General features: G+C 73.6%; 48 protein-coding genes (2 of these 48 cut by a window edge). 9 read left to right on the top strand and 39 right to left on the bottom strand.

The annotated features are described in order from the left end of the window. The 11 genes from ACIA8N_RS15955 to ACIA8N_RS16005 all read right to left on the bottom strand — a co-directional run. Positions 1-1800, bottom strand: partial view of a hypothetical protein gene (locus ACIA8N_RS15955; RefSeq protein ID WP_365780558.1) — the 5' portion only. The gene continues 813 nt to the left of window position 1, outside the view; the window shows 1800 of its 2613 coding nt (coding positions 1-1800); its start codon is at positions 1798-1800; its stop codon lies off the left edge, out of view. After that, positions 1797-5354: a tubulin-like doman-containing protein gene (locus ACIA8N_RS15960; protein ID WP_365780557.1), complete on the bottom strand. Its 3558-nt coding sequence runs from the start codon at positions 5352-5354 to the stop codon at positions 1797-1799. Before ACIA8N_RS15960 ends, ACIA8N_RS15955 begins: the two co-directional genes overlap by 4 nt. Before the next feature lie 22 nt (positions 5355-5376). Beyond that, positions 5377-7752 (bottom strand): vWA domain-containing protein, encoded by a 2376-nt coding sequence (locus ACIA8N_RS15965; protein ID WP_365780556.1) that lies wholly within the window; start codon positions 7750-7752, stop codon positions 5377-5379. Positions 7753-7760: 8 nt separating this feature from the next. After that, the gene (locus ACIA8N_RS15970; protein WP_365780555.1) at positions 7761-9527 is read right to left on the bottom strand and encodes a Pycsar system effector family protein; all 1767 of its coding nucleotides are present in this window, start codon (positions 9525-9527) and stop codon (positions 7761-7763) included. After that, positions 9524-10453 carry a hypothetical protein gene (locus tag ACIA8N_RS15975; protein ID WP_399416492.1) on the bottom strand — a complete coding sequence of 310 codons (930 nt, stop codon included), beginning with the start codon at positions 10451-10453 and terminating at the stop codon, positions 9524-9526. Before ACIA8N_RS15975 ends, ACIA8N_RS15970 begins: the two co-directional genes overlap by 4 nt. Before the next feature lie 92 nt (positions 10454-10545). Beyond that, positions 10546-11271 (bottom strand): Crp/Fnr family transcriptional regulator, encoded by a 726-nt coding sequence (locus ACIA8N_RS15980; protein WP_365787261.1) that lies wholly within the window; start codon positions 11269-11271, stop codon positions 10546-10548. A gap of 259 nt (positions 11272-11530) precedes the next feature. Next, the gene (locus ACIA8N_RS15985; RefSeq protein WP_365787259.1) at positions 11531-14059 is read right to left on the bottom strand and encodes a polynucleotide kinase-phosphatase; all 2529 of its coding nucleotides are present in this window, start codon (positions 14057-14059) and stop codon (positions 11531-11533) included. Continuing rightward, positions 14056-15522 carry a 3' terminal RNA ribose 2'-O-methyltransferase Hen1 gene (locus tag ACIA8N_RS15990; protein ID WP_365787257.1) on the bottom strand — a complete coding sequence of 489 codons (1467 nt, stop codon included), beginning with the start codon at positions 15520-15522 and terminating at the stop codon, positions 14056-14058. The genes ACIA8N_RS15985 and ACIA8N_RS15990 overlap by 4 nt, the downstream gene beginning before the upstream one ends. A 67-nt stretch (positions 15523-15589) precedes the next feature. Next, positions 15590-16792, bottom strand: a complete 1203-nt coding sequence (gene argJ / locus ACIA8N_RS15995) for a bifunctional glutamate N-acetyltransferase/amino-acid acetyltransferase ArgJ (protein WP_365787255.1) — start codon at positions 16790-16792, stop codon at positions 15590-15592. 18 nt (positions 16793-16810) lie between these two features. Then, entirely contained in the window at positions 16811-17761 is a 951-nt protein-coding gene (mmuM, locus tag ACIA8N_RS16000; RefSeq protein ID WP_365787253.1) for a homocysteine S-methyltransferase, read from the bottom strand. Between the two features lie 13 nt (positions 17762-17774). After that, complete coding sequence (locus ACIA8N_RS16005; RefSeq protein ID WP_365787251.1) at positions 17775-18698, bottom strand: LLM class F420-dependent oxidoreductase; 924 nt, start codon at positions 18696-18698, stop codon at positions 17775-17777. 269 nt (positions 18699-18967) lie between these two features. On the opposite strand from ACIA8N_RS16005, the gene ACIA8N_RS16010 reads away from it, so the two are divergent. Next, entirely contained in the window at positions 18968-19180 is a 213-nt protein-coding gene (locus tag ACIA8N_RS16010; protein WP_365787249.1) for a hypothetical protein, read from the top strand. Between the two features lie 80 nt (positions 19181-19260). Here the strand turns inward: ACIA8N_RS16010 and ACIA8N_RS16015 are convergent, their stop codons facing one another. The 6 genes from ACIA8N_RS16015 to ACIA8N_RS16040 all read right to left on the bottom strand — a co-directional run bounded on the left by ACIA8N_RS16015 (position 19261) and on the right by ACIA8N_RS16040 (position 23755). Then, positions 19261-19746, bottom strand: coding sequence for a DUF6099 family protein (locus ACIA8N_RS16015; RefSeq protein WP_365787247.1), 486 nt, complete (start codon positions 19744-19746; stop codon positions 19261-19263). Positions 19747-19893: 147 nt separating this feature from the next. Beyond that, a complete protein-coding gene (locus tag ACIA8N_RS16020; RefSeq protein ID WP_365787267.1) occupies positions 19894-20307 on the bottom strand; it encodes a nucleotide pyrophosphohydrolase in 414 nt (137 codons plus the stop codon). Positions 20308-20333: 26 nt separating this feature from the next. Then, a complete protein-coding gene (locus tag ACIA8N_RS16025; protein ID WP_365787245.1) occupies positions 20334-21743 on the bottom strand; it encodes an ATP-binding protein in 1410 nt (469 codons plus the stop codon). A gap of 55 nt (positions 21744-21798) precedes the next feature. Next, complete coding sequence (locus tag ACIA8N_RS16030; protein WP_365787243.1) at positions 21799-22230, bottom strand: cell division protein SepF; 432 nt, start codon at positions 22228-22230, stop codon at positions 21799-21801. A gap of 68 nt (positions 22231-22298) precedes the next feature. Next, a complete protein-coding gene (locus tag ACIA8N_RS16035; RefSeq protein ID WP_365787241.1) occupies positions 22299-22847 on the bottom strand; it encodes a MarR family winged helix-turn-helix transcriptional regulator in 549 nt (182 codons plus the stop codon). Positions 22848-23038: 191 nt separating this feature from the next. After that, entirely contained in the window at positions 23039-23755 is a 717-nt protein-coding gene (locus tag ACIA8N_RS16040) for a GntR family transcriptional regulator (RefSeq protein WP_365787239.1), read from the bottom strand. Between the two features lie 257 nt (positions 23756-24012). On the opposite strand from ACIA8N_RS16040, the gene ACIA8N_RS16045 reads away from it, so the two are divergent. Beyond that, positions 24013-24711 (top strand): 4'-phosphopantetheinyl transferase superfamily protein, encoded by a 699-nt coding sequence (locus ACIA8N_RS16045; protein ID WP_365787237.1) that lies wholly within the window; start codon positions 24013-24015, stop codon positions 24709-24711. Positions 24712-24837: 126 nt separating this feature from the next. Here the strand turns inward: ACIA8N_RS16045 and ACIA8N_RS16050 are convergent, their stop codons facing one another. Both ACIA8N_RS16050 and ACIA8N_RS16055 read right to left on the bottom strand, forming a co-directional pair. Then, on the bottom strand, positions 24838-26148 hold the full coding sequence (locus tag ACIA8N_RS16050; RefSeq protein ID WP_365787235.1) for an amidohydrolase: 1311 nt from the start codon (positions 26146-26148) through the stop codon (positions 24838-24840). Positions 26149-26210: 62 nt separating this feature from the next. Beyond that, positions 26211-27461 carry an MFS transporter gene (locus ACIA8N_RS16055; RefSeq protein ID WP_365787233.1) on the bottom strand — a complete coding sequence of 417 codons (1251 nt, stop codon included), beginning with the start codon at positions 27459-27461 and terminating at the stop codon, positions 26211-26213. Positions 27462-27525: 64 nt separating this feature from the next. Here ACIA8N_RS16055 and ACIA8N_RS16060 point away from each other — a divergent pair, with 64 nt between their 5' ends. After that, a complete protein-coding gene (locus ACIA8N_RS16060) occupies positions 27526-28617 on the top strand; it encodes an Lrp/AsnC family transcriptional regulator (protein WP_365787231.1) in 1092 nt (363 codons plus the stop codon). Between the two features lie 455 nt (positions 28618-29072). Further along, positions 29073-29507: a hypothetical protein gene (locus ACIA8N_RS16065; protein WP_365787229.1), complete on the top strand. Its 435-nt coding sequence runs from the start codon at positions 29073-29075 to the stop codon at positions 29505-29507. 708 nt (positions 29508-30215) lie between these two features. Here ACIA8N_RS16065 and ACIA8N_RS16070 read toward each other — a convergent pair. Next, on the bottom strand, positions 30216-31253 hold the full coding sequence (locus ACIA8N_RS16070; protein WP_365787227.1) for a hypothetical protein: 1038 nt from the start codon (positions 31251-31253) through the stop codon (positions 30216-30218). Between the two features lie 114 nt (positions 31254-31367). Here ACIA8N_RS16070 and ACIA8N_RS16075 point away from each other — a divergent pair, with 114 nt between their 5' ends. Continuing rightward, entirely contained in the window at positions 31368-32225 is an 858-nt protein-coding gene (locus tag ACIA8N_RS16075; protein WP_365787225.1) for a TetR/AcrR family transcriptional regulator, read from the top strand. Between the two features lie 66 nt (positions 32226-32291). Here the strand turns inward: ACIA8N_RS16075 and ACIA8N_RS16080 are convergent, their stop codons facing one another. The 10 genes from ACIA8N_RS16080 to ACIA8N_RS16125 are packed head-to-tail and all read right to left on the bottom strand — an operon-like array spanning position 32292 to position 42370. Then, on the bottom strand, positions 32292-33068 hold the full coding sequence (locus tag ACIA8N_RS16080; RefSeq protein WP_365787224.1) for a class I SAM-dependent methyltransferase: 777 nt from the start codon (positions 33066-33068) through the stop codon (positions 32292-32294). 38 nt (positions 33069-33106) lie between these two features. Continuing rightward, positions 33107-34090 carry an aldo/keto reductase gene (locus tag ACIA8N_RS16085; RefSeq protein ID WP_365787222.1) on the bottom strand — a complete coding sequence of 328 codons (984 nt, stop codon included), beginning with the start codon at positions 34088-34090 and terminating at the stop codon, positions 33107-33109. Beyond that, the gene (locus tag ACIA8N_RS16090; RefSeq protein WP_365787220.1) at positions 34090-35703 is read right to left on the bottom strand and encodes a GMC family oxidoreductase; all 1614 of its coding nucleotides are present in this window, start codon (positions 35701-35703) and stop codon (positions 34090-34092) included. Before ACIA8N_RS16090 ends, ACIA8N_RS16085 begins: the two co-directional genes overlap by 1 nt. Positions 35704-35735: 32 nt before the next feature. Then, positions 35736-36917, bottom strand: coding sequence for an acyl-CoA dehydrogenase family protein (locus ACIA8N_RS16095; protein WP_365787218.1), 1182 nt, complete (start codon positions 36915-36917; stop codon positions 35736-35738). Beyond that, on the bottom strand, positions 36914-37618 hold the full coding sequence (locus tag ACIA8N_RS16100; protein ID WP_365787265.1) for a 4'-phosphopantetheinyl transferase superfamily protein: 705 nt from the start codon (positions 37616-37618) through the stop codon (positions 36914-36916). Before ACIA8N_RS16100 ends, ACIA8N_RS16095 begins: the two co-directional genes overlap by 4 nt. Beyond that, positions 37615-38376 carry a class II aldolase/adducin family protein gene (locus ACIA8N_RS16105; protein ID WP_365787216.1) on the bottom strand — a complete coding sequence of 254 codons (762 nt, stop codon included), beginning with the start codon at positions 38374-38376 and terminating at the stop codon, positions 37615-37617. The genes ACIA8N_RS16100 and ACIA8N_RS16105 overlap by 4 nt, the downstream gene beginning before the upstream one ends. Continuing rightward, positions 38373-39155, bottom strand: a complete 783-nt coding sequence (locus ACIA8N_RS16110; RefSeq protein WP_365787214.1) for a dihydrodipicolinate reductase C-terminal domain-containing protein — start codon at positions 39153-39155, stop codon at positions 38373-38375. The genes ACIA8N_RS16105 and ACIA8N_RS16110 overlap by 4 nt, the downstream gene beginning before the upstream one ends. After that, on the bottom strand, positions 39148-39426 hold the full coding sequence (locus ACIA8N_RS16115; protein WP_365787212.1) for a hypothetical protein: 279 nt from the start codon (positions 39424-39426) through the stop codon (positions 39148-39150). The genes ACIA8N_RS16110 and ACIA8N_RS16115 overlap by 8 nt, the downstream gene beginning before the upstream one ends. 23 nt (positions 39427-39449) lie before the next feature. Continuing rightward, on the bottom strand, positions 39450-40886 hold the full coding sequence (locus ACIA8N_RS16120; protein ID WP_365787210.1) for a class I adenylate-forming enzyme family protein: 1437 nt from the start codon (positions 40884-40886) through the stop codon (positions 39450-39452). 5 nt (positions 40887-40891) lie between these two features. Beyond that, positions 40892-42370, bottom strand: coding sequence for a nitroreductase family protein (locus ACIA8N_RS16125; protein WP_365787208.1), 1479 nt, complete (start codon positions 42368-42370; stop codon positions 40892-40894). A gap of 271 nt (positions 42371-42641) precedes the next feature. On the opposite strand from ACIA8N_RS16125, the gene ACIA8N_RS16130 reads away from it, so the two are divergent. Both ACIA8N_RS16130 and ACIA8N_RS16135 read left to right on the top strand, forming a co-directional pair. After that, complete coding sequence (locus tag ACIA8N_RS16130; RefSeq protein WP_365787206.1) at positions 42642-43472, top strand: helix-turn-helix transcriptional regulator; 831 nt, start codon at positions 42642-42644, stop codon at positions 43470-43472. 52 nt (positions 43473-43524) lie between these two features. Next, positions 43525-44892, top strand: coding sequence for an aminotransferase class V-fold PLP-dependent enzyme (locus ACIA8N_RS16135; protein WP_365787204.1), 1368 nt, complete (start codon positions 43525-43527; stop codon positions 44890-44892). A 250-nt stretch (positions 44893-45142) separates the two neighbouring features. Here ACIA8N_RS16135 and ACIA8N_RS16140 read toward each other — a convergent pair whose 3' ends face one another. The 9 genes from ACIA8N_RS16140 to rfbB form a co-directional block, all read right to left on the bottom strand. After that, positions 45143-46282 carry a ThiF family adenylyltransferase gene (locus ACIA8N_RS16140; RefSeq protein WP_365779676.1) on the bottom strand — a complete coding sequence of 380 codons (1140 nt, stop codon included), beginning with the start codon at positions 46280-46282 and terminating at the stop codon, positions 45143-45145. Between the two features lie 29 nt (positions 46283-46311). Next, a complete protein-coding gene (locus ACIA8N_RS16145) occupies positions 46312-47373 on the bottom strand; it encodes a ketoacyl-ACP synthase III family protein (RefSeq protein ID WP_365779674.1) in 1062 nt (353 codons plus the stop codon). 72 nt (positions 47374-47445) lie between these two features. Continuing rightward, complete coding sequence (locus tag ACIA8N_RS16150) at positions 47446-48216, bottom strand: SDR family oxidoreductase (protein ID WP_365779671.1); 771 nt, start codon at positions 48214-48216, stop codon at positions 47446-47448. Between the two features lie 38 nt (positions 48217-48254). Beyond that, positions 48255-49868: an FAD-dependent monooxygenase gene (locus tag ACIA8N_RS16155; RefSeq protein WP_365779669.1), complete on the bottom strand. Its 1614-nt coding sequence runs from the start codon at positions 49866-49868 to the stop codon at positions 48255-48257. A gap of 16 nt (positions 49869-49884) precedes the next feature. Continuing rightward, complete coding sequence (locus ACIA8N_RS16160) at positions 49885-50343, bottom strand: VOC family protein (RefSeq protein ID WP_365779666.1); 459 nt, start codon at positions 50341-50343, stop codon at positions 49885-49887. A 3-nt stretch (positions 50344-50346) separates the two neighbouring features. Beyond that, positions 50347-51471: a nucleotide disphospho-sugar-binding domain-containing protein gene (locus tag ACIA8N_RS16165; RefSeq protein ID WP_365779664.1), complete on the bottom strand. Its 1125-nt coding sequence runs from the start codon at positions 51469-51471 to the stop codon at positions 50347-50349. Between the two features lie 9 nt (positions 51472-51480). Next, positions 51481-52839 (bottom strand): acyltransferase, encoded by a 1359-nt coding sequence (locus ACIA8N_RS16170; protein WP_365779662.1) that lies wholly within the window; start codon positions 52837-52839, stop codon positions 51481-51483. Positions 52840-52869: 30 nt separating this feature from the next. Continuing rightward, positions 52870-53739 carry a glucose-1-phosphate thymidylyltransferase RfbA gene (rfbA, locus tag ACIA8N_RS16175; protein WP_365779660.1) on the bottom strand — a complete coding sequence of 290 codons (870 nt, stop codon included), beginning with the start codon at positions 53737-53739 and terminating at the stop codon, positions 52870-52872. A 29-nt stretch (positions 53740-53768) separates the two neighbouring features. Continuing rightward, complete coding sequence (gene rfbB, locus ACIA8N_RS16180; protein ID WP_365779658.1) at positions 53769-54794, bottom strand: dTDP-glucose 4,6-dehydratase; 1026 nt, start codon at positions 54792-54794, stop codon at positions 53769-53771. 372 nt (positions 54795-55166) lie between these two features. Between rfbB and ACIA8N_RS16185 the strand changes: the two genes are divergently transcribed. Both ACIA8N_RS16185 and ACIA8N_RS16190 read left to right on the top strand, forming a co-directional pair. Then, positions 55167-56360 (top strand): 3-deoxy-7-phosphoheptulonate synthase, encoded by a 1194-nt coding sequence (locus ACIA8N_RS16185; protein ID WP_365779655.1) that lies wholly within the window; start codon positions 55167-55169, stop codon positions 56358-56360. A 58-nt stretch (positions 56361-56418) separates the two neighbouring features. Continuing rightward, positions 56419-57164 carry the 5' portion of a 2,3-dihydro-2,3-dihydroxybenzoate dehydrogenase gene (locus ACIA8N_RS16190; protein WP_365779653.1) on the top strand. 67 nt of this gene lie beyond the right edge of the window, so only the first 746 of its 813 coding nucleotides appear in the window; its start codon is at positions 56419-56421; its stop codon lies beyond the right edge, outside the window.

The following is a 57164-nucleotide window of genomic DNA, read 5'->3' on the forward strand; positions in this document are numbered from 1 at the left end:
CCAGTCGTCCCAGCTCCAGGCCGCCGTACCGCCGTCCGGGGCCGGTGGCGGCACGTCCTCCGGCTCCGCGCCCGCCGGGTCCGACGACTGCCCGTACCACGGGGACGCCCCGGACGGCTCCGGCCGCCCGTCCCCGTCGGCCGTCTCCGCGAGGCCCCGGAGCAGCCGGGCCACCGCCCCCGCCCCGGCCGAGCAGTGGTGCCGCACCTCGGCGAAGAGCCAGTCGTGCACGGCCGTCGTGACGACCAGGGCCTGCGTCTCCCGCAGGATCCGCCAGGCCTCCTCCGGGTCCGCCCGCGCCCACCAGTCGTCCACGGCCCGGGTCCAGTCGCGCAGCGCGAGGAGGACGACGGCCGCCACGGCGACGGTGAGCGCCACGGCCGCCGCCCAGAGGGGCGGTCCGAGGTACAGCCCGAGGCCCGCCCCCGCGAGGCCGCCGGCCAGACCGCCGAAGAGCCGGGGCGCCGCACACGTGGCTCCGCCGCCGTCGATCCGTCCGTCGGGCGAGCGGTTGGGCCTGCGTCGCAGCATCAGGTGGGCGAGTCCGGCGGCGAGCACGCCGACGGCCGGGCCGAGGACCCAGCCGAGGACCGGCCAGATCCCGGCGATCAGCGCCAGGACCCCGGTCACGGCGAGGGCCGCGGGGCGCGAACCGCCGGCGGTGAACGGGTGGCGGGCACCGAGCCTGCGCAGCCGCTCCGGTCCGCAGAGCGCGTCGAGCCGGGCGAGCCGGGCGGCGCTGCCGACGGGTGCGGTACGGGCGGAGAGCGCGGCGAGCCGGGCCGCCACGGAGCGCAGCGGAAGCCCCTTGCCGATCAGGTCGTGGGTGTGGTCGCGCAGGGCGGGGACGATCCCGGCCCGCGACATCTCCCTTGGCATCTCCGGCAGTTCGATGCCGCGGTCGCGGAGCACGCCCCGGTGTTCGGCGGTGAGCCGGCTGCCGCCCGCCGCGCCGAACGCGTCCGCGACGGCCGTCCGGAACCGCTCCAGCTCCTGCACCACCCGTTCGATGTCGCCCGGCAGGTCGACGGTGCGGTCGGCACCGCCGAGAAGTCCCGCCGCGCCCCGGATCCGGTGGTAGCCGTCGACGGCGACGCCGACGGCCTCGTCGCAGGCGGCGAGGCGGGAACCCGCCCGGCCCTGCGGCGGGAGCCAGCGGTGATCGGCGAGGGAACGCGGAACGCCCTCGTCGAGGAGCACCGCGAGGGCGGCCGGCACCTGTTCGGCGGAGGCGGCACCGGCCGGGACGTCCGGGCCGGTGAGTCCCTCCACCGCCTGCCGCCAGGCACGCGCCCGCGCCTCGTCGGTGAGGTCGTGCTCCAGGACGCGCACGGCCGGCACGGCGACGCCGTGCACCACCTCGCCGAGTGCGCGCAGGACGGCGTCGAAGACCTCGGGCGTGGACAGGACGTCGACGAGCGGGCGCAGGACGGCCTCGCCCGGTACGCCGTCCTCCGCCGTGTCGAACAGCCACAGGACCCCGGCGGCGGGCGGACGGAGGGTGAGCGTGCGGCTCAGGTTCCGTTCGCTCCGGGAGCCGACGGCGACACAGACGATGTGGGCGGGACCGTAGGACGAGAGGCGTTCGTAGAGCAGTTGGTGGGAGACGAGCCGGTCGGCGTCGTCGAGGACGAGGAAGCGGCGCTCGCCGCCGGGCTGCGGGGCGTCCAGGGCGGTGCGCACGGCGGCGGCGTGGCCGGAGCCGCCGGCGGCGTCGTGGTCGTACGCGGCCGCCGTCCGCAGGTCGAGGCAGACGGCGTGGCCGGGCAGCGGCCGTTCGGGCAGGACGCGCGGGCTCACTCCGCCTCCCCGCGCGGAGCGCCGTGGCCGGGGCCGTGGTCCGGTCCGAAGTCGGGTCCCCAGTCCGGTTCCGGTTCCAGCTCCCAGTCGCCCTCGTAGGCGGACGGCCGTGGCGCCCGCGCCTCGGCGGCGGGAACGGGGGCCGGCGGGTCGCCGTAGGCGGTCCGGGGGTCGGGCCGGTGACCGACTCCGGGGCCCGTTCCGTTCTCGTACGCGGTACGGGGGCCGGGCCCGGCCTCGTACGCGTACCCGTTACCGTCCCCGTCCCCGTATCCGGAGCGAGGACTCCACCCGGGCCCGCTGCCGTATCCGGCCTGCTCCGGCACCGGCACCGGCACCGGCCCATGGCCCTGCGCCTGGCCCGGGACCTGGCCCCGCCCCTGCGCCCGCCCGCCGCGCGGCCCGTGCCGTTCGTACAGGGTCCGCAGGTTGGGGCGCGTCGCGCGGGACGACTTGGGGAAGCGCATCTCCAGGGCGCCGGGGTAGGTGACCTCCCAGAAGTGGCGCAGGGGAGCCAGCCATTCGGCGTCGTGGTCGCCGTATCCCCCGCGCGCCCGGTCATCGGGATCGCCGTACTCCGCGGCGAGCTCGTCGATCAGGGCGAGCTGGCGCGGGGCGACCTGCTCCACGAAGTGGGTGAAGAGCGGGGACGGTGCCGCCGGCACCTGCCCGAGGCCCTTGGGCAGGGCCTGCATGAGGCGCTCGCAGAACTGCTCGATGATCTGCCCCTCGTCGAGCAGCGCCCAGCGCTCGTACGCGCGCAGCAGCCCCGCCCAGCTCGACAGCGAGCCGTCGAAGCCTTCGAGGCGGAGCGACATGGTCGCGGACTCGCCGTCCTGGAGGCGGATGCGGACGACGTGCGGCGAGCCGGCCGGGCCCTCGGCGTCGACGTGTCCGTTCCACATCGCGCAGAGCAGCCGGTGCAGGATGCGCTGCCGGTCGTGTTCGGTGGAGACCAGCCAGTCGTCCTGGTAGCCGAGCCGCTGGCGCCAGTGCAGGAAGTCGTTCTCGCCGGCCGCGTCGCGGGCATCGGACCAGAGGCCGAGGACGCTGCGGACCTCGGAGATGTCGGTGAGGTTCATGCCGCTGCGGAAGAAGACGACGGTGATGGAGTCGGTGTCGCCCGCGCGGCTCTCCGGGGTCACCCGGGAGGGCAGGTTGAGCTCCTGCTCCAGGAAGTCCCGGGCGCGGCCGTCGGACTCGCTCGCCGGGTGCACGATGAGGATCTTGAGCGGGCCGCTGCCGTCGGGGACGAAGCCCACCGGGATGAGGCCGGCCAGCCGGGCCCTGAACTGGTCGAGCCAGCGCGGGTCGACCTTCGCCTCGGCGGTCTCGTCGCCCGAGGCGGCGCGCAGCAGCAGCTCCATGGAGGGCAGCAGGGGGCGGGCGAAGACGTCCTCGTTGGCCTCGCCGAAGAGGCGCTTGACGCGACGCTCCACGACCTGCTTGATCTCCTTCACCGCCGCGCCGGACGAGCGGCGGACCGCGTCGAGGGCCCGCCGCCAGTCGTCGGGTCCGACGAGCCGCCCGAGGAGGGCCGCGGCGTCGGCGTTCTCGGGCAGCCCCAGGCTCTGGGCGAGCCGGTCGACGACGTCGTCGTAGAAGGCGCGCAGGGTGTTCTGCGGGGGCAGCAGATAGGCGATGCCCGCCCGGTCGTCGCGGTAGAGGTCGCGGCGGCGGTCGGCGAAGGCCTTCGCCTCGTCGTGCTCGTGGGCGCGCAGGGCCTTGGCGAGTTCGGCGACCTCGACGGTGACGCGGTTCAGGGACGGCCGCCACTGGGCCTCGCCGGCCTGCCAGCCGCGGTGCCACAGGGTCCGGGCCCGCCACTGGTACCAGGCCTCCTGGGCGGAGAGGGCGTGCTGCACGTCGGGGTCGCTCCAGCGGGCGGGTACGACGCCGCCGACGCTGCCCCTCACCGAGGGGATGGCGGGGGCGGCGGGCTGGACGTTCGGCGGCCGTTCGGGTTCGTTGCGCCGGTTGTCGAGCATGCCGGTGAAGCCCTCCTTCGCCACCCGGTCGGGGTGGCCGGGCAGACCCGCGAGGACCACTTCGACCTGGAACGGGTCGAGCCGGCCGAGGAGTTCGCGGACCCCGGCACTGGGCCTGAAGTCCTCGGTGAGGCGCGGGATCTCGCGGGCGAGGCTGCTGTCGAGGCGGCGCAGGGCCTCCTCCATGTCACCGAGCCTGTTCCGCAGCTCCTGGGTGATCTTCCCCTTGCCGCGGGGGAGTTGCTCGGGCGCGGGGACGTCCGGGGCCTCCCGGCTCCAGAGCCGGCCGATGCCGGAGCGGGTGAACAGCTCGCGGACCTGTTCCTGTCCTTCCCGGTCAGGCCTGCGGGCGCGCTCCGCCATGGCGCGTACCGCCTGGGCGAGGAGCCGGGCGGCGACGATCTCGGCGAGGTCGTCGACGGGGACGGTGAGGGAGGCGGCGAGGCTGGTGGACATGCCGCGGTAGCCGATGCCGCTGCGGGCCGGGGTGGAGCGTTCCACGCTCTTGTTGATGAAGCTGGCGGCGAAGGACTGGTAGTCCTCCTCGGCGTGGGTCGCCGAGCCGTTGTCCTTGCCGAGGTCGGTGCCGATCAGCGACATGACCATGGCGGCGATGGAGCGGCGCAGGTCCTCGCTGCCGATGACGGACGGCTTGGAGAAGAGGAACGCCGTCTGCATGGTGGCGGGGCGCAGGGCGACGACGCCGTCACCGGGGTAGGTGACGCTGAGCCGGCCCCGGTCCTCGACGTCGCCGACCTGGTCGAGGGCCTCGGGCACGTTCTGGTCGTCGACGAGCCGCGAGAGGTCGACCAGGGCGCGGGCCGAGTTGAGTTCGGCCTCACGACCGCCGCCGGCCTCGGGTGGAAAGGCGGAGGGCATGACGACGAGCGGGTAGATCTTCACGCCGGGCACCCGGGCGTTGCGGAACTCGTGCCCGATGAGGTGGATGAAGTCGTAGAAGATGCCGGCGCCGGTGCCGCCCGCGACGGAGAAGGCGACGAACACGTCGCATCCCCGGATCCGGTTGCCGCCGACCCGCCGGAGGTCGCCGGCGGACTGACCGATGGCGCTGATGGCCTCGCGGAGCTGGCGCAGGACGGGTTCGAGTCCGGAGCGGAGGGTCGCGAACAGCGCGGCGCGGCCGACGGTCGGCAGCTGTCCCGCGCCGTTGTTGAGGGGGGCGACGCGCGGCTGGCGGGCCTGCGGCGGCAGCCACAGCCGGGTCTCCTCGGGGACGGAGACACGCAGCATGCGGGTCACCTCGGGCGAGGAGTCGAAGTCGGTGGGCAGCAGGTCGCGGACGATCCGGGAGGTACGGGCGAAGGCGGCGCCCTCGGCGCCCTTGGCCCGGAACTGCGGCTGGCCGAGCAGTTCGCCCTCGCTGAAGTCGGCGTAGACGAACTGGAGGCAGTCGGGCAGCTGGAAGGGCAGCCGCCGGCCGCCGTCGACGAGGTCGGTGCCGTCGGGGCCGCAGAGCTCCCGGCGCAGGCCGCGTTCGAGTTCGCTGCCGATACGTCCGCCGGTGCCGCCGAGTCCGACGAAGAGCATGGGCTGGTAGATCTTCATGTCGTTCTCCTCGGTGACCCGTTCAGAAGTTGCCGTCGTAGTCGCCGGCGCCGGCGGGGGCGTCGGGGCCCGTGCCGGTGAGGGGACCGGAGGGGGTGGGGGAATCGCGGCCCGTGTCGCCCGTGGTGGTTCTCACGGGCCGGCGGGACCACGGGGTGGAGTGGGCGCGGCGCGGGGCCGTGCGGCCGCCCCGTACGACGAGTTCGTGGTCACCGAGCCCGGCCGGCTCACCGGGCCTGACGGGGACCTGCGCACCGCCCCGGGGCCGGAGGAACAGCTCGCCCGCGCCGGTGCGGCGCAGCACATGGGCGGTGGAGGAGCCGCCGGGGATCCGGCGGAGCGTGGGCGGCGCCCCGTACGGTTCGTCGACGGCGAAGGCGAAGGCGCCGCCGGGGCTCTGGCCCCGCCGGACGGTCAGCGAGTCGAGCGTCCTGCCGTCCTGGCACAGCTCGAGGGTGACGCCGACGAGGTCGCGGCGGCGGCGCCGGGCCGCGAGCCGGACGCCGACGACGGCGCCGGCGACGAGGAGGCCCGCGGCCCCGCCCGCCACCACCTTCCACCAGCGCTCCCACCAGGTCGGCGGCGCCACCACGGTGACGTCGAGGAAGGCGCCGCGCAGGACGCGGTCGCCGTCGCCGGTGTCCACGACGGTGACCCGGCCGCCGAGTTCGCCGAGGGCGGTGCCGGCGCCGAGGGTGACGGTGAAGGGGATGCGGGTGCTGCGGTTCGGCGGGGCCGTGACCGTCGCCGGGGTGACGCCGAGTTCCGTGCCCGGCTTCTGGTCGCCGAGGGCGAGCCGCAGGGTGCGCGGCGCGGAGTCGTTGTTGGTGACGTCGAGGGTGCCGTGGACGGTGCCCCCGGGGTGGACGGTGGCCGAGTCGACGGTGAGGGCGGCGGTCACGAGCGGCGCGTCGGCGGCGGTACGGGCGTGCAGCGGGCGCCGGTCGGAGGTGATCCCGGGCGCCTCCATCCGGGTGACCAGCTCCAGGTCGCCGGTCGCCCCCTCGGGGACGGTCAGGGTTCCGGTGAACCGTACGTCGCCCGCCTTGGCGTCGGGGGCCCTCCCGTCGTCGGCGAGCCGGAAGCTGACGGGCCGGAAGCCGTCGCCGCTCAGATCGGCGGCGACCGAGAGACCGGCCAGCTGGCGGGGGTCGGTGACGACGACTCCGCGCCGGGTCTGCATCCGCACCTCGACCTTGACCTGCTCCCCGGCGCGCGGTGAGGCCGGGTCGAGGACGACGGTGGAGCGGAGTCGGCCCTGCCAGATCGCGCGGACGGCGACCTCGCGGTCGCGGTGGCCCTCCGGCGCCTCGATGTGCACCCGCCAGCGGCCCGGCAGCGGGTTCTTCACGCGCAGCGCCTCCACCGGGCCGTTCTGCCCGCTCACCTCGAAGGCGGAGCCGTCGAACTCGCCCCGCACGGGCACCTCGCGGCCCGCCGGGTCGAAGTACGTGACGCGCACCTTCGGGTCGTGCTTGGCGACCGTGAGGGAGCCGTCGGTGGCGATGGGCGGGATGACGACGGTCAGGTCGGCGGGCGGCTTGCCGACGGTGCCGTGGGAGATGCGGGCGCAGCGGGCGGCGGCGAAGGTCTCCTGGAGGGCCTTGTCGATCTCGGCGGAGGTGCCGACGACCCGCATGCGCGGGGTTGAGCCGGGGATCTCGGAGCAGCCGCCGAGGTAGCCGCCGCGGGCCATGGCGGTGAGGGCGGCGCGGTCGATCTCGCTGCCGAAGCCGAGGGGCCAGATCTGTACGCCGGCGGCCCGGGCGCGGGCGAGTTCCTCGGTGAGCCGCCGCTCGCCGTTGGACTGGCGGCTGTCCGGGTCGGTGCCGTACTCGGGGCTGTCGGCGACGTCGAGCTTGCCGTCGGTCAGCAGGAAGACGACCTTGGGGGCGGCGGCCTCGCCGGCCTTGTCCGTGCCGGGCCCGGTGAGCCGGGTGACGGCCTGCCGGATCGCCGCGGGGAAGTCGGTGCCGGGACCCGTACGGGCGGGGTCGCGGCGGCCGAGGTCCTGGACGCAGTCGCTGAGCCGCTCGCGGCCCGCCGCGTCGGCGACGGTGAGCGGGCAGACCTCGCGTACGGGCGACTGGCCTGGCTTCTCCGAACTGCCGAAGCCGATCACGGTGGCCCGGGAACGCTCCGATATCTCGCCCTGGCTGAGGAGGGCCGCCGCCTCGGTCTCGCGCGCGAGGTCCTTGTCGGCGAGGCTCGCCGACTGGTCCACGACGACGGCGAAGTCGATGGGGTCGGGGCCTTCCGGGCCTTCGGCGGGAGCGGCCCGCCCGGCCGGGGCGGCGGGGGTACGGGGCGCGCCCGACGCGGTGGTCGCCGCGAACGGGGAGAGCGCGAGGAGCACCCCGGCGAGGAGCAGGGCGCTCCCCCTGTCGTTCCACTGCATGTTCTCTCTCACCACAGTTCGCTGAGGAGGGCCAGGAGGGCGCCGAGCGCGAGCGAGCACACGCCCAGGCGCAGCCACCGGTACTTCGCCGCGAGCACGAGGCCGTGCACGCCGGCCTGTTCGAGGAGCCAGTCGGTGGCGTCCGCGCCGGACGCCGAGAGCCGCCCGCGCAGCGCGGGCGCGGAAGGGCCTGCCGCGAGGTCGCGCAGCATCGTGCGGTCGGCCCCGACGCGGGTGCGGGGCAGCACCACGGAGACGAGCATCAGGACGCCCGCCGTCCACAGCACGCCCGCTACCAGCAGGAACACCCGCCCGGCGCCCTGGGCGGACAGCAGCGCGCCGTCCCCGGAGAAGACGACCGCGAGGAAGGCGAGGGCGCCGGAGAGCAGGATCGCGGCCTTGGTGTCGGCGCGGCCGATGTCCTCGCGGACGGTGGCGAGCAGCCGCTCTGCCATGAACCTGAGCTCTTCGGGCGGTACGGGGGCGGGCCGGGGCGCGGGCCGGGGCGCGGGTGCGGGGGCGGCGCCGGGTACCCGCTCCGGCGCGGGGCCCGGGACGGTGGTCATTCGTCGTCCCAGTCGTCGAAGTCGGAGCTGTGCCGGAAGGGCCTCGGGGAGCGCGCCGGGACGGTCGGCCCCCGCGAACCACTCGCGGGCCTGGGAGCGTACGAAGGAGGCGCATTCGGCGAGGAGGCGCTCGTCGGTCACCTCGCCCCGCCAATGCCGGGCGAGGTGGTCGGCGAGCCGTGCGGCCTCGCGCGGCCGCAGCTCCTCCAGGCCGAGGGCGTCGACGACGTCCCGCTGTGCCGCGCGCGCCCGCGCGGCGCCGAGTGCCTCGTCGGACTCGGCGCGCAGCCGGTGCCAGAGGTGGCGCTGGAGGACCTCGTCGGCGGGCGGCGGCGCGCAGTACATCCCGTACCGCCCGCGCAGCAGCCGGTCGGCGAGCTCCCCGTTCTCGACGAGGACGACGCCGTACGCGTCCCGGCCGCGCAGCAGATCGCCGAAGCGGTCCAGGTGGAGTTCGGAGAGGCGGGTGGCGGGGCGGCGCGGGGCGGCGTTGCGCTCGCCGCGCCCGGCGCGGGAGGAGTGCGGCTCGTCCTCGGCGCCCACGTCCTCGGCGGGCAGCTCCAGGAGGTGGCCTCCGCTCTCCTGGAGGACCTCCTCTGTGAGCTCGTCGACGCCGTGGCGCGGGTCGAGGCGGAAGACCTTGCCGTCGGTCAGTTCGGCGAGCAGGGCGAGTGCGGTGGCCTTGCGTCCGCTGCCGGGTTCGCCGCACAGGACGAGGACCCGGTGGTCGCGGAGCCGGTCGCGCATCCGCCCGTACCCGGCGGTCGCGCAGTACACCCGGCCGAGGTGGTCGAGCGTCTCGGGCGGGACGGGGCCCTGGACGAAGTGCGGGGAGCGGTCGGAGCCGCCCAGGGCGAAGATCTGGTTGCCCTCGAAGACGGTGCCGTCGCCGTGGATGGTGGTGAGGCGGTCGGCGCCGCCGCCGGCCCAGGTGCGGACGGCCCGGCGGGCGGTGGCGGCGCCGCCGGTGTCGCCGCCGGGGGACCCGAGGTCGGCGGACGCGAAGACGTTGGGTTCGCGCGGCTGTTCGGCGGTGCCGTCGGTCCGCTCCGCCCCGCCCGGCCGGTCGCCCTCCCGTTCCTGGCGCCCGCCGCCCCCCGGTTCGTCGCCCCGTTCCTGGCCTCCGCCCGGTGCGTCGGCCCGGCCGCCGTTGCCCTGTCCGGCCTCCGGGGCGTCGTTCTGCGGGGCGGACTCGTCCTCGTCGCTCACGCCGGCTCACCCGCCCCGGCGTCCGGTCCCGGACCCTTGCGGATTCCGGTGAAGCCACCGTGGATGGTGTTGCCGTGGATGTCGAGCAGGTCCCCGCCGACCTGGTACGTACGGTTCCCTCCCCCGGTCCGGGGCGTTGGGCCGTCCCCCCGCGACGGCCCAACGCCGGTCCGTGCCCCCGTCGCCGGCACCCGCTCCCCCGCCGCTGCCGGCCCCCTCTCCCCCTCCGGCACCGGTTCCCCCTCCGGCGCCCGCGCTCCCTCCGCCGCACGCTCCCCCTGCGGCGCGCGCTCCCCCTCGGGGCCGATGAGCGGCGGCGCGGGCCTGCGCGGTACGTGGAACCAGGCGGCCTCGTCGGTCTCCTTGGACCGGATGCGGGCCCGGCGGTAGTGGGTCGGCTCGACGTACGGCCCGCCCTCGACGACCACGTTCGCGTACAGCCAGTCGGAGACGACGACCAGCAGGTCGACCCCGGGCGTCTCGTTCATGATCCGCTTGGCCGTGGGGCTGTCGCAGAGCCGGGCGGCGAGGTCCACCGCCCGCCCTACGAGCCCGTGCCGGTCCTGGACCACGAGCCCCGCGTTCATGCCGATCCGCAGCCGCAGCGGCCGGGTCCTGCCCTTGTTGTGGGCGCGCAGGCTCTCGTACAGGGTGTCGATCCACCGTCCGACCATGAGGCTCGGCGGCACGTCGGGGCGCAGTGCGGCGAGGATGCCGTCCCCCCGGTCCTCCTGGTGGAAGGTGCCGGGCTCGACGCCGACGGAGCTGTACGCGTCGTCGAACGCGGCGTACAGCGCCGCGCGCTGGAGTCCCTTCTCGGCCATGTCCAGGGTCCCTGAGCCACAGATGTCGCCGAAGACGACGAACCGGTGGATGCCTCCCGCTACCCCGCCGCCCGCTTCCCCGTTCACTCCCGCACTGCTCACTCTCGGACTCCCTGTGTGATGCCCCGGTGCCGTTGGTGCCGTGGTGGTGCGTGTCCAGACTGGCCGCGTTCCGCGACCGGCGATGTAGCCGTTTACACATCCGGCGGAGATTCATCCGCCGGGTTTCCGCCGGGGCGTGCGCGCCCCTCCGCGAGCAGCACCAGGACCCGCATGTCGAGGACGACGACGGTGCGGTGGGCGGTGCGGACCACGTCCTGTTCCCGGAGCAGGCGCAGCGCCTTCGCGACCGCCTCCCGGGTGGCTCCGACGGCTGCCGCCAGATCGTGCTGCGGCAGCGGCAGTTCGAGCACGGTCCCGGCGTCGCCCTGCCGTCCCGCGCGCTCGGCCAGCTCGACGAGACGGGCCGCGAGGCGCTGGAGGACGGTCTCGGAGGCGAGTGCGCGGCGTTCGACGTCGGCGCTGCGCAGCCGGGTGGCGAGCTGGCGCATGACCAGCGAGGTGGCGTGCGGGCGGGCGGCGAGGAAGCGCCGGAACCGGTCGCCGGAGACGGCCACGGCCTCGACCGTGCCGAGGGCGGTGACGCTGGCGCTGCGCGGGCGCAGGTCGACGGCGGCGAGGTCGCCGACGACCTCGCCGGCGCCCCGGAGGGCGAGGATGAGCCGCGAACCGCGCTCGGTGCCGACGGAGACGACGGCCCATCCGGAAAGCAGCGCGAGGACGAAGGCGCTGGTGTCGCGTTCGCGGATCATCACCTCCCCGGGTTCGTAGACGCGCCGGGCGCCCTCGGCGAGCAGGGACCGCCGGTCTGCCGCCGGGAGGGCATGGAGGAAGGAGCGGTCCTGGCCGAAGAGACTCACCGACCGCTCACCCCCGTACCGTCCTCGGGCCCTTCGGGAAAGACCGCCCACCAGTGCCCGACCGGCGCGTTCGTGTGCCTGTTCTCGCCTCATGTGGCTCACTCGGTCCCGCAGTTGACGCTCTGTCACGTCGCGGGGTGAAGAACGCTAGAGGGTGCGGAAGAAACGCGTCAACGGGCACGGGGGGCGCAGGGGAGCGCCGTTGCCGGCACCCCTGCGCCCCCCGTCGGATCTCGTCGCCCAGGCCGGGCTCAGGGCGTCAGAGCCTCGGGTCCACCGGCTCCGATTCCAGGGCCAGGACCGCGAAGACGGCCTCGTGAACCCGCCAGAGCGGCTCCCCTTCCGCGAGCCGGTCGAGCGCCTCCAGGCCCAGCGCGTACTCGCGCAGCGCCAGCGAGCGCTTGTGGCCGAGGAACCGCTGCCGCAGCCGCTCCAGGTTCTCCGGCCGGGTGTACTCGGGGCCGTAGATGATCCGGAGGTACTCCCGGCCGCGCACCTTCACGCCCGGCTGGGCGAGCCTGCCCTTGGGATCGCGGACGAGCGCGGCCAGCGGCTTGACGACCATGCCCTCGCCGCCGGCGCCGGTCATGTCCAGCCACCAGTCGACGCCGGCGCGGACCGACGCCTCGTCGCCGGTGTCGACGACGAGCCGGCGGGTGACCTGGAGCAGCCCGGTCGGATCGTGCTCCACGAGCCGGTCGAGCCAGGCCAGCTGCTCGTCGTGGGGTACGGCGGCGAGCGAGCGTCCGGTCGCCGCGAGCAGCTGGAAGGGGGCGAACCGTACGCCCTCCAGGCCCTCGGTCGGCCAGCAGTACCTGCGGTACGCCTCGGTGAAAGCGGCAGCGTCCGCCGCCCGCTCCCGCTGCTTGGCGAGCAGCCCGTCGATCCCGTCGACCCCGCGCGCCACCGCCCGTTCGAGGGCGGAGACGGCGCCGGGGAAGACGGCCCCGGAGGCCGCGCCGACCGCCGCGTACTGGTGGCGGAGCAGTCCCGCCGACTTGAGCGACCACGGCATCAGCTCGCCGTCGAGCAGCAGCCAGTCCGCGCCGAACTCGTCCCAGAGCCCGGCGGCCCCGATCGCGGTCCGCAGCCGGCCGAGGACCTCCTCGGTGACGGCCGGATCGTCGAAGAAGGGCCGCCCTGTGCGGGTGTGCAGCGCACCGGTCACCCCGTCGACACCGAAGTGCTCGCGTGCGGCCCCGGCGTCCCGGCAGACCAGGGCAACGGCCCGGGAGCCCATGTGCTTCTCCTCGCACACCACCCGCTCGACCCCGTCCGCCCGGTACTGGGCGAAGGCCTCGGCCGGGTGCTCCAGGTAGCCCTCCTCCTTCGATGTGGCGGTCGGCGCCATCGTCGGCGGCAGGTAGGTGAGCAGCCGGGGGTCGACCGCGAACCGGCTCATCACTTCGAGAGCCGCCGCCGCGTTCTCCTCCCGCACGGCGACGTTGCCGTGCTGCCGGGTCTCCACGATCCGCCGGCCGTGCACGTCGGCCAGGTCCAGGGGACGTCCCTGGTGCCCGCCGGGCGCCTCGGTCGCGAGCGGGCGGGCGGGCTCGTACCAGACGCGCTCGGCCGGTACGTCGACGAGTTCGCGCTCCGGCCAGCGCAGCGCGGTCATCTTCCCGCCGAAGACGGCTCCGGTGTCGAGACAGATGGTGTTGTTGATCCAGGACGTGTTCGGCACGGGGGTGTGCCCGTACACGACGGTGGCCCGCCCCCGGTACTCCTCGGCCCACGGGTAGCGCACCGGCAGCCCGAACTCGTCGGTCTCGCCGGTGGTGTCCCCGTAGAGCGCGTGCGAGCGCACCCGCCCGGAGGTCCGGCCGTGGTACTTCTCCGGCAGTCCCGCGTGGCAGACGACGAGGTCGCCGCCGTCGAGGACGTAGTGGCTGACGAGTCCTTCGATGAACCGTCCGACCTCCGCCCGGAACTCCTCGCTCTCGTGCCCCAGCTGCTCGATCGTCTCGGCCAGGCCGTGCGTCTCCTGCACCTTGCGGCCCTTGAGCCAGCGGCCGAGCTTGTTCTCGTGGTTGCCGGGGACGCACAGCGCGTCGCCCGAGGCGACCATCGCCATCACCCGGCGCAGGACGCCCGGCGAGTCGGGCCCCCGGTCGACGAGGTCGCCGACGAAGACCGCCGTACGCCCCTCGGGGTGGTGGCCGTCGACGTAGCCGAGCTTCGCGAGCAGGGTCTCCAGCTCGGAGCGGCAGCCGTGGATGTCACCGATGATGTCGAAGGGGCCTGTGAGGTGACGCAGGTCGTTGAAGCGGCGCTCCAGGACGACTTCGGCGTCCTCGACCTCCTCGACGGACCGCAGCACGTGCACCTTGCGGAACCCCTCGCGCTCCAGGCCCCTCAGCGAACGGCGCAGCTCGCGGCGGTGACGCTGGATGACGTGCGCGGGCATGTCCGCGCGGTCCGGGCGTGCGGCGTTCCGGCTGCGGCACACGTCCTCGGGCAGGTCGAGGACGATCGCGATGGGCAGCACGTCGTGGGACCTGGCCAGCTGGACGAGCTGACGCCGGGCCTCCTGCTGCACGTTGGTGGCGTCGACGACGGCGAGGCGTCCGGCCGCGAGGCGCTTGCCGACGATGTAGTGGAGGACGTCGAAGGCGTCCCGGCTCGCGGACTGGTCGTTCTCGTCGTCGGCGACGAGCCCCCGGCAGAAGTCGGAGGAGACGATCTCGGTCGGCTTGAAGTGGCGCCGGGCGAAGGTGGACTTGCCGGAGCCGGTGGCACCGACGAGCACCACGAGGGACAGGTCGGTGACGGGCAGGGTACGGGTCATGCCGCGACCTCCTTCAAGGTCTCGTCGGTGCGGGTGAAGACGGCCATCTGGGTGGGCGGTCCGACCTCGGGGTCGTCGGGGCCGACGGGGGTGAACCCGACGCCGTACCCGTACCGCTCGGCCACCGACACGGCCCAGCTCCGGAACTCCTCGCGCGTCCACTCGAAGCGGTGGTCGCTGTGCCGGACGTGTCCGGCGGGGAGCGTCTCCCAGCGGACGTTGTACTCGACGTTCGGCGTGGTGACGAGGACCGTGCGCGGCCGGGCCGAGCCGAACACCGCGTACTCGAGGGCCGGCAGTCTCGGCAGGTCGAGGTGCTCGATCACCTCGCTGAGCACGGCGGCGTCGTAGCCGGTCAGCCGCTTGTCGGTGTACGCGAGCGAGCCCTGCAGCAGCTTCACGCGGGCCGCCTGCCGCTCCACCATCCGGTCGAGCCGCAGCCGGCGGGCGGCGACGGACAGGGCGCGGACGGACACGTCGACACCGACGACCTCCGTGAAGCGCACGTCCTTGAGCAGGGCCTGCACCAGCTGGCCCTGGCCGCAGCCCAGGTCGAGGACCCGGCTCGCCTCCGCCGTGGCCAGGGCGGCGAGGATCGCCTCCCGCCGCTGTTCGGCGAGCGGCACCGGCCGCTCCTCGGTGTCGGTCGACTCGTCGACGGCGTTGTCGACGTCGTCGACGTCCAGGCCCTCGGCCTCGGCGAGCCGCACCAGTTCGAGCCGCTCCGTCGCCTCGCGGGCCAGGCCCCAGCGGCGGGAGAGGTAGCGTGCCGTGATCAGCTTCCGCTCGGGGTGGCCGGCGAGCCAGCCGTCACCGGCGCGCAGCAGCTTGTCGACCTCGTCGGGCGCGACCCAGTAGTGCTTGGCGTCGTCGAGGACCGGCAGCAGGACGTACAGGTGGTTGAGGGCGTCCGCGAGCCGCAGCTCGCCCTCCAGGACCAGCCGTACGTAGCGGGAGTCGCCCCACGCGGGGAACTCCGCGTCCAGGGCCACCGGCTCGACGTCCACCGTGTCCCAGCCCAGCGGGCCGAACAGGGCGCGCACCAGGTCCGCGCCGCCCCTCGCGGGCAGCGCGGGGACCTCGACGCGCAGCGGCAGCGGCGCGGCGGCCCGCTCGGGCATCGCCTGGCACACCCCGTGCAGCGCCGTCTTGAAGACCTTGGCGAGCGCGACGGCGAGCAGCGAGGACGCCGCGTAGGGCCGGTCGTTCACGTACTGCGCGAGCGCGGAGTCCGGGGCGCCGCCCCGGCCCTTGCCCTTGCCGCGGCGCACCAGCGCCACGGGGTCCACCTCCAGGAGAAGTGCCGCCGTGCACCGCTCGGCGCTCGCCTCGGGGTAGAGGACGTGCGCCGTGCCGTGGGAAGTCGAGAACGTCTGCGCCCGCTCGGGATGCTTGTGCAGCAGGAAGCCGAGATCGGTCGCGGGACGCTCCTGGTTGCCGGTCGTACTGATCGTCAGGAACACCCGTCCGAGTATGGTGCCCCTATCCCCGCCCCCACCAGGCATTTTCGGGCGGCGGGGGCGGGCCCGGTCAGGTCGTGTAGTCCGCGTTGACGCGGACGTAGCCGGCGGACAGGTCGCAGCCGTAGACCGTGGCCTCGGCCTCCCCTGTGCCGAGCGTGACGACGATGTCGACCTCGTCCCGGCGCATGAGGGCGGCGAGTGCGTCCAGGGTGCCGGCCCCGGGCTCTTCCGGGTACACCTCGACGTCACCGAACCGGACGGTCACCTTGTCCGGCGCGATGTCGGTGTCGTCGGTGTTCTTGCCGACGGCCATCAGCACACGGCCCCAGTTGGGATCGGCGCCGTGGACGGCGGTCTTGACCAGCGGGGAGTTCACCACGCTCTTGGCGATGCGCTTGGCCTGTCCGTGGTCACCGGCCTGGGCGACCGTGACGCGCAGGAGCTTGGTGGCGCCCTCGCCGTCACCGGCCAGCTGCAGGGTGAGGTCCAGGCAGAGGTCGGCGAGGGCTTCGGCGAACTCGGTCGGGTCGACCGGTCCGGCGGCGCCGTTGGCGATGACCGCCACCGTGTCGGAGGTGGAGGTGTCGGTGTCGACGCTCAGGCAGTTGAACGTGCGGTCCACCGCCGCCCGCAAGGCGCTGTCCAGGTCGGCCGCGGTCACGTCCGCGTCGGTGAACAGGTAGGCCAGCATCGTGGCCATGTTCGGCTCCAGCATGCCGACCCCCTTGGCGACGCCCACGACGCGGGCCTGCCCGACGGTCCGTACGGCGGTCTTCGGGCGGGTGTCGGTGGTCATCATCGCGCGCGCCACGTCCAGCGGCCCCGCCACGAACGCCGCGAGGCCGCTGCCGGCTGCCTCGTCGAAGTGCGCGCGGATGGTGTCCATCGGCAGCGGGCGTCCGATGACGCCGGTGGAGCCGATGAGCACCTCGCCCTCGGGGATGCCCAGGATCCCGGCGACGCGGCGGACGACCTCGGCGGCGTTCTCCTCTCCCTGGCGGCCGGTGGCGACGTTCGCGTTCTGGGCGAGTGTCGTCACGGCCCGCAGGTTCCGCCCCGCGGCGTGCGCGCGGCTGAGGACGACGGCCGGACCCGCGAAGAGGCTCTGGGTGAACACCGCCGCGCTGACGGCCGGCCGGTCCGACGCGACGACCGAGATGTCGTCGCCGTGCGCGCGCAGTCCGCCGTTGCCCGTGTAGGCGCGGAAGCCGGTCGGCCACGTCACGGGGCTGGAGTCTCCACCACTCTCGAATGCATGGTCATGCGTCATGTCGCATATATTTACATGTCAAGGATCCGCTGTCCATGGGCTTTGGGCCGTCTCAGCCCCCTCCTCCACGGCGGCCAGGGACGCCGCCAGAGCCGCGATCGTGGCGGGCCCCACCCGGCAGCAGCCACCGACGATCCGGGCACCGGCCGCGGCCCATGCGGCGGCGCGGGCCGGGTCGAAGGCCGTGTCGCCGCGCCAGCCCCGCCCCCGGGCGTCCCACAGTTCGCCGCTGTTGGGGTAGACCACGGCCGGCTTGCCGGTCGCCACCACCGCGCGCTCCACGGCGGCCCCCGCCCCGCCCGGGTCGCAGCAGTTGACCCCCACGGCGACGACCTGGTCGTTCCCGGCGGCGACCGCGAAGGCCTCCGCCAGGTCCTGCCCCGCCCGGGTCCGACCGCCCTCGACCGTGTACGACAGCCACACGGGCACCCCGCACCCCTCGGCCGCCCGCAACAACGCCTCCGCCTCCACCGCGTCCGGAACCGTCTCCAGGGCGAGCACGTCCGGCTCCGCCGCCACGAGCGCCTCGATCCGGGGCCGGTGGAACGCCTCGAGCTCCCGTACGGAAAGCCCGTACCGTCCCCGGTACTCGCTCCCGTCCGCGAGCATCGCGCCGTACGGCCCCACGGACGCGGCGACCCAGATCTCCTCCCTGACCCGCCCCGCCGCCGTCCGGGCCAGTTCCACGCTCCGCGCGAGCAGCCCGGCCGCCTCGTCGCGGCCGACGCCCCGCCGGGCGAGGCCCTCGAAGGTGGCCTGGTAGCTGGAGGTGATCAGCACCCGGGCGCCGGCCCGTACGTACGCCGCGTGGGCCGCCTCGATCTGCTCGGGCCCGTCGGCCAGGAGCCGGGCGGACCAGAGCGCGTCCGTGAGGTCGCATCCCTGCGCCTCCAACTGGTTGGACAGCCCGCCGTCGAGGACGAGCACCCCCGCCCCGAGGGCTTCGGCGAACGTACGGACCGGCTTCATCGGAGCACTCCCCTCATCCCAGCTGCGACTGGACCTGTGCGGAGATCAGCTCCAGGTGGTCCAGGTCGTCCAGGTCCAGGACCTGGAGGTAGACCCGGGAGGAACCGACGGCCGCGTACCTCCCGAGCTTCTCGACGACCTCGGCGGGCGAGCCCGCGAGACCGTTCGCCTTCAGTTCGTCCACGTCGCGCCCGATGGCGGCGGCCCGGCGGGCCACCTCGGCGTCGTCCTTGCCGACGCAGACGACCAGCGCGTTGGAGTACACGAGGTCGTCGGGCGCCCGACCCGCCGCCTCGGCCGCGGCCCGGACCCGGCCGAACTGCCGCTCGCTCTCCTCCAGGGAGCCGAAGGGAAGGTTGAACTCGTCCGCGTACCGCGCGGCCAGACGCGGCGTGCGGCTCGCGCCGTGCCCGCCGATCAGCACCGGCACCCTCTCCTGGGCGGGCTTGGGCAGCGCGGGAGAGTCGGTGAGCTGGTAGAACTCCCCGTCGTAGCTGAAGGTCTTGCCGATCTCGGTCTCCCACAGACCGGTGACGATCGCCAGCTGCTCCTCGAGGCGGCCGAACTTCTCCTTGGGGAACGGAATGCCGTAGGCCTTGTGCTCCTCCTCGAACCACCCCGCTCCGAGTCCCAGCTCGACGCGCCCGCCGGACATGCGGTCGACCTGGGCGACCTGGATGGCGAGGACGCCGGGAAGCCGGAAGGTACCGGCCGTCATCAGCGTGCCGAGGCGGATCCGCTTGGTCTCCCGGGCGAGCCCGGCCAACGTGATCCAGGCGTCCGTCGGCCCGGGCAGCCCGTCGGCCGAGCCCATGCTGAGGTAGTGGTCGGAGCGGAAGAAGGCGTCGAATCCGAGGTCCTCGGTGGCGCGTGCCACCGCGAGGAGGGTGTCGTAGTCCGCCCCCTGCTGGGGTTCGGTGAAGATGCGAAGATCCATGCCTCCATCCTGCACCGTCGGGTGCGTGTCAACCTCTCCGTCAGCGCCTCCGTCAACCTCTCCGTCACCTCCTTGATCGCCGCGGCTCGGTCGGGTGAATATCCGGCCCCCTGGCGGGCCGCGTCCGCCCCGGCCAGTGACCGGGGCCCGGCACCCGTCGTTGGCTCGGGCGGAGCCGGACCGCCCGGCCCGCGCGCCGGCGGCCGCTGCCGGTGCGTCTCTCTCGTGGCCCCGTCCTCGGTGTCGGGGTCCGGGCCCAGGAGGCCGCCATGTCCCAGGAAGCCGCGCCGGAGCGGGTCGTGCCCGAGCAGCCGGTGCCGCAGTCCGTGCCCGCGCAGAAGGGCGCCGGTGCCCCCAAGGGCCTGCTCCAGCAGATGGAGGAGCTGATGGCGGCGCTCGACGCCGACCTCTCCCGGCTGGACGCCGACCTCCAGTCCACGACCGACCGCGACGAGCAGGCCCAACGGCCCGAGCAGCATTAGCCGGACGAGCGCCAGTCGGACGAGCGCCAGTCGGGCCTCCGCCGTGTGCGGGACCGGCACCGGCCCACACCCAGCGCCGTTCACCACCGGCCCCGCCCCGGGCCCGCTCGCCCTCGGGCGGGGTCGGGCGGGCGGGCCCGCTCCCCGTCACGGACGGCCAGGCGCCGCAGCATCCCACGCACCCGGTCGCTCGACTCGTCTGCGGCGTCGATGGCCTCGATGCACTGCCAGTACAGCCCTTCCTCGTCGGTGGCGACGGCCACTCCGACCAGCGCGATCCCGACCTCCCCGAGCAACTCCCCCAACGCGGTCAACGACCCTTGCGCATCGACCACCTCGGAGAGCTGGGCCGCACGCGGCCCGCCCGAACCCCACGCCTGGTACTCCCCGATCTCGCTCAGCCCACGTGCCTCGCCGCGCAGCTCCTGCGGTCCGCAGAGCGCGAGATGATTCCCTATCGCCTGGGCGAGCGCCTGCGCCTGCCAGGCCTCCGCCACGATGTCCTGTGCCGTCCCGCTCTCCGCCAGCGCGTGCCGGCCAAGCGCGATGAGCCGCTCCGCTTCCATCAACGCCGCCCCCGTTCGTACGACTTATCTGCCCACTCAGTCCACTACCCAGAGTGAGGCCGCCTGAGCCCCAACACCAGGGGAATTCGGAAATCTGTGGACAGGAGGCTCGACGGGGAAAAGTCGATCACTCCGAAGAGTGACGATCTACGGTCGCACTACTCCTTCGCCCCCTCCCTCGCCCTCCTCCCCGTCCTCTCCACCCCGCCTCCGCACCGGAAATCTGACCTCGTTGCGGTCGATCTTCGCCGCGAGGGCGGCCAGCGGATCGATCCCGAGCACCGTGCAGAACTGGAGGAGATAGGCGAGGACGTCCGCCACCTCGTCGGCGACCCGGTGCGCCGAACCGGAGTCGTCCATCACCCGCTCCGCCTGCTCGGGCGTCAACCACTGGAAGATCTGCAGGAGTTCGGACGCCTCCACGCTGAGCGCCGCGGCCAGGTTCTTGGGGGTGTGGTACGGCTGCCAGTCGCGGGCCGCCGCGAACTCGGCCAGCCTCCGCTGCAGTCCCGCTACGTCGTTGCCCCCTGCGTCGTTGTCCGCTGCGCCCTTGTCCGTCACGCCCTTGTCCGTCACGTCGTTGTCCGTCACGCCCTCAGGTCTACCACCGTCACCCCGGGCGTCCCGCGCGCCTCCTCCGCCGCCCGGTCCCCGACCGTCCCGGCGATCCGGATGTGTCCGTCGGCGGCGATGCCCGTGGCGAGGCGCAGGAGTTCGGTCACCTGACGCCCGTCGAGCCCCCGGTCGAGGCCGTCGGCGAGCAGCGTCAGGGACTGCATGGCGTCGGGCACCTCGGCGATCCGGTCCATCGCGAGCACGCCGGGTCCCGTGAGCAGGGTGAGCGCGAGGGCGAGATAGCGCAGTTCGCCGTCGCCGAGGCGGCCGAGCGGGGTCGCGGGCCGACCGCCCCGTTCGAGGACCGCCCGGACGGTGCCCTCCGGGAGCTCCTGGACCGCGAGACCGGTGACGGGTCCCGCGCAGCCGGCTCCGGCCAGGGCCGCGAGGCGCTGGTGCCGGCGGGGGCAGTCGGTGTGGGTGCGGTGCAGGACCTCGGCGAGGTTGCCGCAGCCGCGTCGCAGCCGCCCCTCGCCCGGGGGCACGGGAGCCCGCATCCGCTCGGGACGGGGGTCGCAGGCGAAGGCGGACCGCAGTCCGATGACCACCTGCTCGGCGGCGGCCAGGACCTCCAGCTGTCCCGGGGTCTTCCCCGCGACGCGCAGCGGCAGCAGCGCCGTACCCAGGAGGTCGTCAGGGAAGGGCGCCCGCGTGACGGGCGTGGTGCCTGCGGTGTGCCACTCGGCCTGGACGGTGCTGCGGCCCGGGTCGCGCAGCGCGGTGGCGAGCAGGGTGCGGCCGCGGCCGGTCAGCCGCTCGCCGACGATCCGGAGCCGGGGCTCGGCCTGCACGGCGAGGTCCAGGTGGACCGGGCCCTCCGGTCCGTCGACCGTGCATCCGATGCGGAAGCCGCGCCTGCCCTGGGCGTCGGGCCTGGCCCGCTCGGGGACGCAGTCGGCCGCGTCGGGGAATACCTCGCCGAGCGGATCGCCCGCGCCGAGGCGGGCCAGCGCCTCGTATGCCCGCAGGGTGGTGGACTTGCCGCTGCCGCTGGGCCCGGTGAAGAGGGTGACAGGACCCAGCGCGTGGACGGCGGCGCGGTGTCCGGCGAACGCGGACAGCCGCAGCTCGGTGACGGCCGGCCGTGCGCGCAGCCGGCCGCCCTCTCCGCCGACCGCGCCTCCCGCCCCGCTCTCGGCGCCGCGCCCGGCCTCGCCCTCGGCGGCGCGTCCGGCTCCGTGCCGGGGACGGCACTCCGACGGGGCCGGTCCCCGCGCCTCGGGGACGGAGGCGCGGAGGGAGGAGGCGCCGCGAGAGGAGGCGCCGTGGGAAGGGGAGCCGACGGACGGAGCGCCCGGGGGAGGCGGGGCGGTGAAGGGAGTGACGGGGGAAGGGGCGACGGTGGAGGAGTCGTCGAGGGTGAAGCCGCCGGTGAGGTCCATGCCCGGACCGTATGCAGTTCATTCCCTGACGAACCGTTACGTCGAGATGACCTTCCTACGATCGGGGGACGCCGGCGCTCCTGCCCCGGACGGCTTCCTCCTCGTCCTCGCCCTCGGCGCCCTCGACCTCCGTGCCGGCCGGGGCGAGAAGAAAAACGTTCCGGTCGACGCGGTGCATCACGCTGCCGAGACCGAAGACGACACCGCTGCTGAAGTCGAGGATGCGCTTGGCGACCTCGGTGTCGGCGCTCGTCAGGTCGAGGAGCACCGGGATCTGGGCGATGAGGTACTCGGCGACCTCACGGGCGTCGGCGAACACCTGCACGCGGAGCACGACCATGCGGCGCTGTTCGGCGGACTCGTACTGCTCGGGCATGCTGCGGTGGTCGACCCTGGACGGCCATTCGTCACGGCCGCGCAGGGGCACGACCTGGGCAAGGCCCTCCCACTGCTCGTCGGTGACGTCGTACCTCTCGTACCTACTCATGGCCCCATCCTCCCGCTCCTCACCCGTTCGGCCCAACAACGACACGAGGTGATGCCCGGATGGCGCAGCTATGCGCTCTTGTCCGACCCGGCGAGGCTCTTGTCCGCCTCGACATTGGCGACCATCCTGCGCAGCACCTTGAGCGCGGCCACGTACTCCTCGTCGCTGACACCCTCGTGGACCACGGCACGCACCTCGCTCGCCAGCCGGCGGATCCTCACCCGGGCGGCCTCGCCCGCGTCGGTGAGGTGGAGGCGGTGGGTGTCGTCGGTCCGCAGCCAGCCCCGGTGGAGCAACTGGTCCACCGCTCGGGCGATCTCCCGCGGCCCGTCCGCGAGGGGCGCCAACTGGGCGACCACTTCCTCGTGGGCCGGGGGCGTGGGTCCGCCGTTCACACGGTTGAGGACCCAGTACTGCGGCTGCGTGACGTCGACCCTGGCCATGGCGTCCCGCAGGTGCCCGGTCACGGTGGAGTGCGCGAGGCCGCTCCAGTATCCGACAGGCTGGGTGGCCAGCATGTCGTCGGAGACGGCCGGATCGGCGGGTGCCTGGTCCGTCGCGGGAGCGGCTGCGGAGGCGAAGGCGGAGGCGGAAGCCGAGGGCAGCGGGGAAGTCATGATCATGACGCTATCCCGGGCCGCGGCGGCGGGGACACCCCCGGGAACGGGGCGTTCGCGTCAGGCGAAGCACTGGGCCGGCCTGTGGAGTGCCCCCTGATCGCGCGGGCGGGCACTGAGGCGGCGGAGGGTACTCGACTTCGTCCAGGCAGTAGGTAGTCGGCGCACTCGCGGCAGGTTCCCGTCGGTCGCTAGCGGCCCGGCGTACGGGCCGGTTCGTCGCGGGCGTCGGACGGTTCGTCGGACGGTTCCTCGGCCCACAGGGACCGTACGTGGCCGAGGTGGCGGCGCATGCAGGCCTCGGCCCCGGGTGCGTCGCCGGCGATCATCAGGTCGAGGAGTTCGAGGTGTTCCTCCGCGGAGGAGACGAGCTTGCCCGCCTCGTCCAGGCCGGTCAGACCGTAGAGGCGGGAGCGCTTGCGCAGCTCCCCCACCGTCTCCACCAGGCGGTCGTTGCCGGCGAGGGCCAGCAGCGCGAGATGGAAGCGGCGGTCCGCCTCCAGATAGCCGATGAGGTCGTGCTCCCTGGCTCGGGACACGATCTCCCCGGCGACCGGGCGCAGCGCCTCCAGCCGCTCCCGGTCTGCCGTCCTCGTGACGCGTCCGACGGTGGGCACCTCGATGAGGGTGCGCAGCTCGGTGAACTGGTCGAGGTCCCGCTCGCTGACCTCGGTGATACGGAAGCCCTTGTTGCGGACGGGTTCGACCAGGCCCTCGCGTGCCAGGTCGAGCATGGCCTCGCGGACGGGGGTGGCGGAGACGCCGAGGTCGTTGGCGAGTCCGGGGGCCGAGTAGACCTGTCCTGGCCGGAGTTCGCCGGCGATGAGCGCGGCGCGGAGCGCGTGCCCGACCTGGTCGCGGAGGCGTTCCTGCGCCCTGACGAGGCCGTACTGCTTCAGGTCACCCATCGCGCGCCCTCCGAGATGTCACGGAGGGGCATCGTACAATGTCACGTTTCCCTTCCGGCGTACGGAAGTTGGCACGGCTCTGCTCCATCTCGGGCGGGCCCGCAGCCGGCGTGAAGGGCGTGCGTCGTTGGTCGACGGAGCCGTCGTCGGGGCCGATCCCGACGTCGGGCCGTCGGACGCGCACGTTACGTTGGGCGCATGACGGAAGTGACCCACGTACCGCACGGGCCGAGCGACTCGGTGGCGGCGCGGTCGTCGTGATCGAGGAACTGATACCCGCCCCCGCGAGCGCCGCCCACACCTTCCTCGACTCCGAGTCGGCCGTCCGTGCACTGTTCCCGGAAGAGGCCGCCGTCGTCGCGCGCGCCGTACCGAAACGGCGGCAGGAGTACGCGGACGTCCGCATGTGCGCCCGGCGGGCGATGAACGCGCTGGGCGTGCCCGCGGTGGCCCTCGTACCGGGGCGGCGGGGCGCTCCGAGGTGGCCCGAGGGTCTCGTGGGGAGCATGACCCACTGCGCCGGGTACCGCGCGGCCGTCGTCGGGCACGTCCGCGACTACCGCGGCCTCGGCATCGACGCGGAACCGAACGAGCCCCTTGGCGACGGCCTGCTGGAGTACGTCTCCCTGCCGCAGGAGCGCGTCCGGATCCAAGCACTGACCGCGGCCGCGCCGGAAGTCCACTGGGACCGCCTGCTGTTCAGTGCCAAGGAGTCGGTGTTCAAGGTCTGGTACCCGCTGACCGAGCGTGAGCTCGACTTCGAGGAGGCGGACATCCGGATCGACCGGATCGAACCGGACGCCGGAACGTTCACCGCGCACGTCGCCGTTCCCGCCGAAGGCCCGGACGGCGAGCACCTGAAGGTGATGGAAGGGCGCTGGCTCTGCCGCGACGGTCTCGTCGTGACGGCCGTCGCACTCCGGCGTACGAACCCCGGCGTGCGCACACCCCGGTGACGCGCCCCGATGACGTACCCCCCCCCCGTGACACCGTCCGCTACTGGGCGGTCGGCCGGTGCTCCGGAGTGCAGGTCCAGGGGCGAAGGCGCTACACGGCCTTGCCGATGTGGGGCGGGGGGCACGTCAGCTCTCCTCGGGGTCGGCGGTCCGGTCGACCACCTCGCCGCACAGCCAGGCGGCGGCCGCCGCGAGGAGGGCCGTCACGCCGGTCCGGATCGTGGGCTCGGGTACGGGGGCGAAGAGCGGGGAGTGGTTGGCGGGGACCGTGTCGGGCAGGCCGTCCTTCAGCAGCTCCTCGACGGCGACGTGCCGGAAGTGGGCGGGGTCGGCGCCGCCGAAGTGCCAGAACACCGAGGGGACGCCGAGGGCGGTCCCGAAGACACCGAAGTCCTCGCTGCCGGTGAGGGTCTGGGGCAGGGTGAAGACCCTTTCCCTGCCGAGGGCTTCGCCGATCGCCGCCAGGACGGTGCCGGTGGCCCGGTCGTCGTTCACGGTCACCGGGAAGGAGTTGATCCCGGCGATCTCCGGGTCCTTCGGGGCGCCGGAGGCGGCGGCCTCGGCACGGACGATCCGTTCGACGGCCGCCAGCACCCGGTCCCGTACCGCGGGGGTCGTGGAGCGGATGTTGATCCGCAGGTCGGCGGTCTCGGGGATGATGTTCTCCTTGGTGCCCGCGTGCAGCGAGCCGACGGTGACCACGGCGGTCTGCGCCGCCGGCACCTCCCGGGAGACGACCGTCTGCAGCCGCATGACGACCGCGGCGGCCATGACGATCGGGTCGACGGTCGTCTCGGGCGCGGATCCGTGACCGCCGCGGCCGAAGAGACGGACCCGCAGGCTGTCGGACGCGGCCATCACCGGTCCTGGCCGGGTGCCGACGAGGCCGACGGGGGCGGGGGACACATGCTGGCCGAGGCAGACGTCGGCGCGCGGGAAGCGCGCCAGGAAGCCGTCCTCGATCATCGCCGGTGCCCCGCCGACCTCCTCGGCGGGCTGGAAGACGGCGACGACCGTGCCGCGCCATTCCGCACGGGCGGCGGCCAGTTGGGCGGTGGCACCGAGGAGACAGGTGACGTGCATGTCGTGGCCGCAGGCGTGCATGACGGGGACCTCCTGGCCCTCGCCGTCGACGGCCGTCTCCCGTGAGGCGTACGGCAGTCCCGTCCGCTCCTCGACGGGGAGACCGTCCATGTCGGCGCGGAGCAGGACCACGGGGCCCTCGCCGTTGGCCATGACCCCGACGACGCCGGTGCCGCCGACGCCCTCGGTGACCTCCCAGCCCTGTTCGCGGAGCAGGGCGGCGACGAATCCGGCCGTACGGAACTCCTGGAAGGACAGCTCGGGGTGGGCGTGCAGGTCCTCGTAGACGGCGCGCAGACCGGGCAGCCGCTCAGGGAAGCCGGACAGCAGGCGCGTGACGGAGGCGGCGGTCATGAGTACTCCTCGGAACCGGACGTAAGGGACGTGACGGAGAAGGCGGGTGACCGCGGCGGCGGTCAGGAGTGCGCCTTCGCGGGCGCGGGCAGGTCGGACACGCCGGTGGCCGTCCGGAAGGACGCGGCGTCCTGCGGGGTCAGGAGGGCCATGACGGTGGCGATGGCCGCCCCGAGGACCAGGGAGGCGAAGGCCACCTGGAAGGAGAAGGCGTCGGCGAGCATGCCGACGACGGGCGGGGCGACCATGCCGGCCACCTGGCCGCCGAGGACGATCACCGCGCTGCCCACGCCGACCTGCTCGGGTGCGAGTCCGCTCAGCGGGACGGCGAAGACGGGCATGTAGCAGAGGGACACGGCGACCGAGGCGAGCGTGCCGAAGGCGACGAAGCCGGTGAGGGAGGGCGAGAAGGCCATGAGGAGCAGAGCGGCGGAGGCCACCGTCATGCCGGGCACGATCACCTTGCGGTGATGACCGCCGAACCGGTCGGAGAGTCGGCCGCCGACGACGATCGCGCCGGCGGCGGCGAGGGCCGGGATCGCCGCGAGGGCTCCGGCCCGGGCGAGGGAGACGCCGTGCTCCTCGCTGAGGTACGAGGGGATCCAGGTGCTGAGTCCCCAGACGATCGCGCTGTAGCCGAACATCATGGCGCTGAAGCGCCAGACCACGCCGAGCCGCAGGACGCCGCCCGCACCCGGACGGGCGGTGCCGGCCTCCGGCCCGGTGCGGGGCAGCGGGGCGGGCAGCCACATCCGTACCGCCACCAGGACGAGGACTCCGAGCGCCGCCGTCGAGTAGAACGCGGAGCGCCAGCCGAAGGCCGCGATCAGGGGCGCGACGAGCAGCGGGGTGAGGACGCCGGCGACGGCGTTGGAGCTCATGATCACGCCGTTGGCGCCCATGCGTTCGGCCGGTGTGGTCCGCTCGACGAGGACCTTCAGGGAGGCGGGCGGGAAGATGCCCTCGGCGGCGCCGAACGCGAACCGCATGACGAGCAGGACGGCGAACGACCAGGCGAAGCCGGTCAGAGCGGTGAACACCGACCAGGACAGCAGCGCCCAGAGCGTGACCCGCTGCGCTCCGTAGCGGTCGGCGAGCATCCCGCCGGGGATCTGGGCGAGGGCGTAGGCGAGGAAGAACGCGGAGACGATCAGCCCCTGCTGTCCGCGGCTGAGGCCGAACTCGGCGCCGAGCGAGGGCAGGACCAGGTTGATGACGAGCCGGTCGGCGTAGTCGACCAGCCAGGCGGCGAACAGCAGGACGATCGTGACCCGGACGGTTCTCCGGGCGGACTGCGGGGACGGAGCAGACACGCGGCACTCCTCATCGCGTGGCCGAAACTGTGCATCGGCCGGAAGTGCCCCTACGATCCGGTCTGTGACCGAAATCCATGAGGAATTGCAGGAAAACATCTCGGGGGAAGCTCCGGCACCCGATTCCCGCGCCTCCGGTGACGACAAGCACTTCTCCGAACTGGACCTGGCGCTCGTCGACGCCCTGCAGGCCGCGCCCCGGGCGCCCTGGTCCCGTATCGGCCCGGCCCTCGGTGTCGACGCGACCACGGCGGCCCGCCGCTGGGAACGGCTCCGTACGAACGGTCTGGCCTGGGTCACCGCGTACGACGCGGCGAAGTCCGCGACCGTCGCCTACGTCGAGGTGCGGTGTCGGCCCCGGTCCCTCGAATCGGTCGCCACCGCCCTGGCGGAGATGCCCTGGGTCTTCACCGTCGACGAGGTCGCGGGCGACTTCGACGTCCTGGCGACGGTCGCCGCCGCGGACCTGCCCTCCCTCGGCCGCTCGGTGCACGGCCTGATCGGCGGCCTGGACGGGGTCCGGTCCACCCGTGCGCGGCTCGGGATCACGCTGTACGGCGAAGGCGGTGACTGGCGGATGCGGGCCATGGAGCCCGCCGGACACGCGGAACTCGCCACTCCGCGCACCTCGCGCCCCACCGCGTACAGCGCCCACAGGCACCACCGGTCCACCCCGGAGGACCAGGCCCTGCTCGCGGCCCTCGGCGTCGACGGACGCCTCGGCTACACCGACCTCGGCGCCGCGGCCGGCCTGAGCGAACACACCGCCCGCCGCCGCCTCCAGCGGATGGTCCGGGACAAGGACATCACCTTCCGCTGCGACCTGGCCCATCCCCTCGCGGGGCTCTCGACGGTGGTGCTCTACCGGACCGCGGTCCCCCACACCCATCTCGAAGCCACGGGCAGCGCACTGGCCCGGATGGACGAGGTCCGCCTCGCCGTGTCCGTCAGCGGCTCCGACAACCTGCTCGTGATGGTCTGGCTCCGCGGCCTCCACGCCATCGACCCCTTCGAGGCGCAGCTCGCGGAACGCTTCCCGAACCTGCGGGTCAACGACCGCACGGTGTTCCTCCACACCCGCAAACGCATGGGCCGCCTCCTCGACACCACGGGCCGCGCCACGGGACACGTCCCGTTCGCCCTGCCGCGGGTGTGACCCCTGACCCGTTCGTCGAGTACGGGTTCGGGGTACGGGATCGGGCGCCGGCAACCGCCCGGTGGGGCTCGACGGGCACCCCCTCCTCGGATGCGCCGGTCGCCCCGGCATGTGGCCCCGAGCCCGTGGCTCACCCCCTGGCGGCCCGACCGGGACCCGATCGCCGACTGGACGGCCGCCGAAGCCATCGAGGAGGCGGCGGCCCACCACGAGGCCCTCGCCGCGGAGTCCCGCATGCGCCCGCCCCCTGACCGGCGACTGGCCCGGCCTGCCGGCCGACGCCTACCGGCACCTCATGCGGCAGACGTACGCGCGCATGCCCGACGGCTACGTCCTGCCCCCGGAACTCGCTCCCCACGGGTACGAACACGGCCCCGCCCTCGCGGAACCGGCCCGGAACCACCTCGCCCGGCTGGCCGAACGCCGAGGCGGGTCTCCGCGTAGGGTGCGCAGGCATGGGAGCAAGCAGATGGTCGTACTTCACCCCCTTCCGTGAGAGGGAACAGGACGCGCTGAACGATCTCCGCGAGGCGGTCTTCGCCCAGGAGGGCGAGTACTACCGGGAAGAAGGCGTCGAGACGCCGGCGGCCCTGACGGCGAGCGGGTGGCTGGCCGAGGAGCCGGCGCACTCGGTGCTGGACGTCGAGCGCGTGGTCCGCTGCGAGGAGGGCCTGGAGGAGCCCGGCGACGTGAGGGTGGTCGAAGCGGCGGAGGCCGTCGAACTGTTCGGGACGGCCCGGCCCGTGAGGGAGGTCGTCGAGCGGGCCCTGAAGCGGGCCGGAGACGGCTGGTTCCCCCCGTCCGACCGCGGTTCCGGCTGCTGCACGGTCGTCCACAGCGCCGAGGGCCACCCGGAGGAGCTGTGCTTCTGGGGCTTCACCGGCGACTGATCCGGACTGGCTTGCCGACCCGAGTCGGTCGCGGGCGCCTTGCGCCAAGGGCCGTGCCATCGTCCGCACGTCGTCCCGGTGAGCACCGGTGGCCGTTCCGCACCCGTATGACGGAACGGCCACCGGGGTTCGTCCGCCCGGGGCGTCAGGCGGTCCAGCGGGCGAGCAGGCCCTCGGCGTCAGGCTGTTCCTCCAGCCAGGAGCGGGCGGCGTCGCCCATGCCCGCCCTGCTCTGCTCTGCTCTGCTCTGCTCTGCTCTGCTCTGCTCTGCTGGATCGTCGTCACGGTCTGGGTCCTCCGGTCGGGCTCGGTGAAGTCCCCCCAGACGTCACGCGCAGTCGCGACACACGGCGACGTGGGCCGTGTGCAGGGACCGAATCAAGGAAAAGTCGGCGTCGACGACACGACTGGAGTACGAGGCGAGGGCACCTAGCGCTACCCGCTCACCACTCCTGAGGACCAGTCCGGGAGCCCCGGCCGGGGCCATTCCGGGACCGGCACCGGTGCCGACCTCACCGATCACGCACCACGGAATGACTTTCGAGCGTCCCATGCCGCGTTCGGCGAGACCCGCGGAGTCGATCCGGACCCCCATGAAACAGCTGCGGAACGCCACCCAGGCACCACCCACGCCCATCGCCGCGTAGAGCAGGACACCGACAAGGCCGGTGGTGGCCGCCTCGCCGGTGAGGTGTCCATGCGACGACCCTAGGCCGCAGCGGTCCCCTTCGTACGCGCTTCCCGTTCGGCAGGGGTCACGTCACCGGCAACGGGCGCACGCCGACCGCGGCGGTCGGCGATGAGGATGAGCGCGAGGCCGAGGGCGACCCAGCAGCCGAGCGTGAGGGCGGGCGCTCCCGAGTCGACGCCGTCGAAGTAGGCGTTGGCGCGCAGCAGACTTCCCGAAGCGCCCGGCGGGAGAAGCCCGCCGACGGTGACCCAGCCGTCGGGCAGCCAGTGGGGGCCGCTGGCGAGGCCGGAGAGCGGGTTGCCCAGGAACATGACCACCACGGCGCCGAGTCCGAAGCCGGCCATTCCCAGGAGGGCTTCCAGGCCGAGCAGGGTGAGGGACAGGGCGCCCATGCCCAGCGACAGGCCGAGGCTGGTGATCCAGTAGTTCCCGTCCAGGGATCCGGTGCCGAACTGGAGCAGGGCGGTGATCGCGAAGCCGGCCACGACAGCGAAGGCGATGCCGCCGGCCAGACGTGAGCGCAGCCCGGAGTGCCCGGGGAAGAGGCGCGTGAGGGCCACGGCCGGGATCATGCCGCCGATGACCATGGGGAGGGCGGCGGAGGAGAAGCCCGCCCCCTTGGGGTCGTCCGCGGGGAAGGGCTTGAGGTCGGCGACCGTGAGCTCGGCCTGCTGCTGCTTGGCGAGAGCGGTGGCGGTGGCGGTGATGGCCGCCGCGGCCGGCGGCCCGGCGGCGGTGGCCGTGTAGGCGGTGACACCCTCGGCGGACAGGGCGATGCCGCCCATGACGTCGCGATCCTCGATGGCGGAGGCGAGGGCCTTCTCGTCGCCGTAGACCGTGACGTCCCACGCGTCCCCCGCCAGGGCCTTGCTCACCGCGGCGGTGGCCTTCTGCGGGCCGGCGACGCCGACGGGCACGTCGTGCGGCCCGCTGTGGATGGTGGGGAACGCGAAGGCGCACAGCATGCCGACGACGACGGCGGCGAGCCCGAGCACCAGTACGACGAGTTTGCGGCCCTGCCGTGCGGGTGCGGCAGGAGTGACGTGTGCGGTCATGAGAAGACGTCCCTAGCGTGCGTCGATGCCTGTCCGCGCGGGCAGGCCGGCACGACCACCGTCCGGCCACCGCCCGATTGGCTTGACGCAAGGCTACAGGGTAAGTTGAACCATGTGTCAAACAGTGAGTCGGAATCCCCCGCAGCGGCCACCGGGACCCCGGTCCCCTCTCCGGTGCCCCAGGAACTGATCCAGGCAGCCCTGCGCCTCGCCCGCTCCCGCGGCGTGGCGGTGGGGGACGTGCCGCTGCAGGCCATCGCCCAGGAGGCCGGCATCTCGCGCAGCACCCTGCTGCGGCGACTCGGCGGCGGACGACGCGAACTCGACGCGGCGGTACGAGCCGCCGGCGTCGACCCCGGCGGCCAGAGGCCCGTACGCGAACGCGCCGTCGAAGCCGCCGCCACACTGATCAGCGGCTCCGGTCTGGCCTCGATGTCGCTCGAACGGGTCGCCGCCTCGGCGCACTGCTCGGTCCACAGCCTCTACGCCGCGTTCGGCGGCCGGGACGGGCTCCTGCAGGCGGTCTTCGAGCGCTACAGCCCCATCGTGGACATCGAAGCGGTCGTGGCGTCACAGCCGGGCGACCTGGAGACCACGGTCCGGAAGATCTACGAACGCATGGCGGTCGCGGTCCAGCGGGAGCCCCGCGTCATGCCCGCGATCATGGCCGAACTCCTGGCCCGCCCCCAGGACGAAGCCCTCCGGCCACTCGTCCGCTACGCCGTCCCGCGCCTGTTCGCCGGCGTAGGAAAGTGGCTCACCGCCGAGATCGCGGCAGGCCGCATCCGCGACCTGCCCCTCCTCCTGCTCATCCAGCAGATGTCCAGCCCCCTCGTCACCCACCTCCTCCTGCGCCCGGCCACGAACCAGGTCCCCGACCTGCCGACACCGTCCATCGAGGAGGCCTGCGCCGTCTTCGCCGACAACTTCCTCCGCGCGGTGGCCCTCCCGGCACCCGCCGAGAACCAGTAGGGCCACCCTCCGCCGGAACGGCTACCGACACCCCGTGCGCCTTCTCACGCGAAGCGACCGGGAGTGTCACTCGCCCCACTTCATGTAGATGACCGGGGGCTCGCGGCCCGGCAGCTGGCGCAGCGGGGCCATGTCGAGGCCGAAGACCTCGCGCAGGGCAGTGGTCTCCCCCGGCCACTTGGGGTGGGCCAGCTCGTCGAAGGCCAGGATGCTGCCCTTGGTCAGGTGCGGCTTGATGGCCAGCAGGAGTTCCTTCGTCGGCTGGTACAGGTCCAGGTCGAAGTAGGCCATCGCGATGATCGTCTCCGGGTTCTCCTCCAGGTAGCGCGGGACCGTCTCGCGGACGTCGCCCTGGACCACGAAGGAGCGCTGGGTGTGTCCGAAGGGCTCGGTGGCCTCGTGCGCGGCGAGCACCTCGCGCAGGTGGTCGACCTCGCCGTCCGGGGTCGCGAAGCGGCCCGGCACGGCGCTGGTGCTCACCTTGTCGACGTCCTTGATGTCGTCGGGGAAGCCGGTGAAGGTGTCGAACCCGACGATGCGGCGCAGCGAGTTGTACGGCTCGTAGAGGCTGCGCAGGGCCGTCAGCGTCGCCAGGTGGCGGCCGTGGAGCACGCCGAACTCCATGATGGTGCCGGGCACTTCCGGCAGCATGCGGTAGAGGGCGTCCATGGAGAGCAGGTCGGCGAGCTGCTGGCGGCGCAGGTACACCGGCAGGTTGTCGATCAGGTACTCCGGCGGGATCGGCGTGTCGACGAGGAGCTTGGTCAGGCGCTCGCGGGCGTCGCGGTCCTGCGCGGATTCGTGCGGGACGATCCGCGGGTCGGTGTACTTGTTCTCGCTCATGGGGTGTTTCCTTTCGCTTCGTTCCGTGTGCGTGAGGTTCAGGAGAGCCAGCAGTCCGGGGCGGGACCGCCTCGGCCCACCGGAGGGAAGAGTTCGTCGAGCCGCGACGTCAGCGACTCGGGCAGGGGATGTTCGAGGGCCTGGAGCGCGCCGTCGACGTGGGCGCGGGTGCGCGGGCCGATCACCGCGGAGGTCACCCCGGGGCGCGAGAGCGTCCAGGCCATGCCCACGACGGCCGGGTCGAGGCCGTGCTCCGCGCAGAGCTGCTCGTAGTCGTGGATGGTGTCGTACCGCTCCTGGAGTGTCTGTGCCGCGCGGCCCTGGGCGGACTTGACGGCCGTCCCCGTGCGCTGCTTGGCGAGGACGCCGCCCAGGAGCCCGCCGTGCAGCGGCGACCAGACCAGCAGACCGAGGCCGTGGGCCCGGGCCGCGGGGATGACCTCCAGTTCCGCGTACCGGCTGACCAGGTTGTAGACACACTGCTCCGAGGCCAGGCCCAGGGTGTTCCTGCGCTGGGCGGCCGCCTGGGCGGAGGCGATGTCCCAGCCGGCGAAGTTGGACGACCCGACGTAGCGGACCTTGCCCTGGGTCACCAGCATGTCCATCGCCTGCCACACCTCGTCCCAGGGCACGGAACGGTCGATGTGGTGCATCTGGTAGAGGTCGATCCAGTCCGTGTTGAGGCGCCTGAGCGACGCCTCGCAGGCCGCGACGATGTTCCGGGCCGACAGCCCGCCGTCGTTGATCCCGTCACCCATCGGGTCACCCACCTTGGTGGCGAGGACCACGCGGTCGCGGCGGCCCGGCTCCTTGTCGAGCCAGCGGCCGACGACCTCCTCGGTGTGGCCCTTGTAGACGCGCCAGCCGTAGGTGTTGGCCGTGTCCAGCAGGTTGATGCCCCGGTCGAGGGCGTGGTCCATGAGGTCACGCGCCTCGTCCTCCTCGACCCGTCCGCCGAAGTTGACGGTGCCGAGTGCCAGGCGGCTGACGCGCAGGCCGGTGCGGCCCAGCTGGGTGTGCATCACGTGTCCTGACCTTCCTGCGGCGCGGCGGCGACCGCGGACGCGGCGCTCCCGGTGCCGCTGATGCGGCGTGCGATGTCGCGGGCCCCGATGACGGCCAGCGCAACGCTGGTGAGGGTGGGGTTGCAGGCCGTGCGCGTGGGGATGACGCCGTTGCCCGCGACGTAGAGGTTGCCGACGCCCCAGACCCGCCCCGCGGGGTCGCAGACGCTGGTGCCGTCGTCGTCCGCGCCCATGCGCACGGTGCCCTGGTAGTGCAGGGAACTGCCCGAGGGCAGGACCCAGGCCCGCTCGCCCTCGGCGGGGCGGCCCAGGACCTTGCTCAGCCGCAGTGCCTCCTGCTCCGCCTCCGCGAGGGTCGCGCGGTCCTCCTCGTCGAGGGTGTGGTGGATCGTCATGGCGGGCATGCCGGCCCAGTCCCGCTCGGTGTCGCTGAACTCGAGCCGGTTCTCGGGCCGCGGGCGCTGGGAGGTGAACAGGTGCACCGCGACGAGTGGTGCGTCCGCCTCCCGGGTCCGCGCGGCGTTCGACACGGTGGCGGGGTCGATCCGGGTCAGCATGCCGTGGAAGGGGTAGCGCCGGCCCTCGTACGGAATCCACGTGACCCCGCCGGGCGGCTCCCACTCCCCCTCGGCCGCGGCGTACCCGTGGACCTCGGTGATCACCGAGACCTGCGGGTGCTCGTTGAGGTAGCGGCCGAGCGCCCGGGGGCGTACCCCGGAGGCGAACAGCAGTTGCGGGGTGCGCAGTGGGTCGGCGGCCACCACGACGTAGTCGGCGCCCACGACCTGGCTGCCTCCGGTGCCGCGGTCGCGCAGCCGCACGCCGACGGCCCTCCCGTCTCGCACCAGGACCTGTTCGCACAGGGTGTTCGCGCGCAGTTCGACGCTGCTGCCCGGACCCGTCGGGAGTTCGCCGAGGATGACGTCCGTACCGTGGCGCCGCAGTTCGCCGCCGACGCGGGTGGCGGCCAGCGGCATGGCCCGGACCGTGCGGTCGGGGGCGCGTCCCTCGTCGAGTTCCCGGCCCAGCAGGTGGCGCACGTGCGCGGCGAAGGGGGAGTCGTCGCACTGGGTGCTGTCCACGCGGAGCAGGCGTTCCGCGGTCTCGTACGCCTCGGCGAGCTCGGCGGGGGGCACGCAGCCGACGCGCTCGTCCTCACCGGCACGCGGGGCGGCGCCGAACCACAGGGTGCCCATGCCGCCCACGCCGCACGTCTGCTGGGCGGCCGGCAGGCCGTCGGCCGCCAGGTCGCCGGAGCCCACGGCGAACATGCCCGGCCTGTCGACGAGGGCCCTCGCGCGCTCCTCCGGGCTCTGGTTGTGCGCGACGGCCGAGGCGGCGGCCGTCGCGTACGGGCGCTGGTGGGGGCCCTGGGCGGCGACCCGGGCGCGCTGTTGTTCGCCGGCGTCGGTGATCGTGGTCAGGTGCCGGCCGGGCGGGTCGGTGAGCGCGGGGCCCGCCTCGACCAGCAGGACGCGGGCCGTGGGGTGCGCCGCGTGGATCTGGTGGGCGTAGGCGGCGCCCGCCGGTCCGCTGCCGACGACGACCACGTCGACGGCGGCCGGGACGTCGCCGGGGCCCTCGACCGCCGGGGACTGATGTGCTGACATGCTGTTCCTCCCTCGGAGCTCGGGTCGGCGGGTCACAGGGAACGGGCGACGACGACGCGCTGGATCTGGTTGGTGCCCTCGATGATCTGGAGCAGCTTCGCCTCACGCATCCACCGTTCGACCGGGTGGTCCTCGACGTAGCCGTAGGCGCCGAGCGCCTGGACTGCGTCCGTCGTGACCCGCATCGCGGTGTCGGTGGCGAAGAGCTTGGCGCGGGCCGCGGAGGCGGTGACCGCCGCCGCGCTCGCGCCGGAGTCCAGCGTCCGCGCCGCCTCGCGCACCAGGGCGCGGGCCGCGGCGATCTGCGTGGACATGTCCGCGAGCAGGAACGAGAGGCCCTGGAAGTCGATGACGGGCCGGCCGAACTGGCGACGGGTCTTCGCGTACGCGACGGCGTGCTCCAGTGCCGCGGAGGCCAGGCCCACCGCGCAGGCGGCGATGCCGAGCCTGCCGCGGTCGAACAGTCCGGAGGCGATCAGGAAGCCCTTGCCGGGCCGTCCGATCATCCGGTCCGCCCCCACCTCGGCGCCGTCGAACACCACCGAGGCGGTGGGCGAGGAGCGGACGCCCATCTTCTTCTCCGGGCGCTGTACTTCGAGGCCGGGTGTGGCGGAGTCGGCGAGGAGCAGCGAGAGGCCGCGCACGCCGGGGCCGCCGGTGCGGCAGAAGACGTTGTAGAAGTCGGCCTGTCCGGCGTGGCTGGTCCACGCCTTGGTGCCGTCGACGGTGTAGGCGGCGCCGTGCTCGCTCCGCCTGGCCGTGCAGGAGATGGCCCCGATGTCGGAACCCGCCTCGGCCTCGGAGATGCAGTTCGCGCCGAGCTGCTCGCCGCCGAGCATGCCGGGCAGCCAGCGCTCGCGCTGGGCCTCGGTGCCGAACGCGGCCAGCGGGTAGCACGCGAGGGCGTGGATGTTGACCGACTGGGCGACCGCGAGCCATCGCCTGGCCAGGATCTCCAGGACGCTCACGTGCACTTCGTGGCTCTGGCCGCCGCCCCCGTACTCGGTGGGGTACGGCAGGCCCAGCAGTCCGGCGCCGCCCAGCGTGCGCAGGATGTCGCGCGGGAAGCGCGAGGCGGCCTCGAACGCGTCGGCGTGCGGGGCGAGTTCTCTGTCGGCCAGGGTCCCGGTCAGCTCCAGCAGGTCGCGGACGACCTCGTCCTGTTCCGTCGGCAGGTGCCTCGGGAGGCTTTCCGTGAGGGGCAGGGCTGTCATCGTGACGTCGGTCCATCTTCCGGTGGGTGGGGGCGGGGTGCGGGCGCCCGGTGGGGGGCGAGCAGGGCCAGGGCGAGCGTGGCCGGGTGCTGCGGCCGGTCGTAGGCGACGCAGACGGCGACGCCGTGCAGCGGGTGCAGGACCCGCCAGCGCAGTCCCCGTCGGCTTCCGCCGTCGGCCAGCAGCGCTCCCGGGTGCGGGGCGGGCAGGTTGATCGGCGTGGTCCCGGTGGCCTTGGCGCAGGCCTCGTGGATCGCCCAGCGCCTGGCGACCGCGACGGCCTGCCGTTCGGCGGGAAGGGCGGCCAGCTCGCGCTGCTGTGCCGGTGAGCAGCAGCGGCGCAGCAGGCCCTGGGTGGGCGGTACGGGGACCTGGACGTCGATGCCCACCGCGCGGCCGGCGGCCACGGCGACGGCGATGGTCCCCTGGCTGTGCGAGACGCTGATGCCGGTGCCCGGCAGGTCCACCAGGACGGGCTTGCCTCGGTCGGTGGAGCCGATGCGGCAGGTCCGTGTCCAGCGTCCCAGGGCGCGCTCCAGCGCCCAGCGCAGCAGGGTGCGTCCGGCCGTGAACTCGTGGGCCCTGTGCGGTGCGTAGCCGCGTGCCCGGCGCAGTTCCTCGGCGCTGAGCAGGTGCGCGTGGGGTGCCGTCGCCGCCGCCGTGGCGCAGGCCACGAGGATGTCGTGGCGGCCCGGGCTCATCTCCACGTGGCGGCTTCGGGCCAGACGCGCCTGACGCGCCGGACCGCGTAGTCCCAGTAGGAGCGCACCGACAGGTCCGCGTAGATGAAGTCCCGTTTGAGGGCGACGTCGTCGTCGGTGGCCCAGGTGTAGGGAACGCCGCTCTGCTCCGCGAGCAGTTGCAGGCGGCAGGCCCGCTCCAGGACCTGGGCGAAGACCGCGGCGTGCCGCACGCTCTTGCCGACGATCACCCCGCCGTGGTTGCGCAGCAGCACGCCCTCGGCGTCGCCGAGCGCCTCGGCGATGGCGTCGCCCGTGGCCTGGTCCAGGACCGTGTTGCTGGTCCGGGTGAACAGGGCGAGGTTGTCGGTGAAGTGCGCGCCGTCGTGCGAGACGGGGCGCAGTTCGAGGTCCGTGGCGCCGAAGACGAGGGTGTGCGGGGCGTGGCTGTGCACGATGCCGTTGACGTCCGGGCGCGCCCGGTAGATCGCCTGGTGCAGCGGGAGTTCGGGTGGGGCGAGCGGGTCGACGGGGGCGTCGGGGTCGATGGACGCGGCCACCACCTGGCCGGGGGTGGCCTCGTCGAACCCGCAGAGCGCGTTCTTGATGAAGAAGGTGTCGGAGCCGGGTGTCCGTGCGGATATCTGGCCCTGGTTGAAGTCGTCGTGGCCGTCGAGGGAGAGCATGCGGGCCCCGGCGGCGATCTGGCCGGCCAGCCGGGCGGTCACCCGGGCGAGGGTGGGGCGGGAGGCCGGACCGGTCGCGGTGCCCGTGGTCACGGGGTGTCCTCCCGGTCGTCGTCGGCGGCCTCGGCAGCCATGTCGTCATCGGCGGTCTCGGCCGCCATGGTGGCCAGCAGGTCGTCGAAGACCTGGTGGATCGTGTACGTACCGGGGGCGCGTCCGGCGGCCCACTGCGCCGCTCCGATCGCACCGGCCGCGGCGGCGTCGAGCGAGCCCACCTGATGGGTGAGCGTCAGGGTCTGCTCGGGCCAGGTGAGCCGGACCTCGTGGTCGCTGACGGCGGGGCCGCAGCGCAGTGAGGCGATGTCGACGGCGGGCCTGCCGGTGTGCCGCTGCCACTGCCGGGCGAGCCGGGAGGCCGTGGTGCTCGGCCGGTGCCGCTTGGTGGCGGGGTGGCGTTCGAGGACGGCCGCTTCGGGGATCGCGCCGGTGATCCCGGCGCGGTACATGGTGGTGACCACGTCGGCGACCAGGCGCAGCGCGCGGGTCTGGAGGTAGTGGCCCAGGGACAGGTTGGGGGCGAGGACGACGGCGGTGCCGGCGGCCCTTTCCCCGATTGCCCGCAGGTGGTGTTCGTCGAGCCCGGAGACGCACTCCACGAGGGGGACGTCGAGGCGGGCGCTGAGGGCGGCTGCGTGCGGGACGGCCTCGGGCGCGGAGCAGTCGACGAGGACGCCGGGCGCGGGCACCGTGTCGTGCTGCTCGGGGCGCCGCGGGTCGAGGAGGTGGGCGGTGAGTCCCTCCCCCGTGGCGAGCCGGTGCACGGCCCGGGCGAGACGGCCCGTGCCGAAGACGCCGATGACGGTCTCAGGCATCGACGGCCTGCTCTTCACGCAGGTGGCGACAGACCAGTTCGACCAGGGCGTCGATCGTCTCGAAGTGTTCGCTCTCCTCCTCGGGGTCGAGGTAGACGCCGAGCTCGTTCTCCACCGTGTCGATCATGCGGATGTAGGCCAGGGAGGAGTAACTGACCTGGGGCAGAGACCAGTTGGCGGCTGCCAGGTCCTGTTCGGTCAGGTCGCCCTCAGCCGAGCTGAGCACGATGCGCACGAGGTGCGGGCGGATGTGGTCCGGGGAGGCCGTCATGGCTGCGCTCTCCTTGGGTGTGGTCACTGGAAGTCCTGCGGGGTGTCGAACAGGCGGCGCAGCTCCGCGGTGGCGGGCTTGCCGCTGGTGCCCCGGGGGATGCGGGGCACGATGCGTACGAGGCTGGGGACCTTGTACGGGGCGAGGCGCTCGGCGACGTACCGGCGCGGAGCGGCGGGGTCGAGGCCGGGGGCTCCGGCGAGCACCGCCGCGAGGGCGGCCGTGCCGTGCCGGTCGGTGATCTCCAGGACGACCGCGTCGTCCACTCCCGGTGCCCCGGCGAGGGCCGTGGACACCTCCACGGCGTCGATCTTCCGCCCGCCGATGTTGATGACCTGGCTCGTGCGCCCGGTCAGGACGAGGCTCCCGTCCCGCAGGCGGCCCACGTCGCCGGTGCGGTAGAAGCCGTCCGGGTCGATCCGCTGCTCCAGCACGCCGGGCGCGTTGAGGTAGCGGGTCCCCATGGACTGGCTTCTGACCGAGACGACGCCCGGCTCCCCGGCGGCGCCGGCGCGCAGTTCGACGCCGGGCAGCGCCTGGCCGAGGCCGGGGTCGGTGCGCGGGTCGGCGGCGAAGGTGAGCGGCCCGGCCTCGGCGATGCCGTAGTAGTTCTGCAGCGGCACGCCGGTGCTCTCCTCGAACAGGCGCTTGGTGCGCGGGTCCAGGGGTGCGGCGGACGAGATCGCCATGCGCAGGCCGGGCAGCGGTCCGGGGCCGGACCCGTTGCGCACCAGTGACTCGTACAGGGCGGGGAAGCCGATGAGACGGGTGGCCCCGCTGTCGCGCAGGGTGCGGGTGACCGCCCCCGCGGTCGGCAGTCCGCTGCCCAGACGCAGGCACGCGCCGACGAGGAACGTGGAGAGCAGGGAGGTGTTGAACGCCAGGCCGTTGGAGAGCGAGGCGAAGCACACGATGATGTCCTGGCCCGTGAGGCCGGTGCCTTCGGCCCAGTTGGCGGCGGCGCGGTACACGGCCTCGCCGCGGAACTCGATGCAGCTGGGGGTGCCGGTGGAACCGGAGGTGAAGCGGCAGACCTCCGTCTCCCGGTGCAGCCCGGGGCGGTCCGGCGTCTCGGGGAAGCGGGTGACGTGCAGGGAGCCCGGAGCGGCGAGCCGGGCGCCGTGGCCGGGCACGGGGGTGGCGGCCTCGTGGACCAGCAGGTCGAGTCCGCAGCCGCGCTGGATGCCCTCGGTCTCCTGGGGCCCGGCGGCCCGGTCGACGAGGAAGGGCACGCAGCCGGCCCGCAGGGCGGCCAGGTACGCCACCACGTAGTCGGCGGAGTTGGCGGCCTGGATGCCGACGCGCGGCCGGTCGCGGCCGGTGAGCAGGTCGGCGAGCCCGGTCGCGTACCGGTCCGCGGCCGCGTCGAGTTCGCGGTAGGTCAGGGTGGTGTGCCGGTCGGCGACGGCGGGTGCGTCGCCGTGCTCGCGCAGGGCACCGGTGAGGATGTCGGTGAGCACGGCCGTCACCGCTGTCCGTGGGCGTGGGCGGGCTGGAGGCGGTCGATCTTGACCGCGGAGGTGCCGGGGGTGCCGAGCATGGCGACGTAGAGGACCTCGTCCTCGTCCGCGAGGCCCGCAAGGGAATGCCAGCGTCCCGCGTCGAAGCCGCCGATGGTGGTGACCGCGGTGCCGGTGGCGGTGGCTCCGAGGTAGACGAGGTGGGCCAGGGCCCCGGAGCGCAGGAGCGCTTCGTCGACGCCGCGCATGCCGTGCCGGAAGAGGTCCTGGTGCCGTGCGTGGAAGACGACGGCGGCGCAGGTGTGGCGCAGCTGCTCCTGGCCCATGCAGAAGCGCACGATGTCCCGGGCGCTCGCGTGGGTGGTGCTGGTGGGTTCGGCGGCGATCCCGCCGTCGCCGAGCACCGGATAGGCGCCGGGGGCGAGTCCGGTGACGCGGCGGGCGACCAGGGTGGCGCCGAAGCCGGGGGACGCGGGCAGGTCGGTGGCCAGCGGGGTGCCCAGGGCGGACAGGGCCTCCCGCAGGCGCGGCAGCGGGAGTTCGGCTTCGCCGAAGTCCTTGGCCGAGCGCCGCGAGGGGGCGAGGTCCGCCAGGGCCTCGGAGGCGGGCGGACGGGCCTCGCCTTCGCGCTCCGGGGCGAGCAGGGGGCGCGGACGGGGGGTCGCGGAGAGGACCGGCGGGCTCTGCAGCCGTGGCAGCAGGCCGCGCCAGCATCGGGCCTCGGAACCGTTTCCGACGCGGGGCGCCGGCGGTATGCCCCGCCGGTCCGTGCAGGTCCAGTCGGACACGGACGGCTGCCCCGTGTCGATGCGGTCGGCCACCAGCAGGACGCTGTGGGGGACGAGGTGGTGCTCGTCCAGGCGCAGCAGGGCTCCGAGGTGGCCGGGGTCCGCCCTGGTCAGCCACTGGGCGCGCCGGTGGCCGCGGCCGGCCAGGCAGAGCAGGTGGGTGCCGAGGTGGGCGGCGTCCAGCTGCGCGTACAGGTAGCCCCGGTCGTCGTACTTGCGGATGGACATCCACGGGCGTACGGCGATGAGGACCAGGAAGGCGTCGGGCGACGGGAGCGCGAGCCCGCCCCGGGCCAGTGCGTCGGCGACCTGCTCCCCCTCGTGGAGCAGGCGGCAGCCGCGCCGGGTGACGTCCGCCGAGAAGACCCGCGGTCCGCCGGGCCCGTGCGTGACGACGTAGGTCTCGTACGGGTACAGCGCGCCGGCCGAGGGCACGGACGGTCCGCCGTGGAGCGAGCCCTCCGCGGAGGTCTCGAGCAGGGCGAGCGCGCCGCGCAGTTCCCCGGGCAGGTCGATGCGCTGAGGTTCGGGGGTGCCGTCGGGGACGGCGGCGAGGGACATCTGCTGCCAGAAGCGCAGGGCGTCGTCCACGGCCGCGTCCGCGGACCGGGGGCGGGGGCCGGTGGCCGCGTCCCCGATGTCGGCCTGGACGCGCACGGCCGGCCGGCCGTCCATCACGGAGGCTTTGTCGTTCACCGGTCTCGCTTCTCCTTCCTGCCGAGGCGGGTTCGGTCTCGGCGTCTGAGTTGTCGCTTGCGAATGGGTGCACTCGCACGGTGAATACTTAGAGTAATGACCGGAAGTCGGTTCTCCCATTCCCCGGCAGCGGCTTCGATCTTGCCAGAATGGAGCCGATCCGTGTAGACCGTTTGATGACCGATAGCGGCCGTGACCGGCTCAGGACACGCAAGGCGGGAAATCAATTCAGATGCTGTTGCAGACAAATTCAGGGACGGAAGTCTCTCCGGTGGAGACGCTGTCCGGACTGATCGCCACGCAGGAGCGCGCGCTGCTCGCGGCAGACGAGGCCACCCGCTCCCTGCGGACCCAGCTGGCCGCCCTCGCCGTGCACGCCGTCGGACCCGCGCAGGCGGCGACGGACGTGGAGGAGATCACGGACCCGGCCCGCGTCCGGGCCCTGCTGGACTCCGTGGCCACCATGGCCCGACAGCAGATCCGGGTCATCCAGCCGTCCGTGGTCGCCCGCCGGCTGATCGCCGAGTGGCCGGTCGGTGACGCGTACGAGCCCGGCGGCGTCGCTGTCCGGACCATCCACCAGAGCTCCCTGCTGCACAGCGAGCAGGCGGCCGGTTACCTGGAGCGGCTCTCGCGGCGCGGTGTGCACGTGCGGGTCGCGCCGCTGCTGCCGTTCCGCCTGATCCTGGTGGACGAGGCGTTCGCCCTGGTCTGCCCGCCGTCGACGACGCTGCTGATCAGGCGGCCGGCGCTGCTGCAGCTCCTCGGCCGGGTCTTCGAGTTCTGCTGGGACGACGCCCGCGAGCTGCACACGCCGTCGGTGCCCGCCATCCGTCGGGAGCCGACCGTGCCGGTCGTCGGCAGCGGTGGCCGGGACATCGTCCTCAGCGAGCAGGAGACGGTCATCCTGCGGCTGTGGGCGAAGGGGCGGCAGGACGTCGAGGTCGCCCGCGAACTGCGCGTGTCGCCGCGCACCCTGCGCCGCACCGTGTCCGCGCTGCTGCGCAGGCTCGGCGTGAGCAGCCGCTTCGAGGCCGGGGTCGTGGCGGCCCGCTCACCCCGCCTCCTCGAGGGCGCGGGGCACCCGCTGCTCCCCGCCTGACCCCCGTCCCCGGGCCGCCGCACCTTCCTTCCCACACCACCGAGGAGTCCATGTGTCCACCACGCCCGCCCCTTCCCCCGCCGACACGCTCTACGGCCCGCCGCTGCCCGTCCTGGGCGCCGACGTGCGCGTACCCCTCATCACCGGGGGCGAGGTGTCCTACGGGGCGCTCGACTACGCGGCGAGCGCCCCGGTCCTGAGCAGCGTCTGGGACGACGTCAGCGCCTACATGCCCTACTACGGCAGCGTGCACCGCGGGGCCGGCCACCTGTCGCAGCTGTCCACCGACCTGTTCGAGCAGGCCCGGCGGACGGTCGGCGAGTTCCTCGGCTGCCGGCCCGACGACGAGGTCGTCTTCACCCGCTCGACCACCGACTCGCTGAACCTGCTGGCGGGCGCGCTCCCGGCCGGGACCCGGGTCTACGTCTTCGAGACCGAGCACCACGCCGCCCTGTTGCCGTGGCCGCAGGCGCAGCGCACCGTGATGCGGGCTCCGAGCAGCGCGTACGAGGCCGTGGAGATCGTCGCCGAGACGCTGGCGGGCCACGACACGCGGCGCCCCGGCCTCGTCTGCGTGACGGGCGCCTCCAACGTCACGGGCGAGATATGGCCCGTCGGGTCGATCACGGAGGTCGCGCACGCGGCCGGGGTGCGCGTGGTGCTGGACGCCGCCCAGCTGGTCCCGCACCGCCCGGTGGACGTCGCCGGCCTGGGCGTGGACTACGTCGCGTTCTCGGGCCACAAGATGTACGCGCCGTTCGGGGCGGGGGTGCTGGCCGGGCGCGCGGACTGGCTCGGCGCGGCGGCACCGTACCTGGCCGGGGGCGGGGCGAGCAGGCGTGTCGTGCACGGGGCCGGTGCGCTGTCCGTCGAGTGGCAGCAGGGGGCCGCGCGGCACGAGGCCGGATCGCCGAACGTGGTCGGGGCGCACGCGCTGGCCTCCGCCTGCCGGGCGCTGACGTCGGCGGGCTTCGAGTCGCTCGCCGCGCGCGAGGACGCCCTGCTGCGCCGGACCCTGTCCGGTCTGGCGGGGATCGAGGAGGTCACGGTGCTGTCCCTGCTGGGCGGATCGGCGCCGCGGGTCGGCGTGATCAGCTTCGTGGTCGAGGGCTGGAGCAGCGCCCACCTGGCCGCGGCGCTCTCGGCCGAGTACGGCATCGGGGTGCGCGACGGCATGTTCTGCGCCCACCCCCTGGTCCGCGGCCTGCTCGGCAACGCGCCCGACCATTCCGACGAGTGCGGGGCCCCCGGCCCGCCGGCGCCGGGCGAGCGACCGGTGAACGCGGTGCGGGCCAGCTTCGGCGCCGGCACGCCCGTGGAGCACCTGGACCGTCTGGTGGCCGCCGTGGCGGAACTCGCCCGTGACGGGGCCCGGTGGACCTACCGCACGGAGGCGGGGCGCTGCGTCCCGGTGCGCTGAACCGGAAAACCCTGATGGAACCGTGTGCCCGCCTGCCGTCCGGCAGGCGGGCACACGGTTCCATCAGGGTTTCCATCGGGGTTCCCGATTGAATACGCACGCATTCTTTCCGCCCGCGCATTTCAACGCCGCAAACAATTCACCGGAACACAAATGAATCGCCCTTTGCGGGGGCTCCGGAGCGGGGGAGATTCCGCACCGGCACCCCCTCCTCTGATTACAGGTTGTGATCGGCGGCGGTGGGCGGGACTCAGTAGGTGGGCATCGCCGGGTCGATCCGCTGCGCCCAGGCCAGGATGCCCCCGCCCAGGTGCACCGCGTCCCCGTGACCGCTGCGCTTGACCACGGCGAGGACCTCCGCGGAGCGGATGCCCGCCCGGCACAGCAGCACGGTCCTGCGGTCCGCGGGCAGCCGTGCGGCGGCGTCGCCGTGCAGGAACTCCCCCTGCGGGACGAGCACCGAGCCCGGCACGTGGGCGAAGGCGTACTCGTCCGGTTCGCGGACGTCGACCAGGTTGACCGGCGCGTCCGCGTCGAGCAGCTCCTTCAGCTGCTCCGCGGAGATCGTGGACTCCCGCGCGGCCTCGGTCGCCTCCCGCGAGAGCAGCCCGAAGAAGGGCTCGGCGGCGGTGGGTTCGGCCGGGCGCGCGGCCCGCTCGTGCGGGCGCAGCGGTACGGTCGCGCACGTGCCGGCCAGGGCGTCGTACTTCATCACCCGGCCGACCAGCGGCTCGCCCTGACCGGTGAGCAGCTTGACCACCTCGGTGGCCAGGGCGATCCCCAGCCAGGCGCCGATCACCTTCAGCGTGCCGGACATGCCCCGGAAGTAGGGGGCGGGAGGCTTCGGGAACAAGTCCCTGAGGCCCGGGCCGTGCCGGTCCCAGAAGACCGAGACGCGCCCTCCGGTGGCCCCCATGGAGCCCCACACGAAGGGGATGCCCGCCTCCGCGCAGACGTCGTCGACGAGCTGGCAGCGGGCCGGGTCCTCCCCCGCGCACACCACGAGGTCGTAGTCCTGGACCATTTCGCGCGCGCGGGGCAGCTCGAACCGGTCCTCCGCCACGGTGCGCACGAACGGATGGGTCCTCCCGAGCGCGCGGGTCCAGGCCGTGGCCCGGTCCGCGGGCTCCGCGTCCGGCAGTCCGAGGTAGCGGTCCCACGGATTCACGGGCGAGCCGTCGGCGATGCCGATCGACCCCACGCCGGAGTCGGCGAGATGGGCGATGAGCGGGGCTCCGATCTCGTCGGCGCCGACGACCAGGACCCGGCCCCCGGCGAGCCGGCGCTGCCCCTCGGCGCCGTGTCCCGCGCGTATCAACTGGTGTGCCTGGCGGCTCGTTTCTCCGGCCGGCAGGCCGGCGGCGGGTCGCGCCAGCGGGGGAATCGGCATGCGGGTCTCCTCTGGGTGTACGGGAGCGGTCACGGCTGCCGGCCGTCGGCCTCGGCGGCCCAGTCGGGTACGTGCAGGATCTCCAGCACGGCGGCCCCCCAGTTGAAGCCGTAGCCGGTACCGGCGAGCACCACGCGGTCGCCGGCCTCCAGCTGCCCGGTGGTGATGAGGTGGTCGAGGCCCGCGACCTGGTCGCCGGAACCGAGGTGGCTGACCTGGCGGCCGAAGTCCCAGGTGGTCCGCTCCAGGCCCACCCCCATGTCGGCCAGCATGCTCCACCAGCGCACGGTCTGGCCGTTGTGGGGCATCACGAACCTGCGCACGTCCGCGGCGTCGGTCTTCGCCTCGTCCAGGGCCTGCTCGACGCAGCCGCCGATGCCCCCTGCGATCCGCAGGGAGATCGCCTCCAGGTCGTCGAGGTTCCTGCGCATGAAGTCCGCCTTGCGGGTCCGCATGTTCAGCGGCTTCTCCCCGGACGCAGGGGCGTCCTTGAGGCCGCGTCCGCGGTACATGTGCTCCAGGGCGGGGTCGGAGGTCAGTGCGCAGGACAGGACCTTGGCGAAGCCGGGCTTGCGGCCGAGGAGCAGTGCCGTGCCGCCGTCCGCCATCACCGTGCCGCTCTCGGTGCGGAAGCGGTCGAAGCCGGGCAGGCAGAACCGCTCGCCCGTCGTGATGAGTACGGTGGCGCCCTCGTCGTGCCCTGCGAGGTGCCCGGCCGCCAGTGCCAGCGCCGCCATTCCCCCGTTCGACTTCTGGTCGACCTCGACGGCCGGGGCGCTTCCTCCGACGGTGTGGTGCTGGATGTAGGAGGAGGGCGTCCACATGTCCTGGCCCTGGAAGTAGGCGCTGGCGTGGAGCAGCAGGCGCACGTCGCGCGGTGCCGTCGCGTCCCCGGCGCGTTCGAGGGCCTGGCGGGCCGCGGCCACGGCCAGGTCGGGGGCGAACGCGTCATCGGAGACCGTTACCCCGAGGAGGGCGTTGGCCGTGTACTCCGCGGAGGCGTAGCGCCCGTCCCGTACCGCCTCCTCGAGGTCGAGCCTGCGGCCCAGCCGTACGCCCAGGGACGTGAGGTAGATGTCGTTGAGGATCATGTCGGGACCTTTCGGACGTGCAACGGTGGTTTCGCGGCGGACCGGTGGGACCGGTCCGCCGCGCGGAAGGCCTCACAGATAGGCCCCCCCGGTGGTCTCCAGGCGCTCCCCGGTGATCCACCTGGCCTGCTCCGAGGCCAGGAAGGCGACGGCGTCCGCCACGTCCTCGGGCTGCCCGAGCCGTCCGAAGACGGTCATTGCCGCCGCTGCCGCCGCGTCCTCGGGGTGCGCGCGCATCCGCGCGCGGTGGAAGTCCGTCTCGATCAGTCCGGGGGCGACGGTGTTGACCGTGATGCCGCGCGGGCCGAGCTGCGCCGCGAGGGAGCGGCTGAACGCCTCCAGTGCCCCCTTGCTCATGGCGTACGGCAGGACGTGCGGGTGGGCGATGCGGTTGGCGACCGAGGAGACGTTGACGATCCGCGCCCCGTCGCGCAGCAGCGGCAGGAGCCGCTGGACGACGAAGACGGGGGCCTTCACGTTGACGGCGAAGACACGGTCCAGGTCCGCGCCGGTGAGGTCGGTGATGTCGGCGCGGCAGCCCACGCCCGCGTTGTTGACCAGTACGTCGAGCCCGCGGTCCCCCGTGCGCTCGACGAGGCCCTCCTCGACGCGGGCGGCCAGGGTGGCGATGGCCTCCTCGTCCGCCAGGTCCGCGCGCACCGCGAAGGCGTCCCCGCCGGCGGCGCGCACCGCGGCCACGGCCGCCTCGGCCGCCTCGTCGTCCCGCCCGTAGTGGACGGCCACCACCCGGCCCGGTCCCGCGAGCCGTTCGACGACGGCCCGGCCGATGCCCCGGCTGCCACCGGTTACCAGTGCGGTGCGCGGTGCGGTGTCCGCTGTCACGGTCGTCTCCTGTAGGGGTGTGGGATGGGGGGCGTCGTTCACGGGCGGGCGAGGAGCGCGGAGAGCACGCGTTCCAGGCACGCCTCCGGTGCCGGGTCGAGGCTTTCGGCCCGCCACGCGACGAAGCCGTCCGGGCGCACGAGGAGCGCCCCGCTGTCGTGGATTCCCGCCTCAGCGGTCCAGGCGCCGTCGTCGACGCGGTGCCCGTCGGCCGGTACGCCGCCCAGGGAGGCCGCGGCCTTGTCGAGGGCGTCGAGCCAGGGCGTCCCCGTGGGGCCGGCCAGGAGGGTGAAGCGTCCGTCCACCAGGTCGAGCGTCGAGCGGACGCCCTCCTCCCCGGGCAGCCAGCGGTGCGGCAGGCGGGAGCCCGGCGCCCCGTCCAGATCGCGGGTCACGTCCTCGGTGGAGGGCGGCTCTGTCCCGGCGCCGAGCACGGCGGCGGAGGCGTAGCGGTAACCGAGGTGCACCACGGGGGCGTTGAGCGCCCCGGCCGCCGCCCTGCGCGCACGGCCCTCGGACCCGGTCGCCCAGTGCAGGGAGGGGTCCTTCAGGCGCAGCGTCGACTGTTCGAGCGCGGACCGGGCGACGGGCAGGCGTTCGGCCTCGTAGGTGTCGAGGAGCGCCTCGTGCGCCGTGCCGTGCAGAACGTGGGCCAGCTTCCACGCGAGGTTGTGGGCGTCGGCCACTCCCGTGTTCATGCCGAAGGCGCCGACGGGCGGGATGGCGTGGGCCGCGTCCCCCGCGAGGAAGACGCGCCCGGAGCGGAACCGGTCGGCGATCAGGCCCCGGACCCGCCAGGGCAGGATGCTCACCACCTCGGGGGTCACGCCGGTGTCGCGGCCGAGCGCGGCCCGGATGCGCTCGGCGCACCGCTCGGGCGTGAAGTCGGCGGCCTTCGTACCGGATTCGCCGGGGTAGCGGAAGTGGTAGATCCACTCCGTGCGGCCGTCGACGGGGAGCAGCCCGCCGGGCGCTTCGGGGGTGGTGATGTCACACACCACGAAGGTGTGTCCGCGGGTCAGGGCGGACAGGTCGGCCCGGAAGAGCACGCTGATCAGGGGGTCGCCGATGACGCCGGGTCCGCTGGTGCCGATGCCCAGCCGGTCCCGGACACCACTGCGCGCGCCGTCGGCGGCGACCAGGTAGCGGGCCCGGATCTCGCGGGTCCCCCGGTCGTCGGCGACCTGCGCGGTCACCCCCTCCTCGTCCTGGGTGAAGGCACCCAGTTCGGTGCCGAACTCGATGCGCGCCCCGGCCTCCCGGGCGGCCTCGATGAGCACGCGGTCCAGCCGCCCCTGGGGGCAGGTGCCGCGCAGGCTCTGCGGGGTCAGCCCGGCGTAGGCGTCGTCGCGGGGCGGCGTCCGCCGCGCCTCCTCGTCGAGGTCGGCGTCGGCGAGGGTGGGCGCGGCGAACATCTGCGGGCCGCTGCCGGTCATGTCCACGCACTGGGCGTCGACGGCGTCGGCGAGGCCCGCGGCGCGCAGGATCTCCACGGTGCGCGGGCCGATCCCCATCGCGCGCGGGTGCGCGGGCGGGGCCTGGAGCCGTTCGACGACCGTGCAGGGAATGCCGGCCCGGGACAGGAACAGGGCGGTGCACAGCCCGACCGTGCTGCCTCCGACGACCAGTACCCCGGGGTTCTCGTTGGGCATGGGTGTTCCGCTCCAATCAGGGGAGGTCGGTGGCGGGGGCCGCGTCGAAGGCGGGCATGTGCGGGGCGCCCGGGTCCCAGGAGGCCACGAAGCGCGGCTGCCGGGAGGCGTCCATCATCTCCAGGTCGACTCCGAGGCTCTCGACCTTGTGGTACGTGTACGGCCGGCCCAGCGGGCAGGCGCTGAACTCCTGGGCGAAACCGGCTTCGGACAGCCGCGCGGAGCTCGCCGTCACGTCCTCGGTCCAGTAGCCGAGGTGGTGGCAGCGGGCGCCCAGGGTCGAGTCCCAGGGGCTGCCCTCGGGGCCCTGGACGAGTTCGATGTAGGGCGGCCCGCCGCGGGTGAAGGCGAGGCGGTAGTCCCACTCGCCGAGGGAGTCCTCCAGGATTCCCGACCACTCGGCGCCGACGCCGCGCGTCAGGTCGCCCATGGCCCTCTCGATGTCGGGCACGACGAAGCACACGTGGTAGAACACGGCTCAGGCCAGCTTCTCGATCACGTTCAGCACTTCGGCGGGTACGGGCATGGCGTGGGCCTCGTCGGCGAGTGCCCTGGCCCGCTCGCGGTAGGTATCCCGGGTCAGCAGGTCCTCCGCGGCACCGGCCAGCGCGTCCGGGGTGTCGTCGCCGGGCAGGATGCAGCGGGCGGAGCCGTAGGCGGCCAGGCGCTGCGAAGGGGCCACCAGCTTGGGCATGTTGGGCACGAGCAGCTGCGGGATGCCGTGGACCATCCCGGTCAGCGCGGTGCCGCCGCCCGCGTGGTGGACGAGCAGGTCGCAGGTCGTCGCCACCGTGTCGAAGGGCAGCCAGCCGACCTTGGTGCCGGCCGCCGCGCTCAGCTCGTCGGCGACCGCGGCCGGTGCGCTGACCAGCAGCTCGGCCTCCAGGGGAGCCAGTTTGCGGACCAGATCCACCAGGTAGTCGAAGAAGTAGCCGGGTGCCGTCTTGGTGCCGGCGGTGATGGCGACCCGGGGCGCGGACCCCTTGGCGTACATCCACGGCTCGATCAGGGGCTGTTCGTTGCAGGGGATCCACCGCATCGAGATGCCCTGCGGGGCCTCGGGGTCGCGCACGCTGGGCGGGCAGACGTCGATCCACAGCGACTGGTCCGGGATGCCGTCCAGGCCCAGGGCCTCGAGTTCGGGCCGCATCTCGATCTCGGCGGCCACGTCGACGACCTGCGGCTCACCGGAGTCCCACGCCTGGCGCACGTAGGGCACGCCGATGCGCGCGGCCAGGACGGCGGCCGAGTAGGTGAGCGTGCCGCCCACGACGACGTCGGGGCGCCACGTGCGGGCCAGTTCGAGGAGGGGCTCCTGGTAGAGCGCCGCCATGCGGCCGAAGGCGTGGCCGATGGACCGCATCCGTACGTCGGGGTCGTCGGACGGGGGGACGGGCGTGCCGTCCCGGTCGGTGGTGATGTGGTGGCGGATGGGGACGTCGGAGACGCAGACGCCGGCGAGTCCCGCGCCGGCGATCGCCGCCATCGTCTCCTGGTTGGAGGCGACGAGCACCTGGTGACCGGCGTTGCGGGCCGCCGTGGCGAGGGGGGTGAGCGCGTAGACGGTGGCGGGGCTGCCGCCGGTGACGAAGAGGATGCGCAAGGGAGGACCTCACTCGGAGTCGGGAAGGGTGTGGGGGGCGTGGAAGGTCAGGGGAAGGGGCCCGGGGGGGGCGGCGCGTCCCCGGGCGGGCGGGTCGTACCAGGCGCGGGGCAGGGCGCCTTCCGCGGCGGGCTCGGGGAGCTCCGCGGCCACCGGAGACGCGGGAGACGCAGACGCAGGAGATGCTGGGGACGCGGGGGACGCGGGGGACGCGGGGGACGCGGGGGACGCGGGGGACGCGGGGGACGCGGCACGCCGGGGGCGTCCCCAGCGGCGCATGATCGGTGTCTCGACCCCGTGGTAGAGGGCCAGGGACAGCAGCAGGCTGACCACCAAAGCGAGCAGCGAGACCAGCACGCTCTGCAGGGTGGTCAACGGGTCTTCCAAGCCGGCGAGTTGCTCGCCGATGTAGGCCAGCACGATGCCGTGCAGGAGGTAGAAGGCGAACGACACCTCGCCCAGTCGGCGCATCACGCGGCCCTTGAGGCCCGTACGCAGGCCCTCGGTGTCGGCGGTGGCGAGCGCCGCGATGAACAGGGCGAGCGGGACGACGGTCACCGCCGCGGCGGTGAACAGCATCGGGGTGTAGACGCCCACGACGTACGCCACGGCGGTCAGCGCGGCGGCGGGCAGCGCGCCGAGGCCGATCCACCGTCCGCTGAGGACCACGCGTGCCATCAGCATGCCGAGAACGAACTCGAGGAGCCGGGACACCGGGAAGATGTAGACGAACCACAGGCCCTTGACGGACACGCCGTCCAGCCACGACCCGACCGTCGGGAACGCGGGCGAGGACGGGAGCAGGTGGGCTGCCGCCGGCAGCAGCATGACGGCCGCGGCGAAACCCGCGGCCCACCACCACAGGCGGCCGGCGCGAATCCGGCCGACCAGCGGGAGCAACAGCGGGAACAGGGCGTAGAAGAGCAGCTCGCAGGAGAGCGACCAGCTGGCCCCGTTGACGCTGAGGAAGACCATCGGGTCGGACGACCAGGACTGCAGCAGGAGCAGGTTGAGCACGGCGGTGCCGAGGGGCGTGGCGGCCGCGGCGTACACGGCCATGGCCAGGGCGAAGGTCACCACGTGGTTGGGGAAGATCTTCACCAGGCGGCGGCGCAGCACCCGGGCGTACGTCTCCCCCGGGCGCGTCGACCAGGTGAGGACGAAGCCGCTGAGGACGAAGAAGAAGGAGACGCCGATGGTCCCGGCGGTCTTGGTGGCGGTCATCAGACCGTCGGCGGCGCCGGAGCCCGCGGCGAAGATGCCGCCGGTGGCGAGGTGGCAGACGAACACCAGGGCCGCGGCGACGAACCGGGCTCCGGTGAGGGAATCGAGGCGGTGGTGGCGCGCAGCACCCGCGGCGCTCTCCATGGGGATCTCCTGAATCGGGGCGATGTGGGGTCAGACCTGGGCGAGGGCCCTGACGTGCCTGCCGTACAGGGAGCCGGCGGTGAGCCGGTCGGCGAGCTCCCTGAGCTGGTCCATGCCGATGTAGCCCATGCGGAAGGCGGTCTCCTCCAGGCAGGCGATCTGCATGCCCTGGCGCTTCTGAAGGACCTGCACGTACTGGCCGGCTTCCATCAGGCTGTCGTGGGTGCCCGCGTCGATCCACGCGTTGCCACGGCCGAGCTGGACGATCCGGCCGCGTCCCTCCTGCACGAGCAGGCGGTTGACGTCGGAGATCTCCAGCTCGCCGCGGGCCGAGGGCGAGATCTTCTCCGCGTAGGCCAGGGCGTCGTTGCTGTACATGTAGAGGCCGGTGACGGCGATGTTGGACGGTGGTTGCGCGGGCTTCTCCACGATGTCCACGAGCTCGCCGCCGGCGTCGAGCACGGCGACGCCGTAGCGTTCGGGGTCGGAGACGGGGTAGCCGAAGACGGTGCAGCCGTCGACCTCCTGCGCGGCCCGGTGCAGCGTGGCGGGCAGGCCCTGGCCGTAGAAGATGTTGTCGCCGAGGATCAGGCAGACGTCCTCGTCGCCCGCGAACTCCCGCCCGATGACGAGGGCTTCGGCGATGCCGCGCGGCTCCTCCTGCACCGCGTACCGCAGGTCGAGGCCGAGGTGGCTGCCGTCGCCGAGCAGGGAGCGGAAGGCCTCCAGGTGGCTGCTGTTGGTGATGACCAGGATCTCGCGCATCCCGGCGAGCATCAGCACCGACAGGGGGTAGTACACCAGGGGCTTGTCGTAGACGGGCAGCAGTTGTTTGGAGCTGATGGTGGTCAGGGGCAGCAACCTGGTTCCGGAGCCGCCGGCCAGCAGAATTCCGCGCATCGCGATGGGTTTCCTTGCCCTGGGAGCGGTCAGTTGACGGTGCCGGTCAGCGCACCGGACCGGGGGGTACGGGGCAGGCCGGAACCGAGCGGGCGCCACCAGCCGGGGTTGTCCCGGTACCAGTCGACGGTGGCGGCCAGCTCGGTGTCGAAATCGTGGAGCGGCCGGTAGCCGAGCTCGTCCCGCGCCTTGCTCCAGTCGACCGAGTAGCGCAGGTCGTGGCCCTTGCGGTCGGCCACCCGGTCCACCGAGGACCAGGTCCTCCCGGTGGCGTCGAGCAGTCGCCGGGTCAGCTGAAGGTTGCTCAGTTCCCTGCCGCCGCCAAGGTTGTAGACCTCGCCCGGGCGGCCCGCGCGGCGCACGAGGTCGATGCCCCGGCAGTGGTCCTCGACGTGCAGCCAGTCGCGCACGTTGGCCCCGTCCCCGTACAGCGGGACGGGGAGTCCGTCGAGGAGCCGGGTGGTGAAGTGGGGGATGACCTTCTCCGGGTGCTGCATCGGGCCGTAGTTGTTGGAGCAGCGGGTGACGCGCACGTCGAGGCCGTGGGTGCGGTGGCAGGCCAGGGCCAGCAGGTCGGACGACGCCTTGGAGGCGGAGTAGGGGGAGTTGGGCCGTACGGGGTGGCTCTCGTCCCAGGAGCCGTGCTCGATCGACCCGTACACCTCGTCCGTGGAGATGTGCACGAAGGTGCGGACGTGGTGGCGGATCGAGGCGTCCAGCAGGTTCTGCGTCCCCAGGACGTTGGTCCGCAGGAAGGCGCCGCTGTCCTCGATCGAGCGGTCGACGTGGGACTCGGCGGCGAAGTGCACCACCGTGTCGACGCCGGGCAGCAGCGCGTCGAGGGTGGCGCGGTCGCAGATGTCGCCGCGGCGGACGCGCAGCCGGTCGTCGTCGCCCAGGTCCGCCAGGTTGGCGGGGTTCCCGGCGTAGGTGAGCTTGTCCAGGACGGTGACCGCGCGCACGTCCGCGTCGACCGACCGGAGCAGCATGCGGACGTAGTGGGAGCCGATGAAGCCGGCGCCCCCGGTGACGAGCAGGTGCGCGCCCTTCTGCATGTACTCCTCCTGGGAAATCAAAGCATGAAGATCGGCCGCCCGGAAACAGCGCGACGGCAGGAACCTAAATCAATCGGGAGAGGACTGTAAAGCCCCGTTCGATTGAGTCCGAAAACAATTACAGGTAAAGCGATGCATGTAACCGCACATTACTGAATCCTTTGCAGGCAACCACATCGACACTGCAGGCAAAAACGCTTCTGACGTGCAGGTATCTACACTTGACTGAGCTCGGAAGAGGCACGTACCTTGCAGATCGATTACGTGCCGCATTGCCGGTGGCGGCGGCCGGAATTCGAATCGGATGTCTTCTGGCGTGCGAACTCGGCGCCGCCCGCACGGGCATTTCGTCATTTCAGGAGGGGAAACCAGGTGGGGCAGAGCACGGCCGGATTCCGCACGGTGAGGACCGAAGAACCTGCCCCGGGCCCCTTCGCGGAGCAGCAGCCCGACTGGCCCGACCGGCAGGTGCTGGGACGCGTCCGCGCGACGCTCGCCGGGCGCCCCGGCCTCGTCACCGCCGAGGACACGGCCCGCCTCAGGTCCCTGCTGGCCGAGGTGGCCGCGGGGAACCTGCGGATGCTGCAGGCGGGCGACTGCGCGGAGGATCCCGCCCACTGCACCCCGCACGGGGTGCGCGGCACCGTGCGCCTGCTCGACGAGCTGGCAGCCGCGATGGAGGACGGCACCGGACGCGGAACCCTGCGCATCGGCCGGATGGCGGGCCAGTTCGCCAAGCCGCGCTCGCGGCCCACCGAGCGGGTCGGCGACCGCGAACTGCCCTCCTACCGGGGGCCGATGGTGAACGCGCCCGAGCCCGATCCGGTCGCGCGCCGCCCCGACCCCCGCCGGCTGCTCCGGTGCTACGACCTCGCCGCCACCGTCCACTCCGCCCTGGCCGCGCAGGGACGCGCACCGGCTCCGGCCGGCGACACGTCCGTGTACACCAGCCACGAGGCGCTGCTGCTCGACTACGAGCAGCCGCTGCTGCGCGAACTGCCTGGCGGCGGAGCGCTCTTGGCCTCCACCCACCTGCCCTGGATCGGGGAGCGCACCCGACGGCCCGGGGGCGCCCACGTCCGGCTGCTCTCACAGGTCGTCAACCCGGTGGCCTGCAAGGTCGGCCCCACCACGACCGAGGCCGAACTGCTGGCCCTGTGCGCCGCGCTGGACCCCGGCCGCAGCCCCGGGCGGCTCACCCTGGTCGCCCGGATGGGCGCGGATCGCGTCCGCACCGCGCTTCCCCCGCTGGTGCGGGCGGTACGGGCGTCCGGACACCCGGTGATCTGGCTGTGCGACCCCATGCACGGGAACACCGTGTTCGCCGCGGACGGGCGCAAGACGCGCGTCGTGGCGGCCCTCGTCGACGAGGTCGAGGCGTTCCAGGACGTGGTGCTCGCCGAACGCGGCGTCGCGGGCGGCCTGCACCTGGAGGCCACCGCCCAGGACGTCGCCGAGTGCGTCTGGTCCCCCGACGAGGCCCCCGCGGGTCCGTACACCACGCTGTGCGACCCCCGGCTCGACCTGACCCAGGCCGGCCACCTCGCCAGGTCGTGGCACGCCTGACCCGGCGGCCCTGAGGGATCGATCCGTACGACCCCAAGTAACGAGAGGAGAAGCAGCTTTGAAGAACAGTGAAGACACCGGGAGGCGAGCGGCCGCCACGCTCGTGGGCGACGTCGCGCTGGTGACCGGCGCGACCGGCGGCATCGGTGAGGCCGTCGTGCGCACCCTCGCCGAGGCGGGCGTGCGGGTGGCCGCCGTCGACCTCGACACGCCCGCCCTCGCCCAGCTGGAGCGGACGGCCCGGGACAAGGACCTGCCGGTGACCGCGTTCGCGGCGGACGTCACCTCGCCCGTCGAGGTGGAGGCGGTCGTCGCCGCGGCGGAGGAGCGGCTGGGCCCGATCGACCAGCTCGTCAACGTGGCGGGCGTCATGGTCGCCGGGCCCGTGCTGTCGCTCACCGAGGAGGACTGGGAGCGCACCTTCGCGGTCAACGCCTCCGGCGTCTTCCGGGTCTCCACCGCCGTCGCGCGCCGCATGGCCGGGCGCGGCCGCGGGGCCGTCGTGACGGTGGCGTCGAACGCGGCCGTCGTCCCCCGCGCCGGGATGGCCGCGTACGCCGCGTCGAAGGCGGCCGCGGTGGCGTTCACCAAGAACCTCGGCCTCGAACTCGCACGCCACGGCGTGCGCTGCAACGCCGTCTGCCCCGGCTCGACCGACACCGCCATGCTCCGCGCCCTGTGGTCGGACGACAGCGGTCCCGAGCGGTCGCTGCGCGGGTCCCTCGAGGACTTCCGCGTCGGCATCCCGCTCGGCAGGTTCGCCGCCCCCGAGGACATCGCGGACGCCGTGGCGTACCTGCTGTC

The organism is Streptomyces sp. NPDC051822 (assembly GCF_044452745.1).
Taxonomy (GTDB): domain Bacteria; phylum Actinomycetota; class Actinomycetes; order Streptomycetales; family Streptomycetaceae; genus Streptomyces.

Excerpts from the sequence above, each read along its gene's own strand:
- ACIA8N_RS16155 (WP_365779669.1), bottom strand. The coding sequence starts at position 49,868 with ATGCCCAACGAGAACCCCGGGGTACTGGTCGTCGGAGGCAGCACGGTC.
- ACIA8N_RS16010 (WP_365787249.1), top strand. The coding sequence starts at position 18,968 with ATGTCCCAGGAAGCCGCGCCGGAGCGGGTCGTGCCCGAGCAGCCGGTG.
- ACIA8N_RS16170 (WP_365779662.1), bottom strand. The coding sequence starts at position 52,839 with ATGGAGAGCGCCGCGGGTGCTGCGCGCCACCACCGCCTCGATTCCCTC.
- ACIA8N_RS16095 (WP_365787218.1), bottom strand. The coding sequence starts at position 36,917 with ATGACAGCCCTGCCCCTCACGGAAAGCCTCCCGAGGCACCTGCCGACG.
- ACIA8N_RS15985 (WP_365787259.1), bottom strand. The coding sequence starts at position 14,059 with ATGACCCGTACCCTGCCCGTCACCGACCTGTCCCTCGTGGTGCTCGTC.
- ACIA8N_RS16040 (WP_365787239.1), bottom strand. The coding sequence starts at position 23,755 with ATGGGTGACCTGAAGCAGTACGGCCTCGTCAGGGCGCAGGAACGCCTC.
- ACIA8N_RS16100 (WP_365787265.1), bottom strand. The coding sequence starts at position 37,618 with ATGAGCCCGGGCCGCCACGACATCCTCGTGGCCTGCGCCACGGCGGCG.
- ACIA8N_RS16115 (WP_365787212.1), bottom strand. The coding sequence starts at position 39,426 with ATGACGGCCTCCCCGGACCACATCCGCCCGCACCTCGTGCGCATCGTG.
- ACIA8N_RS16015 (WP_365787247.1), bottom strand. The coding sequence starts at position 19,746 with ATGGAAGCGGAGCGGCTCATCGCGCTTGGCCGGCACGCGCTGGCGGAG.
- rfbA (WP_365779660.1), bottom strand. The coding sequence starts at position 53,739 with ATGCGCGGAATTCTGCTGGCCGGCGGCTCCGGAACCAGGTTGCTGCCC.
- ACIA8N_RS15960 (WP_365780557.1), bottom strand. The coding sequence starts at position 5,354 with ATGAAGATCTACCAGCCCATGCTCTTCGTCGGACTCGGCGGCACCGGC.
- mmuM (WP_365787253.1), bottom strand. The coding sequence starts at position 17,761 with ATGAAGCCGGTCCGTACGTTCGCCGAAGCCCTCGGGGCGGGGGTGCTC.
- ACIA8N_RS16090 (WP_365787220.1), bottom strand. The coding sequence starts at position 35,703 with ATGTCAGCACATCAGTCCCCGGCGGTCGAGGGCCCCGGCGACGTCCCG.
- ACIA8N_RS16070 (WP_365787227.1), bottom strand. The coding sequence starts at position 31,253 with ATGACCGCACACGTCACTCCTGCCGCACCCGCACGGCAGGGCCGCAAA.
- ACIA8N_RS16030 (WP_365787243.1), bottom strand. The coding sequence starts at position 22,230 with ATGAGTAGGTACGAGAGGTACGACGTCACCGACGAGCAGTGGGAGGGC.
- ACIA8N_RS16140 (WP_365779676.1), bottom strand. The coding sequence starts at position 46,282 with ATGCCGATTCCCCCGCTGGCGCGACCCGCCGCCGGCCTGCCGGCCGGA.
- ACIA8N_RS16025 (WP_365787245.1), bottom strand. The coding sequence starts at position 21,743 with ATGGACCTCACCGGCGGCTTCACCCTCGACGACTCCTCCACCGTCGCC.
- ACIA8N_RS15965 (WP_365780556.1), bottom strand. The coding sequence starts at position 7,752 with ATGCAGTGGAACGACAGGGGGAGCGCCCTGCTCCTCGCCGGGGTGCTC.
- ACIA8N_RS16085 (WP_365787222.1), bottom strand. The coding sequence starts at position 34,090 with ATGCACACCCAGCTGGGCCGCACCGGCCTGCGCGTCAGCCGCCTGGCA.
- rfbB (WP_365779658.1), bottom strand. The coding sequence starts at position 54,794 with ATGCAGAAGGGCGCGCACCTGCTCGTCACCGGGGGCGCCGGCTTCATC.
- ACIA8N_RS16035 (WP_365787241.1), bottom strand. The coding sequence starts at position 22,847 with ATGACTTCCCCGCTGCCCTCGGCTTCCGCCTCCGCCTTCGCCTCCGCA.
- ACIA8N_RS16065 (WP_365787229.1), top strand. The coding sequence starts at position 29,073 with ATGGGAGCAAGCAGATGGTCGTACTTCACCCCCTTCCGTGAGAGGGAA.
- ACIA8N_RS16080 (WP_365787224.1), bottom strand. The coding sequence starts at position 33,068 with ATGAGCGAGAACAAGTACACCGACCCGCGGATCGTCCCGCACGAATCC.
- argJ (WP_365787255.1), bottom strand. The coding sequence starts at position 16,792 with ATGACGCATGACCATGCATTCGAGAGTGGTGGAGACTCCAGCCCCGTG.
- ACIA8N_RS16005 (WP_365787251.1), bottom strand. The coding sequence starts at position 18,698 with ATGGATCTTCGCATCTTCACCGAACCCCAGCAGGGGGCGGACTACGAC.
- ACIA8N_RS16110 (WP_365787214.1), bottom strand. The coding sequence starts at position 39,155 with ATGCCTGAGACCGTCATCGGCGTCTTCGGCACGGGCCGTCTCGCCCGG.
- ACIA8N_RS16145 (WP_365779674.1), bottom strand. The coding sequence starts at position 47,373 with ATGATCCTCAACGACATCTACCTCACGTCCCTGGGCGTACGGCTGGGC.
- ACIA8N_RS16050 (WP_365787235.1), bottom strand. The coding sequence starts at position 26,148 with ATGACCGCCGCCTCCGTCACGCGCCTGCTGTCCGGCTTCCCTGAGCGG.